Raw genomic sequence first — 54,543 nt, 5'->3', positions numbered from 1 at the left:
ACGCCGCCACCAAGCCCGAGCCCGCCGCTCCCACTACGCACGACGACTCAGCGCCGAGCTTCAGCCATGATCCCGAACGGCGGCTGCCGTACTAGGCTGGCCATTGGTAATGGTGTCGCGCGGACGAGCAGCTCGCCGGGTGGATTTGCTCGTCGCCAGGCCGGCTGGGCGCTCTCGCCGACCTCGGATTTGCTCAACGGCACACGCCGGTCGGCGGCCGAGGTCGAGGCGCTCGCCGTCGGGGTGGCCGAGTTCGACGAGGGTGGGGACGGGGACGGGGCTTGGGTCGATGGCCGCCACGAATTCCAGTGACCAGCCCGTCGACTCGGCCGCCGTCGCCGAGGCGGCCCGGATGCTGCGGGCCGTCCTCGACGAGCTGCCGCCGAGTACGCCAGCGGAACGGGCGATCGCCCGGCGGATCGCGGGCGCGACCGTCGCACTGCAGACACTTGCGGGTGCTTCTTGCGGCGACCGCGGCAGCCAGAGTGGAGCCGCATCTATGGTGTCGCCGTGGAGTCCGCCGATCGGATCGCACTGGTTTCCCTTGCCGTGTCTGCGCTCGCGGTCGTATCCAGCATCGTGCTGCCATTGCGGCTGGCCCGGCAGCAGCGTGACGAGCAGGCCGCCGACGCTCTGCTGATCGAGGCCCGGCGAAGGGCGGCCTTCCGCATCACCTGCGATAAACCGCCCGGCGGCGGCATGCGCGAGGCGGTTGCGACCAACGTCGGGGACGTCGACGCCCTTGACGCCGAGTTCAGGGTCATCGCTTCGTCAGGCGGTCGGGTCGGTCAACTCCGCAGGGCCATGCCACCCGAGGCAGTCCCTGTAGGCGGGCTGATCCAGGCTTTGGTCAGCGTCGCGAACGACCCGACCGGCAAGGCGCTTTTTGTCGTGTGGCATGACGGCGCCGGCGAACGACAACAGCGGGTGCCGAACACATAGAACTCCGGTCGCCCGTCCGGGCGGACGATGACACAAGAGTGGTCGGAACTAGTCGGCGGTGTCGCCTGCGTCCCAAGCTCCGATTTGCGGTTCGGGCACGCATGGTCCTTCGGTGACCAGGGAGGGTCCAGATCCACCACTTGCGGATCGTCAGCGGCGCCGCAGACTGGCACTCCCGTGCCGCTGACGATGCTCACGCCGCTCACGGTCTCCGACCGTTGAGCGTTCTTACAACATAAAGAATCGTCACCGGTGCAGTGAGGTCGAAGACCTCGTCATCGGCCGCGACGGACATGAAGTCGGTCAGTCGGTTTCGCGGGGCGCGGCGGCGAAGGTGAAGCCGTTTGCGACCACCCAATCGCCGGCCGCTCGCGCGCTCCGCGACCTAGGCCGTCGCGCCCGGCAGCCAAGCCCCCGGAAGGTGGCAGCGTCCTATCCGGGTGATCCGGTAGGGCGTCAATGGCAGCGGCCCTGGCCACCGGCTGGTGCCCCCATTTACCCCCCGAAAACCCCTTCCAAGCGCTGACAATCAGTGACAGGTGACGATCAGTGATTGACGGCGTTTGCGCAGTTCAACGCCACATGTTGACGACTAATGCCAAGCTCAAGATCGATACGGTCGGTAACGGAAGGTTGCGGGTTCAAGTCCCGCCGTCGGCTCTCAGCGCCTTTTGCGGCCCGCCGGCACGTGCCTTTCAACTTCTGTTTGTCGATTCCTCGTGCCCTGCTGCGACCTCCGCCGCGGCCGCCGATCAGGGGCCGGATGCTGATGAGGTGGTGCCGTCCGTGGGGTCGGCGACGTAGCGTTGGCTGGGCACCGCTGTTGTCGCCTTTCTTGCGTTCAAGTACGCCAGAGGAGGACACCATGCCCTTGGACAAGATGATGGAGTCCGCCAAGCGTGGCCTGGCGACGGGCCGGGCCCGGATAGATGAGACGCGGGCCCAGCGGCAGCGTGACAAGCTGCTGTACGAGCTCGGTAAGGCCAGCTACGCCGAACACGCCGGCCATGCGACACATGAGGCCGTGGCACGTCGGTTCCGCGCGCTGGATGACCATGAGCAGACGCTTCGTGCGAAGCAGGAGCGGCAGGCGAGAGACATCATGCACCGGGGAGCCGAGTGCGTCGGCGAGCGCGAGACCGTCGCGGCCGCCGCGCGGAAGATGCGCGACCTTGGCGTCGGCTCGCTGCCGATCTGCGGCAAGGACGACCGGCTGCACGGCATCATCACCGACCGCGACATCGTCGTACGGTGCATCGCTGAGGCCCAGGATCCTGGTCGGGTCAGCGTGCGTGACCTGGCCGGTGGTGAGCTGGTCTGGGTCGACGCCGACGCCGGCATCGACGAGGTTCTGCATCAGATGGAGGACCGCCAGGTCAAGCGGCTGCCGGTCATCGAGAACCACCGCCTCGTCGGCATGATCAGCGAGTCGGACCTGGCTCGAAACCTTGACGAACGCCGGCTGGCCGAGTTCGTCGGGAAGGTCTACGCGACGTCCGCTTCTCCCTGAGGCCGCGCTTCCGAGCCGTAGGCCGACGGGCTGAGCGACCCAGTCGTCGACGGGGCCGGCAGGTTCGCCGCGAACTGGTCGGCCGGGGTGAGGACCGCGGCGTACCCGGTGTCGGTGAGCGTGCCGTCCTGGTGCAGCTGGACGAGCCGGTCGCGGAGACTGGCCAGCTCCACCGCGGCGCGGTCGTCGTTGCCGCGCGCGAGTTCGCGGGCGAGGCTGTCGAACCGGCGGTTCAGCTCGCGAGCGACGCCGCGGTCCAGGCCGCCGTCGTCGGCCTGAGCCTGTACAGCGGCGCGGGCCGCGGCCAGTGTCGCCTTGATCGAGTCGTTCGCCGGGTCGCTCGGGGTTTCGGTCGGCGTCGGGCTCGGGGTTTCGGTCGGCGGGTCACTCGGCGCCGGACCCGAGGTGTCCGGGGACGGCAGGGAGTGGGTCGTCTCCGCGGGGGTGGGCGCCGCAGCCGGGTGGCCGGACCGGTCCGGGAGGATACCGAGCGCAAGCACGGCGACGGCCGCCGCGCCGAGCGCCGTCATCGCGATCCCGGCCGAACGGCCCCTTCGCCGGGCGGCAGGCGAGGGCGGCTGGTCGAGCGCGGGCATGCTCAGCGTTGCCGGCCGCACCGGGGCGCGGCCGCGGATCGGCGCCTCGCCCGCTCCTTCATGACGCGCGAATGCGGCGGTGTGCGCGAGGGCAGCTGTTGCGCCCCCGCCGGCCAGCGCCGCGCGGACCTGCGCCGCACTTGCCGGCCGGTCCCCCGCACGCTTGGCCAGCAATGCGCCGACCAGCCCGGCGAGCCGCGGCGGCAGGCCGGGCCGCAGCACTGTCACCGGTACCGCTGCCTGATGCACCTGCTGCCAGGCGATCTGCACCGGCGAGCCTTCGGTGAAGGGCGGACGGCCGGTGAGCATCGAGTACAGCACGCAGCCCAGCGCATACAGGTCGGTCCGGGCGTCGACAGGCTCGCCGAGGACCTGCTCCGGCGCCATGTACGAACTGGTGCCGATCACGGTGGCGGGTGCGGTCAGCGCTGCCTGTGCCCGGTCGGTGATACGGGCGATGCCGAAGTCGCAGACCTTCACCATGCCCTCGTCGCTGATGAGGATGTTGGCCGGCTTCACGTCCCGGTGTACCACTCCGGCGTCGTGCGCGGCCGTCAAGGCGTCGCACACCTGCTCGGCGATGCGCACCGCACGCCGCGGCTCCAGCGGACCCGTGGCCAGCTCGTCAGCGAGGCTGCGCCCCTGGACCAGCTCCATCACGATGAACGGCGTACCGGCGTCCATCCCGACGTCGTACACGGCGACGATGCTCGGGTGCGACAGCCGCGCGGCGGTGTGCGCCTCGCGCTCGAACCGCTCCGGCAGCGACGGATCCGCGCCGCCCCCGTCGTGCAGCATCTTCACGGCCACGGGCCGGTTCAGCCGCCCGTCGAAGGCCAGCCACACGTCGGCCATGCCACCGCGACCGATGATCGATCGCAGCTCGTACCGGCCGTTCAACAGACGCCCCACCATGGTGCCTAACCTTGACACAATCGTCCTAATCGCCGCATAGGGGCGTCACGACACGTCACGGTGGCCGACAGCCCGGCGTCGTCCGGCCTTGACCGGACAGCCTGGTGGCGGCCGTTCAGGCGTCCTCCAAGTCCTCCGGAAGCAGAGTGGTCAGCGCTTCCCTGTCCATGTTGGCGGTGCCGCGCAGGCGCATCGCTTGGCGGCCGGTCATCGACTCCAGTAGCTGTCGGGCGGCGCGGGCGTTGCCGAAGGAGTCGTCGGGTTCGCTGGTGTCCGTCGAGCGGGCGTCGAGTGCTGCCCGTACTGCTGCCAGGGTCTGCGGTGGGCACTGATAGTGCTGCTCGGACGCCATCTGGTGGAAGATGGCGACCAGCTCGTCGACGGTGTACCGGGTGAATTCGATCCGCCGGCCGAACCTGCTGCGCAGTCCCGGGTTGGTGATCAGGAAGCGGTCCATCTCGGCCGGGTAGCCGGCGACCACCACGACGACCTCGTCCCGGTGATCCTCCATCAGCTTCACGAGCGTGTCGACCGCTTCCCGGCCGAAGTCGTGGCCCGGGCCGTGATGTGCGGAGAGCGTGTAGGCCTCGTCGATGAAGAGGACGCCGCCGCGGGCCTCCTCAAACCGTGAGGTCGTCTTGAGAGCGGTCTGGCCGACGAATCCGGCGACCAGGTCGGCGCGGCTGACCTCCACCATGCCGCCGTCGGCGAGGACACCGAGGGCGGCGAGCAGCCGGCCGTACAGGCGGGCGATCGAGGTCTTGCCGGTGCCCGGCGGTCCCACGAAGATCAGGTGCCGGCTCAGCGGCTGCGCCGGCAATCCGAGTGCGGCCCGGTGCTGGGCCATCTCGACCTGCGCGACCAGGGTCGCCACTTCCCGCTTGACCGCGCCGAGACCGACCATCGCGTCGAGTTCGGCGAGGAGCCGCTGCGTCTCTTCCTGGTCGGCGACCCCCACGCCAGCGGCGATGCCCGAGGCCGCCCGGGCCGCCGTCACGTCCTCGGGCAGCAGCGTCGTCAACGCCGCCACGTCATAGGAGTCGTTGCGGGCCGAGCGGCGGGCCAGGTTCTCCCGCATCGCCTGGAACAGCATCCGGGCCGCCCGGCCGTTGCCGAAGTTGGCGGCCCGGCTGAGCTGGATCATCGTCGCGGTCAACGCGGCGCGGGTCTCGCCGGGCACGACGTAGTCCTCGTCCACCGCGAACTTCTCGACGATCTCGACGAGTTCCTCGACCGTGTAGTGCGGGAAGTTGATCGTCGTGGTGAACCTGCTCCGCAGGCCAGGATTGACGTCCAGGAGCTTGCGCATCTCGTTCGGGTAACCGGCCATGATCACGATGACCTCGTCCCGGCGGTCCTCCATCAGCTTGATGAGCGTGTCGATCGCCAGCCGGCCGAAGTCGTTGCTGTCCTCGTTGCCGGATGCGGGCGCGAGCGCGTAGGCCTCGTCGACGAAGAGGACCCCACCCCGAGCCCGCTCGAACGCGGCGAGCGTGCGCTTCTCCGTCTCACCGATATGCGCGCCGACCAGCTTCGCCCGATCCACTTCCTCGACGTGGTCGCGCGTGATGAGGCCGAGGGCGGAGGCGATCGCCGCGTAGCGCCGCGCCACCTCGGTCTTGCCGGTGCCCGGCGGGCCCGTGAAGATCAGATGCCGCTCCAACGACACCGGAGTCAGCCCACGCTCGGCCCGGCGCCGCTGGTAGTCGGCGAAGTCGACCAGCTTGCGCACCTCCTCCTTGACCCGGCCCAGCCCGATCATCGCGTCGAGCGCGGCGAGTGCCGTGTCGAGCTGGGGGCCCAGCTCCGCGGGTGCGGCCCGGTCCGAGTTCCGTTCTGCCGATGTACTGCTGACGCCGCGCGTGGGTTGGCCGCTAGCTGTCCGCCGCCGTTCATCGGTGACCGGGCCATCGCCGGCGGGCGCTGACGCGCGCGCCCCCTCGGGCAACGGACCGACATGACGCGCGAACGTGACCGGCTCGCCACCCCTGAGCCAGACGTCGTCCTCGGCGTTGCCGGTGGCGGTGCAGTCCGTCACCTCCATCGCGCCGCACGCGTCGAACTGGATGCCGTCGCGGCGGTTACCGGTGGTGGCGCAACGGATCAGCTCGCCGCTCGTGCCACCCCCGACGTAGATGCCCACGACGCAGTCGGCGACGCTGACCCCGGTCAGCGTGGTCTGCGTATTGCTCAGGGCGATGCCCGTCTGCCCGCCGGAGTTGATCCGCACGTCGCTGGCGACCAGACGCGCACCCTGGGCGACGATGCCGGACGCCTCGGCACGCTCGATGCTCACGCCGGACACGGTCGCGGCGCCCTGGGAAACGACAAGCCCGACGCCGACATCACGCAAGGCCAGCGTCTCCAGCCACACCTCGGCCGTCGGCCCCTGGATGCCGACCGCCGGCACGCTCTTGTCCGCGACGTCGCGCACCGTCCAGTGGGCGTACCTGCCCTTGGCGTTGGTCACACCCAACGCCTGCGAGGCGACCGACTCCATGGTCACGTGCTGCATCACAGGCGCCGCGCCGCCGCTCACCTGCACGCCCAAGCCGTTGATGCGCCGCAGCTGGACGTGCTCGAAACGTGGCGACGCACCCGCTTCGACCGCGATCGCGCTGGCCCCGTCGACCTGCTCGACGGTGCACTCCTCGAACGTACCGGCGGCGCCGCGGACCACGATCGCCTGCGCGGCGAGCTCGGTCAGCCGCGCCCGCCGCACGACCGGCCGGGCGCCGTTCGCGACCATGATGGCCGGCATCTTGCTTCCGGTGACGGTCACATCGACGCACTCGCCCGACGCACCGTTGTGCCAGTACAGGCCGTTGCCGGACGGTTCGGTGACGGTACAGGCGGACACCGCGACCGCCGCGTTGTCGGCCACGATCCCGCTCACCCCGACCGGACCGATCGTGCACCGCTCGACGACGCCCTTCCCGTCGCGCACATGAACGCCGTCCGCCGCGATCGAACGCAGCGAGCACCCACGTACGGTGGCCGCGCCCCCGCGGACGAAAACAGCCGAAGCGACCCCCTCCAGCTGGCAGTCCTCGACGAGAATCTCGCCGGCGTCAACCAGCACCGTGGCGAAGTCCCGGTCATCACCGGCGATCGACAGTCCACTCAGGACCGACGAACCACCGCGGACGTGGACGGCGGCTCCCCGCGCCGAACGCCACCGCACAGAACCGGCACCGTCACGGGCCATGATCCGAACCGCCCGGGTCAGCACCACCGACTCCTGGTAGTCGCCCGGCAGGACAAGCACCGTCGCACCTGGCGGCGCTGCCACGGTCGCCGCCGCGATCGACGGATACTCACCCGGCCAGCCCCGCGCGACTCGCAGCACCACACTCAATTTGTGCCCCTCCCGTGCGCCGCACTGTACCGGGAAGCGGCCACCTGCGGCTGACACCGGAAGTTCGGGCACGGGCACTTTGGTCTCCCATGCAACGCTGATCGCTAGGCTGCCTGCCATGGCGCTGTCCCAGATTGAGCAGCCCGCCATTGAGGCGGCACTTGCCGAGTTCGACAAGCTCGGCAGGCAGGACTTTCTCAACAAGTACGGGTTCGGCTTCGCGACCAAGTATCTGTTGCGAAAGGACGGCCGCTTCTACGACCCGAAGGCGATCGTCGGCGCGGCCCACCAGCACGCCGCCGGCGGCAATCCGCTCAAGCCGAACGAGTTCGACGCGACAGAGGCGATCGCCCGCCTCGAACGGCTCGGCTACGAGGTCGTGCCGTTCTCCGGTCTGTGGTGGGTCAATCAAGGCGACACGTACAGGGCAGAACGCGACGGCGGCTACCTCTGGGCACCGCAGCAAACGAAGGCCGGACGCTCGGTCGCCCACCACAAGGACGTGAACAACCTTGCGGTCGGTCAGCGCATCATCCACTACGCCGCGAACCACATTCGCGCGATCGGCACCGTCGCCGAGGCGCCGTATACCGCACCGCGCCCCGCCGAATTCAACACCGATGCTTGGGGTGACATCGGCTACCTCTGCCCGGTCGACTACTCAGAGCTGTCGAATCCGATCCCGCGCGACGACATCCCGTATCGTTTCCCCGACGTCGGCCCGTTCACCAAGGACGGCAACGTCAAGCAGGTCTACCTCGTCCCGATCAACCATCCACACGTGTGCACGATGTTGGCGTTCCTCAACGGTCGAATCCCCGACCTCTTCGGCGGCGCCGTGACGCACGAGCACGCCAGCGCCGCACCGATCGTTGAGCGGACAGGCCCGTCAGACCCGATTCTCGAGGCGTTGTTGGCCTTCAAGAATGTGGTGTTGGAGGGTGTACCAGGCACCGGCAAGACCTACGCCATCGAACGCTTGGCCGCGATGTGGCAGGCACGCACAGGACGCGAGCTGCTGCCGTTCGACGGTCGCAACTACCGGGCGATGGTGTTGCATCCGAGCAGCTCATACGAAGACTTCATCGAGGGTCTCCGGCCCGGCGCGCCGAAGCCTGGCGCGACGTCGGGTCTGTTCGACGAGCCGGCGGCAGCGGATAGCGGATTCAGCGTCAAAGATGGCTTCTTCTTGACGGTCTGCGCAGCGGCGGCAGCGGCGCCCGACCGTGATGTCCTCGTGCTGTTCGACGAACTCAACCGATGCAACGTCCCGAGCGTCTTCGGTGACCTCCTGCTGACGTTGGAGGCTTCGCGACGCGCTACATACAAGCGCAGCGGAGGGCCGGCAAGCGCCAAGGACTGGCAGGTGGCCACACCCGCCCAGTTGACGTACTCGGGCCGCACATTCTTCGTTCCGGACAACGTCTACGTCATCGCCACAACGAACACGACGGACCGTTCGGTGGCACCACTGGATGCGGCATTGCGCCGACGGTTCGCCTTCCACCGCCTCGAGCCGGTCATGCCGGACGGCAGCGTCTTGCCGGAGACTGTGTCGGGTCCGCCGCGGGAACTGTTCACACAGTCGGCGAAGATTCTGCGAGATTTGAACGACCACGCACTGCGCCCGTGCCTCGGTCCGGACGCCATGCTTGGACAGTCGTACCTGTACGCCGTTGCGACTGCGCTCGCGGAAGCGTCCACGCTCGAATCGGCCATGCGTTCGTTGCAACTGCAATGGCGGTACACCATCCTGCCGCAGCTCATCGACATCGTGCGCGGCTTGGGCGCCGACGATCTCCTCGCCACCGACACGCGCGCCAGCTGGTTTGCGCAACATGGCGCGCTGGAGCAGGTGCGCAAGACGGCCATTCCCGCGCTGAGCCAGCTGGACGACTTCCTACAGCAATCACTGGAATTGCAGGTGGTTGTCGACGGCACGGGTCTCGCACGTGGAGCGCGGATCACCACGTACCGGGTCAGCGCCGACACCAGCGGGCCGTTCGCCACTGAAGTTTCCATCGACCTCTTCGATGAGGACGAGGACGCCGTCGCATGAGCGTCACGCTCACGGCATCGCCCCGCGGCGCCCGAATCGGGTTTACTGCGGCCGGGAGCGTCGACCACCAGATTGTGCTCAGCGTGGCGCCGAAAACGTGGCGTCCACCGAACACTGCAACTGTGGTGCATGTCCCCGAATGGCCAGATCGGCGCCATCACGAACTAACCCTGTACGAGCTCGACAGGCTTCACGTAACGGCCAACCACCCGGCCATGGACGCCCTCCTCACCAGCTGTCTGGAAGCGTCCCGGCGGACCCAACACGGCGCGGTGCGCTGGGACAGCAGCCTACTGGCGCCGGATGTTCGTCCACGGAATCTCCATGCGGCTCGAAGCCTGGACGGCGACAACCGGCATGTGACCACTGACCTGCTGCAACTCTTTGACCGGCTGAACTTTCTGGCGCCGCGTCCAGAGTCTCTGCACGGAGCGTCGGGCAAGTCTCTATTGCATAGGCCGCTGCTGTGTCGTCGGTTTCTCGATGAGGTACTGGCTCGCACGCATGCAATTCGCCGCGGATACCGCACGGTCGTCGCACCCCGTACGGCTGTCCGTGGCCGCATCGACGCTTCCAGCGCGGTGCGGTACGCCGCAACAGGCGACCCGCGGCTGATTTGCCGCTATGACGAACTCACCGAGTCCACCGAGCTGCTCGGCATTATCTGTGCAGCCTTGGAACGGATCGCCGACGGACTCGGTATGCGGTCCCCGTTCGCCGGCAGGTTCGCCGAACAGCAACTTCGCCACGATGCGGTCACCCTGCGGCGCGCGCTGTCCGGGGTGGCGACGGTACCGCCGGCGACAGCACTACGAATCGGACCGCGGCTCCACTTGAACCGGCTAGATCAGCCGTGGGCGGACGCACTCCGCCTCGCCCTGGCGCTGCTTGCCGAAATCGAGTTCGTCGCCGCGGAAGCCGACCCGCGTTTCGCGGATGCGATCGAACTGTCGTTTCCCACCGACAAGATCTGGGAGAGAATCGTCTACGACGTGCTGTGCCGCAGCCACTTCACCAAGGTGCTGGCGCAAGCCGCACTGCCCGCCAACCTGGTCGCCGACCCCTGGGTCGACAATCCGCTCAAGCCCAGCGAGAGCCGACCAGACAACGTGGCCTGGCACGGCCCAACAGTCTGGATCGCCGACGCGAAGTACAAGACTCTCGCAGCCAGCAAACCCCCCGACCGCGACGACCAATACCAGATGTTCGCCTACACCCACCTCCTCGACGACGCCGAAGGCAACGTCGAACGAGCCCTGCTGATTTACCCAGGCGAGGGCGCTACCCGAACCTGGCGCCGAGGCCGCGACACAGCGCCTACTGCCGTTCGGCTGTCCACGGTACGAATCCCATTCCCGCAGCCGGAGGACGCCCGAACGGCGACCGCCTGGGATGCCTACCTCGATCAAGCCGCCAACCGATTCCGCGAGGTCACCACGCCGCTGAGCACGCCCCTCTAACGAGCGTTCGTTGCCGGGCCGAGTCGGCCCGGTAGACCGTACTGGGCGAGCAGCGCCACCAGCTCTTGGCCGGTGATGAGCGCCAGGGGCTTGTCACGGGCAAACTCATACGATTCTTCTCACAGTGGGCCCGGCGAAACAGATAGCGGCCGAGCTGCAGCTTAAAGAGGCTCGTGTGGTCAGCTGGGTCGAGCAACCAGAGCGACGATGAGCGTTGCGAGCCGGGCGGTCGGCACTTCGACGTCGAAGCGGCGTCGGCTGCGCCGGGCCAGTTCGTGCAGGTGCGCTGCGGCATCGCGGCGGGAACCTCGCAATGGGGCTTCGTGAAGTCGCCAGTCACCGATCTCGTCGGGTTGATGGCGGTCGCGGATTTCAAGAAGTCGGTAAATGTCCTCGACGTCCCGGGCTTCCAGGCGGGAGCCGTACGCGAGCGCCTTGATGACGAGTGCGAGCTCCACCGTGGGCACGCGCACGGTGAATTCCAGCCGGGTGCCGTCGAGCATCCGCGCCCCGGCGTCGATCACGATGGGGTCGGCGGCCAGAGCGGGAGCGAGTCCGGGGGCCGAATCGAAGCGCGACCTCCGTGCTCCTGGGGTCGGAAGCGTCCATCCAGTGAAGGTATGAGCAGGTCGACGGCAAGCTCCGGAATGGGACCGCCTGCGACGGCGAGTTCCGGAACCGGTCGCATGTAACTGTTGCCGCTCGTAGCGGCATACCCGTGTTCGATGAGGCGCTGATGGATGACGCCTGAGCCGGCGAGTTCGGTCGTGATCGCGGCGTCGGCGTCGCGGGTGCGGCGTATGGCGACGCCAGGAACGGGGAAGGCGGTCAGGAGCAGCGAAGCCATCTGTCCACCGATGATGCGCACGTTCTGGTCGGCGGTGATCGCGCTGATCTCCGCGAGCGACCGGACGGACAGTTCGTCGGCGTACGAGGTGGCGACGAGCTCGACATGGCGCTTCAAGACCACAGCCGCTCCCGGAGTGCTCGGGCTCGAAGTTGCTCGACGGCCGCGTCAGCATCGCCGCCGGGTGACCTGCGTAGGTCCCAGGCCGCGATCAATGGGTCGGTGTACCGGCGCCGGGTCGCTCCACCTGGCATTGACGGCCATTCGCGGGACATGGCCAGGATGGTCGGGTCGCGGGGAGTCCACAACTCGACCGTCGCATCCGCGGACCGTACGGTCGCGAAGCCGTGCTCCTCCAGGGGAGGTTGATCGACGACATAGGCGATGACGCGGTCCGGACGTCGCCATGGTGCGTACAGATCAGCGGCGAGATCACCGGACACGACTGGTGAGGCGTCGCCTCGGTTCCGTGCGACCTGTTCGATCCGTGTGAGCTGCGCGGTGACGTCTCCGGTCGCTGACCAGTACGTGGTCAGGCCGCGTGACCCCGGGTACTCAAGCATGAACCGGTCCCAGCATCCTGCCCGGTCGGTCACCAGCCATCCGCCCGAGGTGCGTGCCACCAGCTCGTCCGGCATCGGAAGTTGCTTGCCGATCGCAACGTGCGACATCCCGAGCCGGCGTGCGATCTCCGACTGCGACAACGGCTCCGCAGCGCTCAGCGCGAACAGCCGGAGCATCGCCAGCCGGGCCCAACTGGCGCGCCCCGAATGCACAGGAGCGGTCGGTCGTTGCTCACCGGACCGGTGTACCTCACCCCGGAAGTGGACGACCGCGTCGTCAACCGCGGCATACGCGACGCGGTGATCCCGCTCAGCGGCGCGCCTCAAGGCACGCCCCGCTCGCGCGACCACGAAGAGCAGCCCGTCCACGTGCGGCCGGAGCGCCGCTACGGCACGGTCGATCTCACCCGGGCTCGGCGAGTGGTGCAACAGCATCACCTGGTGACGTGACCACCGGCCGTCACCGGCGCCGATCTCGACCTCGGTGCTGCTCGTGACCCGCCGATCCAACCCGGCATCCAGCAGCAGCTCGACGCCGTCGCTACTGTCCACCCTCCCAATGTAACCTACCTAGAAAATTTCTAGGTAGGTTACAACGCGCCGGAACTGACGTTACCGACTACGTAAGGCGGCTAACTGGATGGTGTCGTTTGACCACATGGCGTGCTGGCTGCCTGCTTTGACGGAAGCATGGGCGGCTCGTCTTGCAGTTGTATGAGGCATGCGTTTATCCCGCTCGCGTCGCGTGCTGGCAGGTGCCTTGGCGGGTGCCGTTGTCATGGCGACGTTGTCGTTTTCCGAGACCGCTGCGCAGGCCGATCCAGGGGATCGGCCGATCGCCTTCACAAGCAGCAACACCGGCTATCCGGCCGACGGGTGCCACACGGACTTCGGGCCGGCGCATCTGGTCATGGACAACATCAGTGCCGGGGCGGAAATGTCCGGCACGGCGAACATGGCGGGGAAGGGGTCCAACGACTTCCATTTCCGGCTGATGTTCGTCGACAACTCGTACAGCCTCGTCGAGGAGCTCGCGTACGTCGGGTATCACCGCGTGCAGGGCATTTACATGCCGGCCGATTTCACGTACGTGGCGCCGGTGGCCGGCAAGCTTGTCGGGTGCCGGTCGGCGGAGGTCAACGAGGCTGGGCTGTCCGATCCCGCCGGGAAGGTCACCGGGACGGTCAAAGGCGACGGCGGGCCCAGCGCAACGCCGGCCATCACCGTTACCGGCACATCAGTGGCGTTGAAGGCGGTCGACATCGCGCCGAATACGGGGCTCATCAGCTGGGACGTGTACGCGGAGGGTGCCGCCGAGCCGGTCGCCGAACGGGACGGGGTCGAGGCGACCGTCGATGGGCTGGCGCCCGGCAGATACGAGGTGAAGCTGAGCTTCTGCACGTTGTCGCCGCCGCTGCACTGCGGTTTCGCGACCGGGACGTTCACCATCACGGCGCCGGTGGATTTCGAGGTGGTCGAGATTCCCGGGAGGGCGCTGTCGCGGCGGTTGGTGGTGTCCGGGCCGGCGGCCGACACCTCGTACACGTGGAGCGTCAACGGCACGCCGCTCGGGGAAAGCGGACCGAGTGTGGTGTGGAATGCGGCGCAGCCGGGGACCTATGAGATTGCGATGACCGCGACCAAGAACGGGACCGGGCGGACCGTGCGGCGGCAGGTCACCGTGGGGTACCGCATCGACGTGGTTGACACTCTTGCGAATGGTCTCATGAAGGGCCTGGTCGCCGATCCGAAGGCGCCGTGCGACGGGGACCGGACCGTTCTGACGGTGACGTCCGACATCGGGATCTGGGCGACGCTGCGGACCGCGTCGTCCGCGGCATTGACGAATCCGCCGGCACCGGGTGGCACCGCGGAGCTTGGACTGCTGCCGCCGAACGGTGTCGCGACGTGGACCGGCGGGTGTTTCAACAAGGCCGGGCAGAGCTTCTGGGTCGACGCCGACATCGCCGACAAACGGGCGCTCGCGGCGACGGCACTGGCCGGGTTCCTGAGCTCCGTCTCGGGCGGCAAAATCGACGTGAACGCGATGGCTCGGGCGCTGACGTACTGGGAGAGCGTCTCGGAATGGCCGCTGCCGAACACTCGCGCCGCGATCGACGAGATGGTTCGGATCGCCCAGGGGAAGGGCAAGATCGCCGTCGCGGGTGGGTACTTGTATGCGGCGCTGACGCTGGAGCCCGAGGCGACCAGGCTGCGCGAGTTCCTGTTCTCGATCGTCGGGGCGGTGCCGTTCATCGGTGACTTCGCGCAACTCGCGGAAGAGGCGACGAAGGCGTGGCTCGGGCTCGGCGCCGACCCGTACAAACTCGGCGACCGCGCGACTGAGGAACAGCTGAAACGGCGCCAGGCGAACCTCCAGGAACGCGTGCCGGATCAGGAGCAGAACGTCCTCGACGCGACCACCAAGAAGGCCGAGAAGGACCTGCGGCTCAAGGAGATCGACGACGAGATCGCCGGCGTCGGGAAGGACATGGACGCGGTAAAGGCCGAACGTGCCGCGCTCGTCTGCCCGCCGAAGGTGCAGCAGTGCCTGCTCAAGCAGCGCAAGCTGGACGGCGAGATCCAGCGGTTGACGTCGAAGCTGAAGAACCTGGTGGAGAAGGCCCGCCCGCCCGCGCTCGAACGGGCCATCAAGGCTGCCGCGAAACTGCTCGAAGAGGAGAAGTCCCTGGCCGCGATGACCAAGGCCATCAAGGTCCTCGGCACGGTCGTGCAGCTGCTCAATCAGATCGCCATGAACGCGGAGCTCGCCATCCGGATCATGCAGGGCCAGCGCAAGGGCACCATGGAGTTCCGCACCGGAATCTGAGCGCGGTCACGGGGACGGTGAGGAAGGCTTGCAGGTCTTGCTGGAGTGGACGGTGTCGTACGAGTAGACCGAGATGGTGAAGGACAGCGTCGGGGCGATCGAGTCCAGAAATGCCAAAGCGGCGGAGTTCGGGCCGGGGCTGTCCTGGACCTCGCGCGGAATTGCCAGCGGCAACGGGTGGCCGGTGGCGACAAGGGCTTCGATTTTGCCGCAGGCGCTGTCCTGCACCTTCTGCGGCTCAGGCCGCGGCACGGTCGGTTCGGCGTACGTCAGGAAGAACGGGTCCGAGTAACGCATGACGTATGCGTCTTCCTCGAAGTCCCAGCCATAGGTGACGTGCAGGAACGGGAGGCGGGCGGACGGGCAGACGTCGAAGAGGTCCGGCACCGATGGCACCACATGGGTTTGTGCGTCGTCGAACGACGGGATCACCTCGCCGTGACCGTCCGACAGGAACGGGAGTCCGCGGGCGCTGATTTTGCAGATCGGGCTGTCCGGTGGGAGGACGCCGCTCGGGCGTTGGTTGGACGACGCGGACGGGATCGGGGCCGTCGCCGGCGTGGCGGGTGTCGGATTCGGCTCGCCCTGGCCCCAGGCCGGCAGGGCGGCCAGCGCGATCAAGGCCGCTGCGGTGAGGACTGCGGCGGCGGTACGGCGGCGGCGGGCCCTCGAAAGCCGGCGCGGTATCTCCTCGACCGGGGGCGGGGCGGCGGCGCCCGACCGATCGTGGAACGCGTCGAAGTGGGCCCGTAGAGGGTCGCGTTCCGTCATCGCTCACCCACTCGTCGTCCGCTCGTGGTCCGCTCTGCGTTCGCTACTTCGTCCAGGCTCAACAGTTGGCTCAGGGTCGTGCGCGCGCGGTGCAGCCTCGCCTTGATCGTGCCCTCGGGGACGTCGACGAAATCAGCGATCTCACGCACGGAGAACTCGGCGAGGTAGTGCAGGACCGCCGCCTGCCGGTTGACCGGCGTGAGCTGCCCGAGCGCACGCAGGAGGTCCAGCGAGAGGCCGTCAGGACCCCGTACATCATCGGCGATCAGGTCACGACGGAAGTGCAGCATGCGTCTGGCCCGCCGCCACCGGCTGATCGCCAGGTTCCAGGCTACCCGTCGCACCCAACCCACGGGGTCCTCGAACGTGGAGACCGTGGACCACCGTGCGAAGGCGCGCGTGAACGCCTCCTGCACCAGGTCCTGCGCTTCGGCCCGGTCGCCGACGAACGCGTACAGCTGCGTGAGGAGGCGCGGGTACGTCGCGGAGTAGAACTCGGCGAAGTCCGGCGCGACGGCCATCAGTGCACCACTCCGGGTCGTGTGAACTGGTGCAGCCTAGTTGATCGAGGCGTTTTGTGGAGGTACGAAAATTTCCGGCCGCACGATGCAACCTCCCGCCCCCACCGGCGTGTTTGTCATGCGCGCCGCGATCGATGCGTTCAACGGGGGCCCATCGCATGCGGCGCGACCTGCCAGGTGGTGGCTGGGTGCGGCGCAAACGGGGGGCCGCACCCAGCCATCTGCGTTGGGTTCCAACCTGGCCTGCCGCTGGAGGCATGTACTCCAATGAGGCAGGTCCGGGGAGGAGCCGAGTGGACGACGAAGAGGGTTTCCGGGAGTTCGTGCGGGCGCGGCTGCCTCGCCTTTCCCGAGCCGCCTATCTCCTCGCGGGCGGGCACGCGCAGGCCGAGGACCTGCTCCAGTCGGCGCTGATCAAGGCGGCCGACCATTGGGCGCGGGTTTCCAAGGCCGGCGATCCCGAGGCGTACGTGCGGAAAATCCTCTATCACGAGCACATCCGCTCCTGGCGAAGGCGCAGATTCCTCGAACATCCGACCGCCACCGTGCCGGACAAGGCCGCCACCGGTGATGAAACCGGCAGGGCGGAATTGCGGCTGGTGCTGGAGCAGGCGCTGGCCAAACTGACCCGCCGGCAGCGGGCGGTGGTGGTGCTCAGGTACTTCGAGGACCTGTCGGAATCGGAGACGGCGCAGGTCATGGGGACGTCGGTCGGGACCGTGAAGAGCCAGACCAGTCATGCGCTCGGGCGGTTGCGGGCGCTCGCGCCGGAATTGGAAGACGCGATGGAGGTGTTGTCGTGATGCGGATCGAGGATGTGCTCGACGACATCGCCGGGCAGGCCAAGTTGTACGACGTCACCGAAACCGCCATCAAGACGGCGCGCCGGCGTCACCGGGTGCGGAAAACCGGGACGGCAATTCTGGCGATGGTGGTGGTTCTGGTGGTGGCCGCGGCGGTGCTGCCGCTGCTGTTCACGGGCGGACCCGGGCGACCGGAAGGCGGCCCCGGAAGGCTCGACGGCATGCCGTCCGATCTGGTCCAGCCGCTGCTGGACACGCCGACGCGTGGTTCGCTCGCGAACGACGCCAAATACGTCACCGCATTGCTGGACCGGATCGTCGACGACCCCGAGGCGTACGGACTGCCCGGCGACCGCACGAGACTGCGTGTGCTGTTCGCCGGCGACGTCCCCGGGGATCGAAGGGTCGCCATTGTCGCCGGGGAAACCGGTGCGCCGCGCAGGATCATGCTCACCGGTCCGGCAAAGGCATCGGCGAAGAACCTGGAACTCAGCGGCTGGTCCGACGTGGACGAACCGGTCGTCCACGAAGAATGGCGCACCGACGGCAACCGGGGCTATGTGCTGCTGTTCGGGCCCGAAGGATACGACGTGTCGGTGTCGAGCGCGCCGCGGTACATGCCGGACGGCACCACCCAGCGCACCTGGGATCCGGAGCCCGCCGGCTATGTCCTGCGCGACACGGCGACCCTGCCCCGCGGGCTGCGGGTCCGAATGAGCAAGGCCGGCACCGTGTTCTACGAGGGCGCCGTCGCCTCACCAGGCTCCGCGCAGGCGGCGAAGATCGACCCGAGCCCCGTGTCCGGACGGGGCAAACCCGCACCCCGCGCGGCGCAGGCGGCGGCGGACGCACTCGCCTTCAGCACCGGACTCGTCGGCCCCGGCATCCAGTACGTGGTCCTGTGGAGCGACGACTTCGTGGTCAACGACCCGAACGGCGGCGGCTCAGGCATCGGCCAGATCGCGACGGTGATGGCGATGACGGAGACCGGCGGTGGCCCGTACATCACCGTCGCGACCGACACGAACCCGGAACCCAACGCCCGCACCCACCCGACGGGTGCCGGCATCTCCGGCGACCCGTCGCAGTCGGTGATCGCCATGCGCATGCCGCACTTCGACCCGACCGCACCCGACACGCTGCAGATCATCGCCCCACCGGCCGCTGTCCGCGCCGACCTGCTGCAAGGCCAGGACGTCGTCGGGACAACCCCCCTGGTGAACGGCGTCGGCAAACTCGACCTGCCCGGCCCGGTGCAGCTGCGCGTACGAGCCCTCGACGCACAGGGCAACATCGTGGCGGAGCGTGCGTTCGCCGACCTGGACGGCCGCCCGACCACCGGCGGCTACGAACCAGAGATCCGCGGCTGGTGACCCTTCACCCGGATGCGGAGAGTTGTTCGATGACGTGCGCCAAGTGGTGGGAGGTGCCCCAGGCGCGCCAGCTCGTCGCGTTGCCCGGTCCGCCATAGCCCTCAGCGCGGCGCGCGATCTCGGCGTCGCCCCACGAGAACGCCCTGCCGGGCCAGTGTTCTGCAGTTGTCACCGCCCGGCAGAGGTCGTACATCGCGGTACTGGCGCCGCCGGGCCAGCGGTAGACCCACCATTCGTCGTTGTGCGTGTAGCGAAGGTTCGGGCTCGGGCTCCAGCCACCTGTTGTCATCCGGGGATGGGTGATGCCGTAGTCGCCGTATTGGGCGCCGAACTCTCGCACCCGTTGCCACAGCGCCAGATCCCATCGCTGGACCGAGCTTGCCGTGTGCTTGGTGAGAGCGGACATGCTGGCCGGCATCGCACCGGCGGCGACGGTGACCGACCGCCATGGTCTCCGCTGGGCCCAGGCCAGGCACTTGCGCACGATCGGCTCCGTGCGGGTCAGGTCCCGCTCGTCCCGCACCTCGAACATGTCCAGCAACAGGTCGCATTGTTCCGGTGCGAGGCCGGCCTGGTCCTGGATGCGCCGCAGGTGCTCTTCCGCCGCTTTGTCGTCGGGGTCGGCGAGTTCGTCGCCGACCCTGACGACCGCCCGGTCGCTGTTCCGGCTCGCGACCCGACCGGCGATCGCCAACTGTTCGTTGCTGTCGCCCAGGTGCAGGACGGGTAGCAAGGGAATGCCCAGCGCCTCGAGGTCTCCGGCGATGTACTCGAGGGGAGTGCGAACGCCAGGTGGTGGACTTGCGAGGTGACGGGTGTCCAGCGCGATCACAAGACCACTCGGCACGGCATCGGAGACCTTGATGCTGAAGTCCAGCAGGTTCTTGCCCGGTGCGACCTCCAGCACGGGCAGCAGGTGCGGGACGGCCGCGTCGGTGAGCTCCGATATCGCCCGGAGCTCACCTTGGCGCGCTTTGAGGATCGGCATGTACATCGGCGACCACCAGCACCATCTATAGATACCCGCTGATGTAAATATTGAGCGTTGGGTAGTCGACCGGCAACTTTCGGTTTGCTTCGATGGAGGGGAGCGATTCACGTCAACCGGCCTGGCCCTATGGGCGTCAATGTCATCGTGAAAAACCTCATGAGGGCGGCGGTCGCGGTCGGGGCCATGCTCGTCGCCGGATGCGCTGACCCGATCGAGCAGTCCGGGGCGAAGCGGTGGGACCCATCCCCGACGCAGGCGCCCGGTGCCCGATGGACGGACAGGATCACCGTGGACGATGAGGGTGGGATCGCGGCGCCCGGGTTCAACGCGCACATCGACACCACCGCGCCGGGGTGGGCGGAGGTGGCCGACAGCACGCTGGTGGAGCTGCTCGACTTCACTCAGCAGCTCGACGGCCCCATCAACGTCTTCCTGCGCCGCGAGCACGGCGACAACGAGCCCGTGCTCACGGCGACCCGCTTCAAACTCGGCGACGACTCCATCAAGGCGATGCGCTACCGGATCGTCCTGCGCCGCGCCGGCGACGGCCGGTTCCGCTTCGTCGAGGGCAAGCTCACCATCCGCTGCCAACCCGGCCGCGGCCACCAGACCTTCGAGACCGGCAACTGCTCCTGACCGTGCTAGCTTGCGCCGATGACGGCCATCTGGGGCGTAGATGGATCCGGGCGCTGGCAGCCACTGCCGGCCAGCGCCTATCCGGTGGAGCAGGCGTTGCACGATTTGGTGGCTGACGGGCCGCAGATGTTGCCGTTGTCCGGGAGTCCACAGTTGACGGTGCTCGGCAGGGAGGTGCAGCTCGGGTCGGGACGTGCCGACATCGTGGCGGTTGAATCCTCCGGGCGACTCGTCATCGTCGAGGTCAAGCTCGCCGGGAACTCCGAGGCGCGCCGGGCCGTGGTTGCCCAGGTGCTCGCATACGCGGCCTACCTTCAAGGACTCGACGCCGCGTACTTGCAGTCGGCGATCCTCGCCGGGCATCTGGGGCGGCTCGGCGTCACCAGCATTCTCGGAGCCGTCCTGCGCAACGACCAGACGCAGGCGGTCGACGAGGCGGCATTCGACGCGGGTCTCGCGGCGAGTCTCGCCGATGGCTCGTTCCGCATCGTCATCGTGCTGGACAGCGTTCCCGACGAACTGGCGCAGCTGGTCGGCTACCTGGAGTCGCTCACCAGCAAGGTGATCATCGACCTGGTTTCGGTGACCGCGTATCAGGTAGGCGGATCCCAGGTGCTGGTGCCGCAGCGGATCGACCCGGCTCGGCGAGTGGCCGAGCTGTCGGACGCCGAGGCGGCGGCGCGCCAGGCGAACGCGTTGCGGGCTGGCGCCGAGGAGTTCCGGATGGCCGCAGAGTCCGCCCCGGGCGAGCATCGAGACCTCGCATTGCGGCTGACCGAGTGGGCGCAGGACCTCGACAGGCGCGGGCTGGTGACGCTGGCGACGTATCGCGGCAAGAACGAGATCACCACGCTGCTCCCCAGGCTTCGCAGCGACCAGGCCGGACTCGCCACCGTCTACCTCGAACCTCGTGGCGTTTACCTGCAGTTGTGGCCGACGGTCTTCAAGCGGCGGGCGCCCATCGCTGAGCCGGCCGTCGAGCGTGCGCTCGGTGGTCCGGTCAGGCACGGTCAGCGGGTCACGGTTGTCTCCGACGAGCTCCTCGCCGCGCTGACGGCCGCTTATCGCGAAGCCGTCGAAGGGGTGTAGGTAACCCCACCCCGGTCAGGTAGACAGGGGCAATCTGCCCGGCTCGATTTGTTCGTACCGTCTACGGCATGCGGACAGCGTTGGAGATTCGAGGGTTGAGCAAGCGGTTCGGGGAGAAGGTCGCCGTTGACGGCATCGACCTGAGTGTGCCGCGGGGGTCGTTCTACGGGCTGGTCGGGCAGAACGGGGCGGGCAAGACCACGACGCTGTCGATGGCGGTCGGGTTGCTGCGGCCGGACAGTGGGTCCGCGAGCATCTTCGGCGAAGACGTGTGGGCCGCGCCCGAGAAGGCGAAGGCGCTCGTCGGGGTGCTGCCCGACGGGCTCGCGATGCCGGAACGGCTCACGGGGCGGGAGGTGCTCACGTACCTCGGCCTCCTGCGCGGCATGAGCAAGGATGTCGTGGCGCGGCGGGCCGACGAGCTCCTTGCCGTGCTCGAGCTCGACGCCGCGGAGAAGGCGCTCGTCATCGAGTACTCCACCGGCATGCGCAAGAAGATCGGGCTGGCCACGGCGTTGTTGCACGCGCCGAGGTTGCTGGTGCTCGATGAGCCGTTCGAGGCCGTCGACCCCGTTTCCGCGGCGACGATCAAGACGATCCTTCGCGGGTTTGTCGCGGGCGGTGGGTCGATTGTCCTGTCCAGCCACGTGATGGCGCTGGTCGAGCAGCTGTGCGACCACGTCGCCGTGGTGAACGCGGGGACCGTCGTCGCCGCCGGGCCGCTGGACGAGGTGCGGGGCACGCGGACGCTGGAGGACACGTTCGTCGGGCTGGTCGGTCGCGAGTCGGTGCAGAGCAAGGAGCTGTCGTGGCTGTCGAGCTGACCATGGCGCAGATGAAGTTCGCCATCCTGCGGCACGCGTACCGCGGGCAGCGCGGGCAGACCGCCGGCACCGGCGCGGTGCTCGGGGTGGTGCTCGCGGCCGGGACGGCGTACCTGGCGTTTCTGGGTCCTGAGCTGCTCGCCGCCGGGTACGCGGTCTGGCTCCTCGGCTGGATGCTCGGCCCGGTCTTCATGGGCGGCGGCGACGAGACGGTGCGGCCGGAGTACTTCGCGCTGCTCGGGCTGCCCCGGCGGCGCCTGGCGACGGGCCTGCTGACCGCGGCGTTCGTCGGCGTCGCGCCCCTGGTCAGTTTCACCGCACTGCTGGGCCTGTTGATCGTTGCCGTGCGGCAGGGCGACGTGCTGCTGGCCGTACCGGCGACGCTGCTGCAACTGGCGGTCTTCGTGCTGCTGTCGAAGGTGTGCGTGGCGGTGGTCGGGCTGGCGTTGCGGACGCGGGCCGGGGCGGTCGGATCCGGCCTGGTCAACGGGGCGATCCTGGCGGCGCTCGGACAGATCTGGGTCTTCTTCGTGGCGTTCGGCCAGACCGGCATTCCATCGTTCGTGCTCTATCTGCCGTCGTCGTGGGGCGTGCAGGCCGCCCAGGGTCACTGGTGGGCCCTTGCGGCATTGGCGGCGTTGGTACTGGTGCTGCTCGCCCTCTGGGCGGCGCTGCTCGGCCGGCGGACGCGTGCGGTGTCGGGTCGGGGCCGCCGGCCGATGGCCGCCGGTACCGCGGCCGGTGCGATCGTCGCGAAGGAGCTGCGCACCTGGTCGCGCGACCTGGTCCGCAACCACCAGATGGCGTTCGCGTTGTCCTACGGCATCTGCTTCGCCGCCAGCCCGCTCCTCGTCGGCTGGAACGGCATGCTCCCGTACGCCGGCCCGATCTTCGTCGTCATGGCCGCCGCGATGTCGTCCAACCTGTACGGCTCCGACGGCACCGCCCTCTGGCTGACGTTGATGTCTCCGGGCGCCGTCGACGTCCGCGGCCGCCAGCTCGCGTGGCTGTCGGTGCAGGCCCCCGTCGCGGTGCTGGTGACCGTCGGGTTCACCTTCCTGGTCGGCGGGCCGTGGCCGCTGGTCCTCGCGTTGCTGGCCGCGCTCCTGGGCGGCGCGGCGGGCCTGGTCCCGCTCGTCGCGCTCTACGCCCTGGTCCCCGGCACCGACCCGCACCGCCGCGCCGGCAACCCCTTGCGCACCAGCGAGGACGACGGCGGTCTCACCGGTCTCGCGTATCTCATGCTCGCCCTGGTCGTGCTCACCGGCGTACCGGCCGCCCTGGCCGCGATCTGGTTCGGCTGGCTCGGCGTCGCGGTCGGCGTCGCGACGGGCACGCTGTGCTGGTGGGGCTTCGGCCGCCTCGCCGAGCGCCGCCTGCTCTCCCACGGCCCCGAACTGCTCGACACGATGCGCACCGGACGGAAGCCCTCGACCCGGAAGTCGTTCCAGCTCGACCACCTGACGAAGACCCAGAAGGCGGTCGCCGGCTGGTGCTTCGGCCTCGGCGCCATCCCCCTCGTCCCGCAGGGCATCCTCGCCACCGTCTTCGTCGCCAACGACACCCTGCGCCACAGCTGGTTCCTGGCCACGTACATGCCTTCGGGCCTGCGCTACCCGGTGGCGGCGGCGTTCATCGCCCTGGGCCTGGCGATGTACGGCACGGGCGTGTGGCTGGCCCGCCCGAAACCCGCCACCGCCTGATCCGGCACTGCCGACCCGCACCCTCGCCACCGAGGACCGCGTCGCGATCGCCGACCTCCCGGACGTCCATCACCAGACCCCGGCGGTAGCGGTCACAGCTCGGCGGCCCGCCGCAGGCCGTCCAGGTCGATGACCGTCACCGTGCGGTAGCCGGTGACGATCGAGCCGGCGCGGCGGAAGTCCCGTAGCGACTTCTGCACGGTGACCTCGGCCGCGCCGCACAGGCTCGCCAGCTCGGACTGGCTCAGCTCGAAGCCGATCTCCAGGCCGGTCGGGGTGCGGCGGCCGTAGGCGAGGGCGATCTTGACCAGGACCCGTGCGACGCGGACCTTGGCGGAGTACGCGGTGAAGTCGACCCGGAACTGGTTCGCCCACCGCAGCCGGTCGGCGACCATGCCGGCCAGGGCGAGCGCCGCGCTGGGCTGCTGCTCCAGGAACGCCTGCAGTCGCTGGCGGCGGATCACGCTGTACGCCAGCGGGGTGCACGCCGTCACCGTGGCGGAACGGGGCAGGTCGTTGAGGGCGGACATCTCGCCGATGAGGTCGCCGCCGACGCGGATCGCCAGCAGTGACTCGACACCTTCGGCCGTCAGGGCGGTGACCTTGGCGATGCCCGCCTGGAGCAGCAGGACGTGGTGCTCCTCGGCGCCCTGACTGATCAGCACGTCACCCGGCTCGGCGCGGCGGCGCGGGGCCATGGCGCGCAGGCTGTCGCGGGCCTGGGCGGTCAGCCGGTGCAGGTAGGTGCCGGGCGGCCAAGTGGCGGTGCCGACATCGACGACAGTCATCCCAGACGATACCATTCGCGACCGTCCGGCTACTGTCCGCCGATGGTGGCGGACAGGCACCACCAGCCGACTGACCCGATCGCGGTGCCGGCGACCCACGGCAGGCTGACCCGGATCGCCTGGTACTTCTGCACCGCGATCGCGGCGAGCACCTCTGCGGCCGCCCATGCGTCGTCGCGCTGCCGCTCGACCGGGGTGGGTGTGGCCGGCCGCCGGTGCGCCCCGAGGTCCGGCAGGGCGAACCGGTTGCCGGTCGATCCACCAGGGCCGTCGAGGCGGGGCAGGATGCACCTGCCCAGGTGCCAGCCCGCGACGGCGGTGCCGGCCACGATCGCCACCGCCAGAGCGGCCATGCAGACGGTCGCGGCGGTCCCGGCGTGTACCGCCGCCGCGGCGAGCCCGGGCTGGTTCGCGGACAGGGCCGCCACGCCGACCAGCCCGGTCAGCAGCACCGCAGCCTTCGTGTCGGCGTGCTGGATGGCGGCCTGCGCGGCGACGCCCATCGACACGGCGATGCGCAGATCTTCCAGTGGCTCCAAGGGTTCGCTCATGGGTCCATCGAAGCCCGCGCCGCCCCGGCGAAATGCCTCCGAAGACGGATACGCGGGTTCCTGTCATGCCGTATTTCGACGGAATCTCCAGCGGTGCTCATCGATATACAGGAACGGTCGCCGGCGCCCGCCGTGCGGCACTGAGCGGTGAAAGGTGGCGACGGTGTCCGAATCGGCCCAGCCCAGACGCTGTGTGCTCGTCGCGGTCGACATGGAGCGCTACAGCCCGCGGGACAACCTGCGGCAGTACCGGGCGCAGCAATTGTTCCGCGAGGTCATGGACGAGGCGGTCGCGAGCATCGGGCTCGACCGCGCGCGCTGGACCACGCAGCAGAGCGGCGACGGCGAACTGGCGATCCTGCCGGAGGACACGTCGGAGCCCACCGTCGTGGCGGACTTCGTGCCGGCGCTCGACCGCATCCTGCGCGAACACAACCGCAGCCTGCTGCCCGAGGCGAAGGTCCGCCTGCGGGTCGCGATCCACCAGGGCCTGGTCCACCTCACCGGCGCCAACGGATTCCCCGGCGAGGCAGTGGTCGAGGTGAGCCGCCTGCTGGACGCCGACCCGCTGCGACGGGCGCTCGGCGCGTTTCCGCGGGCGTCGGTCGCGCTCATCGTGTCGCGCAGCATCTTCCAGGACGTCGTGCGGCACCAGTACCGCGGACTGCGCCCCGAACGGTTCGCCCAGGTGACGGTGACGGTCAAGCAGCTGACGATAGACGCCTGGATCTGTGTGCCGGACGAGGACGCGAGCACGGTCGCCTGGGATCCACCGGCGCCTGCCGCCCCTGCCGCCCCTGCCACCCCGCCACCGGCGAAGGCCGAGCCGGCACCCGCGACGTACCAGATCAGCGGCAACACCACCCACGGTCCCACGGTCTTCGGCTCGGGCGGCACGGCCATCGGCACCGTGCACGGCTCGTGGGACGGCAGGGCCGACCGGTGACAACCGTCGACCAGTCGCCGCCCCCGGAGCCGGCACCGCCGGAGCCGCAGCCAGACCAACCGCCATCGGGGCAACCGCAACCGGTGCCCTCGGAGCCGCAGTCGGACGCCGCGGCGCCGGTCGAGGACACCGACGATGAGGTGCGGTCGCTGGCCGCGAACATGATCCGGTCGTACGGCATCCTGGACTCGGAGTTCCTCGGGCCGTCAGCGATCGGCGCGGGCGCGACATCGATCGGTGCCGTCCTGAACGTCGGCGCGGGCCAGGCCCGCCGCCGATTCATCAACCAGCCGCTGGACGGCGCCGTGGTGCTGGAGCGAATCCACACCTTCGCCGCGACGAGCACCCCCGACCGTCTGGTCGAACGGCTCGCTCAACGCCCGGTCGCGTACCTCAGCGGACCCGCCGGCAGCGGACGGCTCACCGCCGCGCTGGTCGGACTGGCGCGCACCCACGCATCGGATCGGATCACCCAGCTTCACCTCGTCGGCGACGAGCCGATCCACGCGTATCTCTCGGACCAGAACCTCCTCAGACCAGACCACGGGCACATCGTCGAATTGGCGCGCTCCACCCAGCCGGACCCGTCCGAGTTGGCTCAGCTGTCCAACCTCGCGCGCGCCGCGCGGGCGGCGGTCGTGTTCGTTGGAGCCGCTTCCAGCGGGCAGCTCGTCGAATACCACGTGGAGCACTCGAGTCCCGACCCGCGCGACGTCTTTCTCGTCTGGTTGGAGCGGCGGCTGCGGGACCGGGGCCAGTGCATCGCCGTCTGTCCGACATGCGAGGGGGAGTGCATTCGTCTGTACCTCGAACGCTGCAGTGCCCACCACTTGCAGCACCTGTCCGCGACGACCATGACGGACGCCGTGCGGTTCGCGCAGCAGTTCGCCGACCTGGTGCCCGACGGCGCCGCGGCTGTCGACCTCCTGGCCGACCGGACGACCTTGCGAGCCAAGGCGGCGGATCTGCTCACCGCGACGACCGCACAGGACGGCTACCGGGGGCGCCGCCTCGCGCAGCACCGGCGTGCCGCCCGCCTGGCCTACGCCGTGTTCAACGGATACCCGCTGACCAGGGTCTTCGAAGCGACTGGGGCGTTGAGCCGGCGGCTCGACGAGATGGCCGGCCACGACCCCTCGGGCCAGACCGTTCTCGAGCACAGCCTGGACGACCTGCTCGACGGCATCCGCCAGGAGGCATCCGCACGCAATGTCGGCGCCGCGAGGATCGCAGAGCTCCGCCAGCCCGAGCTGGTACGTGGTCTGCTCGACGTCGCCTGGCACGAATACGACACGGCCCGCCAGCCACTGCTGGACTGGCTCGACGACCTGGTCGCCACTGGCGACACCCGTCCCGCCGCCGCGGCCGCCGGTCTGCTGTGCGAGTACGACTTCAAGCAGATCCGCCGGGAGTTGCTGGAGCGCTGGGCCACGAGCAACAGCCGTTCGCGCCGTGAGGCCGCAGCCATCGCGTGCGAACTCGCGGTGCACAACCCCGCGCTCACATCGCGGGTCCGGGAATGCGTCGCGGCGTGGGTAGGGCAGCCGGGCAACCGTCGCGACACCGCGGTCCGGACGTATGCCACGACCACCTTCAGGCGCGCCTTCCCGCTCGACGCGTTGGAGGTGCTGGAACGTGCGGCCTTCGACGACATGCAGCGGACCAGCAACGCCATCCCCGTCGGAGTCCGGGGCATCTACACGACCAACGGCGCTGCGGTGATGCGACGGCTGGTGCGCTGGCCTGAGTCTCCGTTCGCGAACGTGCGGAACATGGCCGGCCGTTGCCTCGTGCAGCTGGCGGACGTGGACGACGACGCCTGGCCGGCGTTGCTGCGCCAGACCGTCAAGGGTGAACTGTCCGCCGCCGATCACGCCGGGCTCTGGCCCGCCGCGCTGCTCAACCCGGCGACCGCGCGGCAGGCGTGGTCTGTGTTCGAACGGTGGATCGGGCTCGCCGCCAAGGACCCGCAGCTCGCCGAGGTGCTCTTCGACCTCTTCCGCCACGTCCTGCGCGACGGCCCGATCAACGTCCGGGCCCGCTTCTACCTGCGGTACTTCTGGCGGCACAGCATGCCGGACAACCCGCTCCTCGACACCGTCAACAGCATGCTGGAGGGACGACACCATGGGCACTGACGCATTCGCGTTCAACGAGCCGTCGAAAGAGACCTGGCTGCGCCGCATTGCGGACTGGTGGCAGCCCACCATCGTCGACGATCCCGGCCTCGAACCCGAGCTGACCGACTGCCGACCGGCCGCGTCGATCGCCCTGACGGCGAAGGGTGATGCCTTCGACTTCTCCGTGCGGCCGACGTTCACCTGGTACGCCAGGCGGATGACCCGGACGCGGTTCGAGCAGCTCATCGCCTCGTACACGCCGGACGTGGTCGACGCGCTGCGGCTGCGTACCGAGCGGATCGCCCGCACCTTCGAGCCGCACCGTTCACAGGACCTCGAGAAGCAGCTCAACGAGCGCCTGGCGGTCAAGGACTGGGTCATGGGGGAGCCCGGCGAGCAGATCACCTGCCGCCCCTCGGTCTTCGTCCTGCCGGATCCACGGGTGCGCGAGAGCATGCGACCGTACTGGCAGCGCCGCATCCAGATGCAGACCGACCACGAACTGGCGATGCGGCAGGCCGAGCTGACCCGCGAGCGTACCCAGGCGTGGTCGAAGGTCATGAAGGCGCTGGAGAGCGACCCGCGCAGCAGGCACGCCGCGTCGCTCGCCGAGCACGAGGCCTTCGCGGAGGTCTACACCGCTATGACGCAGGGCCGCAAGGACGAGCTGCTCAAGCTCATCGAGCTGCTGGAGAAGGCGGGCCACAGCTACAACGGGATCGGCCTGTACGAGTACGCCGAAGGCCTTGACGCGGCGCTCGCCGAGTACCGCAAGCGCGCCGAGGTCGACGCGATCGAGTAGCGGCCCGGTTCACCGGCAGGGTGTCGCGATCATGACATCACCGTTGGTGAGCCAATGCCTTGCGGGACCCGTGCCTTGGGGTGTCCGGCGGTGACGGGCCGCAGAGGGAGCCCACATGGGAGGTAGTCATGGGAATCGGAAAGGGTCTTGCGCTGCTGACGGTCGGTGCGGTCGCGGGGGCGGCGGCGTTCGTCGGCTACGGGGCGGTGAGTGGGGACGTCGCGCTGGACAAGGTGGCGCAGTACTCGTCGACCGGCGGTAAGAAGGCCGAAGTCGTCAAGTTCAAGCTGGCGCCGAGCTCCGAGCAGCTCGCGAAATGCATGCCGAAGGTCAAGGTCGACGTGAAGGTCACGCTGGAGACAGATGTGAAGGGGTTCGACGTCTTCGACGTGAGTGTGACGGGTGGGCCGGCGAACACGGCGTTCACGGTGTTCCTGCTGGAGGTGCCCGCGTTGCCGTTCGGGGCGGCGGAATACGTCGGGGACGTGTTCACCGACAAGTACGGCAAGGGGCGCACCGAGATGAAGCTCATCGTCGAAGAGGCGTTCTCCTCGACGCTGGTCGGCAAGGAGCGGGTCCGCAAGGAGCTCGGGCACGTCGGAATGTGGTTCGCCGACCCGGCCGGTGACGACTTCTGCCTCGGTGCCGGGCAGGGGCCGGTGACGCCGTTCGACGGTGACAACGAGGCGGGCACGCAGGTCTTCAATTCGGCGCCGTCGCTGCCGAAGGCGCCCCTTCCATAAACCGAAGGCGCCCTCCCATAAGCCCGAGGAAACATCGAAGCGGGGACCCGCAAAGGGTCCCCGCTTCAGCGGCAAAGGCGATCAGTCGGTGCCGGCCTCCATGGCGGCGTTGTCCAGGAGCTCTTCGCCGGTCTCGGCGACGCCGCGGGAGGCGATGGCCTCGGCGCCGCCTTCGGGCATGGTGCCGATGAGCTGGGTCGAGGACTGCTCGGCGCCGGCGACGAGCTGGCGGTGCTGGCCGCTGCCGACGATGCCGATGCGGGCGTACTGCTCCAGCTTGGCCCGCGAGTCGGCGATGTCGAGGTTGCGCATGGTCAGCTGGCCGATGCGGTCCAGCGGGCCGAAGGCGGAGTCCTCGGTGCGCTCCATCGAGAGCTTGTCGGGGTGGTAGCTCAGCGTGGGGCCGGAGGTGTTGAGGACCGAGTAGTCCTCGCCCCGGCGCAGGCGCACGGTCACCTCGCCGGTGATCGCGGAGCCGACCCAGCGCTGCAGGGACTCGCGCAGCATGAGCGCCTGCGGGTCCAGCCAGCGGCCCTCGTACAGCAGGCGGCCGAGACGACGTCCCTCGTTGTGGTACGCCGCGACGGTGTCCTCGTTGTGGATCGCGTTGACCAGCCGCTCATACGCGGTGTGCAGCAGCGCCATGCCCGGCGCCTCGTAGATGCCGCGGCTCTTGGCCTCGATGATGCGGTTCTCGATCTGGTCGGACATGCCCAGGCCGTGGCGGCCGCCGATCGCGTTGGCCTCCAGCACCAGGTCGACGGCGGAGCCGAACTCCTTGCCGTTGATCGTGACGGGGCGGCCCTGCTCGAAGCCGATCGTGACGTCCTCGGTCGCGATCTCGACCGCGGGGTCCCAGAAGCGGACGCCCATGATCGGGTCGACGATCTCGATGCCGGTGTCGAGGCGCTCCAGGGTCTTCGCCTCGTGGGTGGCGCCCCAGATGTTGGCGTCGGTGGAATACGCCTTCTCGGTGCTGTCCCGGTAGGGCAGGCCGTGCGCGAGCAGCCACTCGGACATCTCCTTGCGGCCACCGAGCTCGGTGACGAAGGCGGAGTCCAGCCACGGCTTGTAGATGCGCAGCGACGGGTTCGCCAGCAGCCCATAGCGGTAGAAGCGCTCGATGTCATTGCCCTTGAACGTCGAGCCGTCGCCCCACACCTGCACGCCGTCCTCGAGCATCGCGTGCACGAGCAGGGTGCCGGTCACGGCGCGGCCGAGCGGGGTGGTGTTGAAATACGCGCGGCCGCCGGAGCGGATGTGGAACGCGCCGCAGGCCAGGGCCGCGAGGCCCTCCTCGACGAGCGCGGCGCGGCAGTCGACCAGGCGGCCGATCTCGGCGCCGTAAGCGCCGGCGCGGCCGGGGACCGACGCGATGTCGGGCTCGTCGTATTGCCCGATGTCAGCGGTGTACGTGCAGGGCACCGCACCCTTCTCGCGCATCCACGCGACAGCTACCGACGTGTCCAGGCCACCGGAGAAGGCGATTCCGACACGTTCACCGACGGGCAGGGAGGTGAGCACCTTGGACATGTCGAAAGTATATGCATCCCACTGCATGATGATGCAACTTTGCCGAACGGCAGGTGTGACGGACGCCACTCGCATGTCACATTCGGCGCGCCGGCATCCGTCCTGCGGTCATGAACATCGTGATCACCATCGCCGCGGCGCTCTGGGTCGGGTTTTCGGCCGTTTCCGTCTTCATGCGGGCCAGGTGGGTCGTCGAGCCGCTCGCGGCCTATGGCGTCCCGACCTCGTGGTGGCCGTGGCTCGGTGCCGCCAAGGCTGCCGGTGTACTGGGTCTGCTCGCCGGACTGGTCGTCCCCGCGATCGGTGTCGCCGCCGGGATCGGCCTCGTGCTCTATTTCACGGGCGCCGTCATCACCGTGCTGCGCGCCAGGTCGTACTCGCACGTCGTGTTTCCGCTCATGTACATGGCACCGGTCGCGGTCGCCCTGGCACTGTAATGATCATGACGACCGACGTGTTCTTCGAGCACCGGCGCCTGCTGTTCTCCGTGGCGTACCGGATCCTCGGCAGCGCGACCGACGCCGAGGACGCGGTGCAGGACGCGTGGGTGAAGTGGTCCTCGGCAGACCGGTCCGAGGTGGTCGACGCACGGTCGTACATCATCCGAATCCTGACGAACGTGGCCATGGACCGGCTACGGGCGGCCCGGTCCCGCCGGGAGGTCTACGTCGGGCCGTGGCTGCCCGAGCCGATCGTCACCACCGCGGAGGAGGACGCCGATTCGGTGTCGATGGCGCTGCTGGTGGTGCTGGAGACGCTGAGCCCCCTCGAGCGCGCCGTGTTCGTGCTCAAGGAGGCGTTCGGCTTCACCCACGCGGAGATCGCCACCGCCGTCGAACGCTCCGAGGACGCCGTCAGGCAGGCCGGGCACCGTGCCCGCGAGCATGTGCGGGCCCGCCGGCCCAGATTTCACGCCGGGTCCGCGCAGCGGCGCGAGGTCACCGAGCGGTTCTTCGCCGCGGCCACCGGCGGCGACATCAACACCCTGATGCAGCTGCTCGCGCCGGGCGTCACCGTGTGGACCGACGGCGGCGGCAAGGTCCGGCAGGCGACCCGCCCCGTCACCGGCGCGGCGCGGGTCGCCGCGTGGTTCGCGACGCTGGGCCGGCAGCCGTACCAGGGGGTCGAGCTCGCCGACATGACCGTGGAGCTCGTCGAGCTCAACGGCGGGCCCGGGATCGTGTTCCGCGGCGCCGGTCGGGTCATCGGCACCCTGACGCTCGACCTCGACGAGCAGGGGCTCATCGCCGGCATCTACAACGTTGCCAACCCCGACAAGCTCCGCGGGATCTGAAACTTTCCCGGGCCTCCGCTGGTGCGCGGGCCATGCGGCGCCGCGGCGTTGCCCGCCGTCTCCGGCCGGCCCTACCGTGCGCCGCATGTCCCGTCTTTTCGCGGTGGCCGTGGGGGTTGTCGCTGTTGCCGTCGCCGCCACCGCGACGCTGCTGATCCTGACCGCCGGCCGGGCCCCCTCGGGCGCCGGCGTGTGGTCGCTGGTCTACCGCACCCTTCAGTAGCCGTATCTGGACTTCAGGTGGCGCCACCAGTCGCGCAGCATCCACGCGTCGAACTCGGTGATCGACGTCGCGGAGCCCGCCTTCATGAGGAAGCCGCCGACGCCGGTGGGCGTCCAGTCGTAGAAGTCGTCGAGACCGAAACTATGACCGATCTCGTGCAGCAGAATGTGGATGTTGTCGTTGTTGACGGCGCCGACGAAGTACTCGCTGCCGACCCGCTGACCCCAGTCGCCACCGGCGCCGCCGTTCATTCCCGCGGTCAGCCACAGTGACATGTCGTAATGGTGCGAGGCGCCGCCCGGGCAGTTCGGGTAGTTGCCGCTCACGTTGAAGAACCGGCCGCACGGCTCCGAGCACTGCGGCGCGTTCTCGCGGATGTTGTTGACGTAGACGTCGACCGAGTTGTCGCTCCACTGCAGCGTCGCCCGGTCGCGGACGGCCCAGCCGACGACCTTCAGCGGCACATTCTGGTAGGGCCAGCCGTTGTGCCCGGCCATCACGTCCATCCATTTCTTGAACTGCCGCGCGAGCGACGCGTGGATCTGGTCGCGCAGCGCCGCGCTCACCGGTGCGCTGGAGTCCCAGCGGACGCAGTAGTTGATGCTGCCCCGGTTGGCGAACACCTGGTCCCAGCCGTAGTTCCGGAATCCGTACAGGTTCGGATACGTCTGCTCGACGTGCTGCCAGACCTGGTTGAGCGGGGTGACCAGGCCGGCCGGCGGATTCCAGCCGCCGCTGCTCTGGCCGATCGCCGTGGTGTACGCCCGCAGCTCCAGCACCCCGACCGAGGCCGCGCCGCTCTGCAGGACGAGCCGCAGCCTGGTGGTGCTGACGGCGGAGAAATTGACGGCGTTGTACTGGTTGACGGCCGTGGGATAGCCGGTCGCCCCTGAGACGTCCACATAGGACGAACCGTTCCACGACTGCAGTCGCCACGCACTCGGCGTACGGACGCCGCCGTTGTCGTCGAAGAAATAGACATCGGCGGACCTGAGCGACTGCGCGGCGGACCAGGTCAGCAGGACCCATTGTTCGCCGGTGTTCGGCCATGTGCCCCACCGGCGGTTCACGGTGTCGTTGGAAGTGGCGGGGTCGATGCCGTCGTTGACCGCGGCGACGCTTTCCCACGGCGAGGTGTACGACGCGGTCGCAGTAGCCGTGCGGGCGAGGTTGTCGCTCTGCCCGGGCGCGGCCTCGGCGACCGTGGCGCCCCCGGCGAGCATCGCGAGGGCGGCGAGGGGCACGACGATTCTTCGGAGCATGGACCTGATTCCTTCCGTTGCCGAAATCCTTTTCGACAACGTGGCGTCAGGGTTGACGTCTGTCAATGCTCCGATGTGCCGCGCCCGGGTTTACGCGGACCGAAATGTTTTCGGCGTGAAAGTTACCATCTGGCCGCCACGAGCTCCTCGAGCGTGTCCAGCGGCAGCGGCCCGTGCGCGAGGACCTCGTGGTGGAACGCGCGGATGTCGAACGCCGGCCCCAGCGCCGCCCGCTCCCGCTCCCGCAGCTGCTGGATCCGCAGCCTGCCCAGCATGTACGCGAGCGCCTGCCCCGGCATCGCGATGTAGCGGTCCACCTCGTTGGCGATGTTGGTCTCCGTCAACGCCGTGTTCTCCCGCATGTACGAGATGGCCTGCTCCCGCGACCAGCCGAAGTGGTGCATCCCGGTGTCCACGACCAGCCGGCACGCCCGCCACGCGTCGAACGACACCATCCCGAGCCGGCTCAGCTCCGACGTGTAGAGGCCCATCTCGTCGGTGAGCCGCTCCGTGTACAGGCCCCAGCCCTCGCCGTGCGCGTCGAAGTACGTGAACCGCCGGAAGCGCGGCAGATCGTCCCGCGACTGGGCGACCGCGATCTGCAGGTGATGCCCCGGCACACTCTCGTGGAACGCGAGCACCTCGTACTCGAACCTGGCCCGCGACTCAGGCCGGAACGTGTTGACCACGTGCGCCCCCGGCCGCTACCCGTCGGCCGCCGGCGCGACGTAATACCCGAGCACCGAGTTCTCCGCCTCGGCCGGGTCCATCTCCTTCACGACGCACGGCGCGATGCTGTAGCCCCCGAACCAGTCGGGCACCGCCTCCTCGGCCCGCCGCAGCGCCTGCGTCACCGCGTCGACGATCTCCTCTTTCGCGGTGAACCGCAGCTCCTTGTCGCCCCGCAGCCGGGTGATCGTCTCCTCGGCGCTTTTGGCGCCCAGCGCCCGCCCGCCCCGGTCGGCGAACTCCTCCCGCAACCCGGCCACCAGGTCCAGCCCGATCTGATGAATCTCCTCCGCCCCGAGCGCCGTCGTGGTGTACGCCCCGATCAGCGTGCGATAAGCCTCCGGCCCACCGGGCACGTGACACAGCCCGACCTCACCGTCACCCCGGGCGACGGGCAGGAGCTGCTCGGCGAGCACCGTCCTGAACCGGACCAGCGCCGGCCGGACCTCTTCCTTGACGAGGTCGGCTGTTTCTGGCGCCTGCCGCAGCAGCGGGTCCCGCTCCACGGGCGTGCTCAGATACCCGTCGACCTGCGCGATCGCCTGCCGGACCCCGAGCGCGGTCGGGAACCGTCCGTCCGCCGCCGCCTGCCCGTACCGCTCGGCGTGCCCGTCGAAATACCCGGCCAGCTTCCCGAGCCGGGCGACATACGCCGCGTCCCTGGTCATCGGCACCGCCGACACGACCTGCGCGAGCGGCCCGGCGATGCTCGCGGTCACCGCCACTTCACTGATCCCGTCGTGCAGAATCCGCTGCTCGTCCCGCAGCAGCCGGCTCAGGATCGTATGACTGATCTTCTCCTGCGTGCTGAGCCCTTCCCGCGCGACGGTGCCCAGCTCCGCCTCGACCCGCGCCAGCCTGCCCCGCTGCGCGTGCGCCGCTTCCCTGCTCGGGTCAGGCACCTCAGCGTCCCGCCCCTCCACCCCGAACACGGTGGCCAGCAACGGATCGGCATCGAAGTGCAGCCGGAAGTACTCCTCACCCAACCGCCCCAGCGTGTCCATCGCTCCACCGTAACCCGCCCCTCTACCCCCTCACCCGCCACGCGGCTCCGCCGTGCTCTGCTTGGCAACTGGTGCTCCACTCCGCGGCAGGCACTCAGCGCCAGAGTGTTCGGCGTCGCGGCGCTCTGCGCCGACGCGACTGGTCGGCGGTCCCGGTGGGGCTGTTGCCATGATCGGTGCCGATGCGTGGGATTGGCTCTCGCTTGATCTGGCCGCCTGTGGGTGTGCCTTTCGAAGGACCTGTCGTCCCGGTGTCGGCGCCGACCTGGCGCACCGACTGGCCTGATCAGAAGCCTGTCCGAGACGCGTCGCGTGACCCGTCACAGATGTACCGTTCGGTGCCACCCGCCAGGAGCGTTTCCGGTTCTCTGGCGAGAGGGGTTCGTTGGTGGTGACACGCACCTGGACACGCACACGTTGGAGATGGCGTCGTCGGTGGTGGTGCCGTTGGCGACGTTGCAGATCACGAACGATGCGGAGGGCTTCGCTGCGAACGACCGAGCCGGTCGGCGCGCCGTCAGGGCAAGAGCGATGCGCTGGATGCGCATCTGGCGGTGCTGCGCACCCTGCAGTTGCCGGTAGAGAAGTTGCCGGTGCCACGCTGCGATGGCGAACGCGAGGCGCTGCGGACCCTGCTCAGCGCCCGGCAAGAAGATGGTCACGACCAAGACCCGTCAGGTCAACCGGCTCCGGGCGTTGCTGCTGACCGGGTCTGACGCGGACCGGGAACTGCTGCCTGACGCGATGAGCGGGCCGCGACTGACCGTGATAGCTCGTCGCCGCGACGCCCGCACCGAAACGCGGGAACAGGCGATCCGTCGCAGCGAGGCGCGCCGGCTGGCGCTGGCCATCGTGGAGGCGGACCGGTCGCTGGCCGACAACAAGCAGGAACCTGCCACCTCAGTCGCCCTCATTGCGCCGAAGCAGCCCGTCCAACTCGGCGTCGCTGTCCGGTCTCTTGATCGCTGACGCCCGGCCGCTCGCCAACGCGCACCCGGGCGCTCCGACGCTCCGCATCCCCGCCGCTCGCCCGCGCAGCACCTTCGCCGCTCACCTGCCTCAGAGAGTGTTGGGTAACTGGAGGGCTACTTCTGGTTGAGTTCGTCGTTCAGGCGTCGGGCTGCTTCGGTCTCGATGGGACCCTGCGGCTTGATGTCCTCACCGGCCAGACGGGCAGCCATCAGCCGGATCATCGCCACCTTGATCATCGCTTCAGCGTGCGCGGGTTTGCGCTCGTCGTCGCGGGCCAACCTTCTGTACCGTCCTCACCAGGAGAAAGTCCGTTCCATCACCCACCGCCGGGGCAGCACCTGGAAGCCTTTCACGTCGGCGTTGCGCGGCACGATCTGCGGTTCGGCACCGGCGTGCTCCCGTGCCCAGGCCAGGAGCCCCTGATCGACGCGGTTGACGTATCCGGTGTCGGCCCGGACCAGTCCCAGCAACGGAAATGTCGCGGTGATACCGGCGAGCACGAGCTTGGCGCCGGCACGTTCCTGCACCGAGGCGGCGTGCACGGCCGCCTTGAGGAGAAGCCCGCTGGTGTCGACGAGGATGTGCCGTTTGCGGCCACGTGTGCGTTTGCCCGCGTCCCAGCCGATGGCATCACCACCTTCGTGACTGTGCGCGGTCTGCGAGTCCAGCACCGCGGCCGACGGCTGCGGGTCACGCCCTTCGGCGGCACGCACCAGAGCCCGCAGCTGATCGTGGACCCGATTCCAGATGCCGTCGGTGCTCCAGCAGCGAAACCAGCGGTAAGCGACGTCCCACGGCACCAGATCATGGCACCAGATCATGAGGAACATGCCGCCACGCGGTCCCGGTACGCAGGACGTACAGGATCGTGTCGATGATCAACCGCCGGTCATAGACCAGCGGCCGTCCACCACGACGCGGATCCCGACGCGGTAGAAGAGGTTCCAGCACCGCCCACTGCAGATCGGTCAGCGAAGACTCGTACGCCGGTTTACAAACACATAGACGCAGATGCGATCTTCACTGACACAGTCAGCAAAGATCACATCGAGGTAACACAACGCACTCTCAGACCCACCTTCGACCCGCCGACCCGCCGACCCGCTCAGCCGGCCCGCCCCGCTCAGCCGGCCGCCCCGCTCAGCCAGCCGCCCCGCTCAGCTGGCCTGCCGCCTCGCTGGGCCGGCGGAGGGTTGCTGTCTCTGGCGCACGCGGGTGTCTGTCGCTAGCGCTCGGCCTTCTCGACCGCGGCCCGCACCACGTCGGCGCTGGCAGGGTGGCCGGCCGGGTCGTCGAACGTGCCATACGGAGGGCCATACGCCGGGGTGTCCGGCTGATAGCGCCACCCGTCCGCCAGGGCGCCCACGTCCACGGCGTCATAGCCGATGGCGTCCAGGAACTCGATCACCGCGCGCTTCGCCGTCGTGTCGTCGCCGGCTACCGGCAGGGCGGACCGGTCGGTGGCGCCCGCCGGGCGGGGGAGGGAGCCCAGGTGCTTGTAGAAGATGTTGTTGAAGACCTTCACCACGCCCGCGCCTTCGAGGTGGTGTTGCAGCAGCTCGCTGCTGGTCGTCGTCGCCTCGTCCAGCTCGGCGAAGGTGCCGTCCCGCTGCGGGTAGTAGTTGTTGGTGTCGATGACGGCCTTGCCGCGCAGGGGTGCGGCCGGCACCGCCTGATAGGCCTTGAACGGGACGCTCACCACCACGATGTCCCCGGCCTCTGCCGCCTCCTGTGAGGTGGCCGCCCTGGCCCGCGGGCCGAGCTCGGCCACCAGGTCCTGCAGCGTCTCAGGACCGCGGGAGTTGCTCACCACCACGTCATATCCTGCCGCGACCGCCAGCCGCGCCACCGTCCCGCCGATGAACCCACTACCGATGAACCCGATCGTCGTCATATCGCCGACAACCCCGCCCACCCCTCACCGATTCCCCGCCACGCCGGTGGGGAATTGTGACGCAGATGACTGGCCGCGAGGGGTTTCATGCCAGGTCCAGGAGGTAGTTGCTGGGGCCCCAGGCGATCTTCCACTCCTCATAGACGCCGAGCCGGCCGCAGGACAGGCACCGCAGGCCAACCACGACCCAGCGGACGTCGTCGCTCTCCTCGTGCAGCGAATAGCCGACGGCCCCCGCGAACTCCTCGGCCCCGCACGGGCAAGCGCACCGGCACTGCACGTCCTCGTCGTCGTCCCAATACTCGACGCTGTCGGCGATCAGGTCGTGCCGCCGGCAGTCCAGGCACGTGCGCCGCACCGCCTGCGCCGTGTCCATCACCCGCACCTCGAACCGGCGCCCGTCACACGACCTGCAGACGCACTCCCGCACCACGTCGACCGGAAACCCGCCCGGCACCGGCCGCTCGAGGAAGCCGGCGAGATCCTCGAAGGACCCACCGACGACCAAGGACCCACCGACGACCGGCTCGGTCATGAGGGCACCTCCCCGTGGTCCCGACCTCGACGCAACCGAGCCTAGCCACGAGGTACGACAACTTCGACGATCGCGAAGTCCGAGGGTTGCGACGGGGTGGTGGCGAGCGGGCGGAGGAAGCGCGGCGCCGTCGCGGGGTCGATGTCCGCGGACTGGACGAACACCTGGCCGGCGGTCGCGTGGCCGGCCGCGATCAGCTGTGCGACCAGGGCCCGGTGGTCGGCCGCACGCAGTGCCTGCCGGGACTCGCGCCCCGAGGCGTCGAGGTCGGCGACCGCGAAGCCGCGGCTGGTGAAATACCCCGGGTCCGTTCGCGGTCCGGCTCCCACGCGCACGATCAGCGGCGCCGGACGGTCCGCGGCGGCGTCCGAAGGCCGGTACACCAGCACCATCAACTGCGCGGAGCCCTGCACGACGAACTGCTCCGGAAGCGCGGCGTCGAGATCGACGATCGCGACCCGCTGCTCCACTTCCGGCGACGATCCGATCAGCGCCACCGAGGAGCCCAGTGCCACCAGGCAGGGTTCGATCGAGGTGTACGGCGTCGGCACCGGCGAGACCGACCCTGACCCGTCGGCGACCACCAGCCGGTGTCCCGGCCCCTCGCGCACGATCATGGCAATGCGCCCGTCGGCGAGGAAACAGTAGGACGCGTGCCCGAGCTCCCACGGCGTCGCCGCGCACTCCGCGTCCAGCGGGGCGATGGCCGTGCCGTCGTGGCGGTACAGGTTCCACCAGCCGGTCCGGTCGGACATGAAGTACAGCATCCCGTCGGGACCCCAGCGCGGCTCGAGCGCCGACTCGTCCGGGCCGCCCGCCACCCGCATCGGGTCGCCGATCTGGCCGCCGGGATCGTAGGCGGCGACCCACAGCTCGCACGCGTCCCACGGCATGTCCCGCGCGCTCCACCAGGTCCAGGCCAGCATGCCTTCGGTGGGCCGCGGCGCGCCGAAGAACCCGGCCGCCTCCGCCAGCACCCGGACGTCGCCGCCGGCCAGCGGGACCGCGACCAGCGCGTCGCCGGACCCGTCCTCCCGGACCGCGAGCAGCTCACCGTCGCCGAGGACCAGGTCGCCGAACGCTCCCTCGGCGACCAGCGTCCCGTCGCGGAACAGGCCCTCGGGCGTGGCGCACCAAATGCCGGAGGCCGTGACGAGATGGTCGCCGCCACCGTACGTGTGTGCGCCGCCCCCGACGCGCACGCCCGGCGGGGTCACGTCACCGGCGTCCTGGCGCATCAGCCGCCCGCCGTCCAGCCAGTGCAACACGCCGCCGTCGCCGCGCAGCGAACCGAGATCAGGGCCAGGCACGCCCCGATTCTCCATTACCGTTGATGGGGTGAGCTGGTGGGTGTTGCACGTCGACCTCGACCAGTTCATCGCGGCGGTCGAGGTCCTGCGCCGGCCCGAGCTGCGCGGCCTGCCCGTCGTCGTCGGCGGCGACGGCGACCCGGACCGGCCGCGGCAGGTGGTCGCGACCGCGTCCTATGAGGCGAGAGCGGCCGGCGTCCGGTCCGGCATGCCGCTGCGGGTCGCGGCGCGCCGCTGCCCCACCGCCGTGTTCCTGCCGTCCGACCCGCCCGCCTACAAGGCAGCGTCCGAGCACGTCATGGCCACACTGGCAGGCTTTCCCGTGCGGCTGCAGGTGTACGGCTGGGACGAGGCGTTCCTCGGCAGCGACACCGACGAGCCGCTGGTGCTCGCCGCGGACGTACGCCGGAAGGTGCTCGAGGAGACGGGCCTGAGCTGCGCGGTCGGCGTGGGCGACAACAAGCTCACGGCCAAGCACGCCGCCCGCTTCGCCAAGCCCGGCGGCATCCACCAGCTGACCGCCGGCACGTGGCTCGCCGAGATGGGCGCGCTGCCCGCCGGCGAGCTGTGGGGCGTCGGCCCGAAGACCACGAAGCGGCTCACCGCGCTCGGCCTGCACACCGTCGCCGACCTGGCCGCCGCCGATCCCGCCCTGCTCGTCCCGCAGCTCGGCGAGCGCTCCGGCGCATGGCTGTCGCTGACGGCCCGTGGCCTCGGTGAGACCACCGTCGACACGACACCCTGGGTCGCCCGCTCACGCAGCCGCGAGACGACGTTCACGGTGGACGTCACCGACCGCGACGAGCTCTCCTCCCACCTCACGACGCTGGCCCGTGCCCTCGGCGCCGCGGTCACCGCCGAGGGCCGGCAGGTCACGCACGTGGCGGTCAAGGTCAGGTTCCCCTCCTTCCGCACCCCGGTGAAGGTCATGAAGCTGCGCGGCGGCCCGACCACCGACCTCGACGAGATCACCCGTACGGCGCACGCGGTGCTGGCCAAGTTCGCCCTCGACCGTCCTGTGCGGCTGCTCGGCGTGCGGCTGGATCTGCTCCAGCACTCGCGGCAGTAGAAGTCCCGGGTCGTTCTCGCGCGCCGACCCGGCAGGCAGGGCAGCCCACCGGGTCGGCGACATGCAGGAAAGACATGCAGTAATAGACATGCAGGAAAGACGTGCGGGAAAAGCAGGATCAGGCGACCGTGCAGACGGTGCCGTTGAGGCGGAAGGCCGACGGCAGGACGTTGGGGCCGTTGTAGGCGCCGACGAAGCCGGTGCTGGTGGTGCCGCCGGAGGCGGCGAGGGCGCCGTTGGTGTCGATGTTGGTGATCTTCACGTCGCGGCCGGTCTGGGTCCAGTTGCCGTTCCAGTTGCCGGAGACGGTCTGCCAGGGGGTGGGCCAGGTGAAGGTGAGGGTCCAGCCGTTGATGGGGCTGGGGCCGGTGTTGGTGATATCGATGTTGCCGACGTAGCCGTTGCCCCAGTCGTTGACGTCGGTGAAGCGGACGGCGCAGGTGCTCGTCGCCGGGCTCGTCGTGGTGAACGTCAGCGGCGGCGAGGACCAGGAGACCTTGCCGGCGGTGTCGCGGGTGATGACGTTGACGGTGTAGCGGGTGCCGGGGTTCAGGTTGTACACCTGCAGCGACGTCCCGGGCGTCTCGCCGAGCTGCTCGCTGATGGCGCCGTTCTGGCGGTACACCTCGTATTTGGCGCCGGCGCCGGTCGGTGCGGCCGGCCACGCGATGGTCGCCGTGGTCGCGCCGACGGCCGTCGTCGTGGGCTGGCCGGGCGCCGCGGGGGCACCGGTCACGGGGGCCGCCGGGTGCAGTACCAGCAGCGTCAAGGAATACGGGGGCAGGGTCTGCGCGGCCGAGGTGCCACCGGTGCCGCTGACAGGAGCGGCGGCACCGTTCGTGAACGTGGTCACCGTCGGCGCGCCCGCGGCGGGCGAGTAGCCGGAGTACCGCAGCGCCACCGGCCGGGCGTTGTCCGGGTCCTTGTTGATGAGCAGGACAGCCAGGTCACCGTTCGGGCGGCGGGCGGCGTGCGCGGCGACGAGGGGGTCGCCGGTGGCGGCGCGGACGAGCTGGTCGCCGGGCTTGATGAAGGACTTCATGACGCTCAACGCGTGATACGGCGCGAACGGCGTGTTCAGCGGCGGCTCGCAGACCGTGCCGCCGGTCTGGCAGCCGCCGCTGGACAGCATGCCGAAGTCGCCGTAGTCGGTCTGCCCACCGACGGTGGAGACGGTGCCGATGCCGTTGTGCACGTTCCACCACTGGACGGTGAAGACCCCGTTGTCCAGGAGGCTGCTGTACGCGTCGGCGAGGAACAGCGCGCCCGGCTGGGTGTTCTGGCCGACGCCGACGTTCAGCTCGGTGAAGCTGACCTTGATGCGGCTCGCGCCGGCTCCCGCGTGGCGGGCGATCTGCTGGCGCGTCAGGTACATGATGTCGTCGATCTGGTCGGTCTTCGTCAGGGCTTCCGCGGCGGAGCCGCCACCCGGGTACCAGTGCAGGTCGACGAAATCGATGGACGGGCCGGCCACGGAGAGCACGACCTGGTTCCACGTGCCGGCGTCGCCGGAGCCGACCAGGCCGTCCGGCCAGTTGCCCGGGGTGGTGAGCACCGCGCCGATCTTGATGGTGGGGTCGACCGCCTTCATCGCGGCGGCGAACGCGACCACGCCCTCCGCGTAGGCGCGCGGGCTCTTGTCGGCGTGGTTGTCGGCCTCCCACGCGGTGCCGTAGTGGCCGTTGCCGTAGTTCTCGTTGCCGATCGTCCAGTACTTCGCCCCGTAGCCCTTGGTCACGTTGGCGTAGCGGACCCAGTCGGCGGCTTCCTCGGCGGTACCGGTGCCGTAGTTCGCAATGATCATCGGCTGGGCGTTGATCCGGCGCACCGAGCCCATGAACGTGTCGAAGTCGGTGTTCGGGGCGACGTAGCCGCCGGGCGCGGTGTGGTCGCGCCAGTGGTAGATGTCGGCGTACGAGCCGCCCGGGTATCGCAGCATCTGCGCCCCGGCGGCGCCGAGCAGGTCGGACACCGCGGTGGTGCCGAGCTCGGCGTCCCAGATCGCGTCGTTGACGCCCAGCGCGGTGTCCGGGACGGTCGCGAGTCCCGCCCGGGCGTTCACGGTGACGGTGGTGGGTGCCGGATCCGCGGCCGCTACCGCCGGGAGTCCTGTCGTGAGCAGCAACGCCGCGACGGCCACAGCGCCGCGGCGAATTCCGATCTGCATGGCGGTCCAATCGGAGAGCATGGATGGAAGCGCTCCCATGCTGTGGATGCCCCTGGGACATGTCAAGCGCTTCGACAGTTGCCGCGCCCCGACCACGCGCCTATCGAGAACGTTCCACGGTCGCCAGGTAGTCGGCCACGTCCCGCTTGCCGTTGTGCTCCGCCCAGCCGCGCGGCGTGGCGTTGAACCGCGGCTCGCGGCGGTCCGGATCCGCGCCGAGCCCGACCAGCGCCCGCACCGTTTCGAGGTGCCCGTTGTGCGCCGCCTCGTGCAGCGCGTCGGTGCCCTTGAACGGGAACCCCAGGTCCGCCATGAGCCGCACCGCCGCCGTCCGGCCGTCGCTCGCGGCCGCGACGAGGTGGTGCGGGCGCCTGCTGATCGCCGTCCCGGCCAGCGCGGGGTCGCTGACGGCCTCGCCGCGCATGCACTCGCCCAGGAACCGCAGCACTGGATCGTCGCTCTGCAGCAGGTCCGTGTGGCCGTACATGGTGGACAGCTGCCGCGCGTTGAGCCCCTCGAAGATGGGGTGCGTGGTGCCGACGCCCTCAGGATCGGCGCCGTGGCGGAGCAGGAGGCCGACCCGCTCCACCGCGTTGTGCCGAGCCGCCTTGATCAGCTCGTCCTGCAGCAGCTGCGCGGGCGTCGGATGGGTCGGTCCGAGCCGCCGGTGCCACACCCCGCCGTCGCCGCGCCCCAGGCCGTGCCGCAGCAACAGGCGGAGATATGCGTCGTCCCCGCTCTGGAGGCCGCGGTTGTACAGCGTCTGACTGTCGTTCGCGTCGGCACCGGCCGCGAGCAGCACCTCCGCCAGCGCCTGCGCCTCGGGGTGCGGCGGCTGCCCACCCTCACCCCCGCCGAAGACCCCCGTCAGCACCGTGAACGGCGACGGCAGCCCGTCCCACAGAAACCCCGCGTTGGGGTCGGCGCCGCGCTCCAGCAGCAACCGCGCCGTCTCGATCGCGGCCCTGCTGCCGATGCGCGAGTACGCGAGATACAGCAGCGGCTCCCACCGGTGCGGTCCACCCTGCCGGCTCGCCAGCCCCGGATCCCGGTCCAGCAACCCCCGCACCGCCGCGGCGTCCCCGACCGCCGCCGCCGCGAAGACCGACTGGCTGCCGAGCTCGGGCCGCGCGGCCAGCATCGCCCGTGCCCGGTCCCACCGCTCCGGGTTGTCGCGGCTGTACGTGAGACAGGCGAGCACCAGCAGCTCGCTGTCGCTCTCGTGCTGCGGCGACCGCGTGAACCGCTCGATGACCTCCAGGGTCGCCCGCAGCCTGGGCCAGCTGGCAAACCCATACGACCGGGCCACCACCAGCAACGCGTCGGACCGCCGCAGGACTTCGGGCGGGCTCGGGTGGAACTCCCTGACGAGGTCGGCACCCTCGCCCCGCTGCAGCGCTCTGGCCTGATTCCGGAGATGCTCGACACTGGGCCGGTCGGGAAGACGGCGGATCGGCACGATGGCCTCCTTGTCCGAATGCCTGGCGCCCGCAAGCTCAGGCCGGAAAGGAGGGACGACACCGGCGCAGCGAATCTCTTCCTCAGGTGGGCTGTGCCCTCCGCGCGGACCGCCGGCGCCCTGCCGCGCCACCAGCAGGCTACTCGACCTCGCGGCGCACCGGGGCGGACCGACGCCCGCGTCGCTCAGCCGGTCGCGTCCGCTCTCGAGATGGCGTATTCGTGCTCGGTGCCGGCGGCGGCTTCGACGGTGGTGCCGGTGGGGGTGAAGCCGGCCTTCTTGTACATGGACTGGGCGCGGGTGTTGTCGGCGTGGACGTAGAGCCGGACGCGTTGCGGGGACGGCGCCGGCAGGGACCAGGACCAGGCGAGGGCCGCGTCGAACAGGGCGGCGGCCAGGCCGGTGCCGCGGGCCTCCGGGCGGACGTAGACGCCGACGAGGTGGGTCTGGGCGGCCGGCACCACCACACCGAAGTAGTCCTCGAAGCCGGGCGCCTCGACGAGGACGGTGACGGTGCCGAGCCAGCGGCCGGATGGGGAAGCGCCGATGAACTGGTGGACGGTGCTGCCCTCGGCGGCGGTCGTGGTGCGGCCCTGCCAGAACTCGTCGGGCTGCGAAGCGGCCTGGTCGTAGGTCTCCAGGAACGCTATCGACGCGACGGGGTCCTGCAGGGCCGCGAGCCGCAGCTCCTTCGCCGAGGGCCAGTCCGAATCGACGACCGGTCTGATGGTGTATTGCATCGGGTCATCCTGGCATCGCGGCAGGACGAGCGACGCGCATTTTTCAGGCGGGCGTGAAGCGGACCGCGTTGGCCCGGGCGAAGGTCGTGCCGGCGGTCAGGACGACCTTGCCGGCGGTGCCCTGGGCGAAGGACCACGTGCCGAGCGGGTGCCAGGCGCCGCCGACCGCGACCTGGTTCACCGTGAAGGACGCCGTGCCACCGGCGTGGGTGACCTGGTACGCCGCCGCGGTGGCGCTGCTCGAGTTCGGCGGGACCCAGATCTCGACCCGGTAGGTCCCGGCGGCGCGCAGGGTCGGGGCCCAGGTGGCGGTGGAGCCGGCGGTGTTGCTGTAGCGGCTCGGGGTGCCGTCCACGCCGGCGAGGCTGCTCGCCAGCCAGGTGCCGGTCTCGCGGTACCGCACGGAACCGGCACAGTCGGCGGCGGTGTCCAGCGGCGTGACGGTGACCTGCCGCGGCCCGGGCGTGCCGGGCACGACGTAGCCGGCGGACGCCGCGCTGGTGCCGCCCTCGCCGACGGCGGTGACCCGGTAGGCGACGCCGGCGACGCCGCCCTGCGCGCCGAGCACGAGCGAGGTGCCGGTGACGACGACGGACGTGGGCACGCTGCCGCAGTCGGAGGCCGAGACGAGATACCCGGCGGCGCCGGGAACCGCGGACCACACCAGCGTGGTCACGCCACCGCTGGTGGAGCTGCTCAGCCCGGTCGGCGTGGCCGGTGCGCCGGTGGGCAGCACGACGGTGGTCCGGGCGGACACGACGACAGGCGCGGACCAGCCGGCCGCGGTCCCGCACCGCACGCTCACCTGATGCGTGGCGTCGGCGACGAGCCCGGTGACGGTCAGCAGCTCGACGGCCGAGGACTCCACGACCCGGACCACGGTGCGCCCGCCGCCGGTGGCGGTCACCTCGTACCGCTCCGCGAAAGGATCAGGGGCGATCCGCACCGCGAGCCGGTCGTCGGCCGCGAGGACGCCCAGCACGGCGAACCCACCGGCAGGAGTGGCGAACGAGCTCCACACCGTGTTCGAGCCCTTGATCCGCACCGAGGTCCCGGTGGTCACGATCCGGACCGAGCCCTTCAACGACGTGGTGAACGACGGACCGCCGAGCACCTCGACCTGATGGTCGGTCGCGCCCGGCGCGACGATGAAGCCGAGCACCAGCCCGCCGGAAACCGGCACCACGTCCTGGATCCGCGGCGGCAGGGCCAGCGTCCCCGAAGGGGTCACGGAGGACGGCGTGGAGGCGGCGGACACCCCGGAGCCGTTGAAGGCCACCACCCGCACCTGCACCGCGACCCCGTTGGCCAGCCCGGTCACGTCGGCGAACCCGTTGATCGTGTCGGCGCTGGTGACACCCGTCGAGGTGAGCACCCGGTATCCGTCGGCGTTGGCGACCCGGTCGAAGACCACACGCACGGCACCGTCGGCGGCGACGACCGAGCGGATCACCGGCGCGGCCGGCACCCGCAGGTCCGAAGTGGCCACCGCGACCTCGTGCCCGGAGGGCGCGAGCAGCGACAGCCGCTGCCGCACGGCGGTGCCCGGATCGGTCCACCGGACCGCGCGCTGGAAAACGCCGGAGCCGGGCGCGATGTCGGGCAACGGCACGATCCGCCCGTCCAGCACCGCCCCCGAAGCGTCCGTGACCTGCCAGGCGAGCCGGTGCCCGCGCAGGATCCGGGAAGCGCCGGCGGACACGGAAAGCAGGCTCAGCCCGCCCGAAGTGGCGACGGCGAGCCCCGAAACGAGACTGTTGGTGGCCTGGAGCTGCGCATACGCGCGTTTGCGCTGGCCCCACACGTTCTGGATGCCCCAGCCGCGGACCTGGTTGGGCGACGTGCCGCCGAAGCTGCTGCGGTAGTCGTTGAAGGTCCAGTGCGAGCTGCCCACCACCCACGGGCGGCTGACGAACGCGGTCGCGGCGGCGTCGCTGGTGGTGCGGAAGTCGATGTCCTCGCGGCTGGTGGGGAACGTGAAGCTGTCGGAGCTGTATTCCGACACGAAGATCGGCTTGTCCGGGTAGAGGCCGTGCACGTGGTCGACGTTGCCGGCGAAGCCGCCGTACATGTTGAGGCACGCGAAGTCGGTGTACTGCAACGCTTCCCCGGCCGGCGTGGACGCCCCGGCATAGGTGTTGCTCACGTAGGTGCACAAGCGGGTGCTGTCCAATGAGGACTTGATGTAGGCGATCATCTCGCGGACGAACGTCATGCCCTCGGCGCTGGTGCCGCGGATCTCGTTGGCCACCGACCAGGCGACGATCGACGGGTGGTTGTAGTCGCGGCGGATCATGTCGCGCAGCTCTGCCCGGGTGACCTCGTTGGCGGGGTCGAGGTTGGCGCCGGACCCCCAGACGGGGATCTCCTCGATGAGCAGCATGCCGATCTCGTCGGCGTAGTCGAGCAGCTCAGGCGTCTGCGGCACGTGGTGGATGCGCATCAGCCCGGCGCCCGCGGCCTTCATCCGGTCGAGGTCGCGGCGCACCAGGTAGGTCGGCTCGGTCGCGCCGGCGACCCGGTCGTCGCCCACGCGGTTGTAGCCGCTCAACCGGCTCGGCTCGCCGTTGAGGTGGATCGCCGTGCCGCGCACCTCGACCTTGCGGAATCCGAAGCGGTCGGTCTTGCCGTGCAGCACCGTCGAGCCCTCGACGACGGTGGTTTCGCAGGTGTACAGGCTGGGCCTGTCCAAGCTCCACAACGCATACCCGCCCGCGGGGACGGCACTGTCCAGGCGCGCCTCCGCGGTCCCCCGGGCCGGGACGGTGACCGTCGTCGAGGGCGTGCCCCACGCATACGTGCTGCGCACGGTCACGGTCCTGGCGGTGGCGCCCGCGTTGGACAGCGTCACCCAGTTGACCACGGTGCCGGCGCCGGTGGTCAGGTCCGGGGTGGCGATGACGTGCTGCCGCTCGACCCGCACGGGCGCGTCGACGGTCAGCGACACCGACCTGCTGATCCCGCCCCACGGCCACCAGGCGCCGATCGAATACGTGTTGCTGGCCGCGACGACGATCGTGTTGGTGGCGGCGAGACGGCTGGTCACGTCGAACTCGAACGGCGTGTAGCCACCGGAGTGCTCGCCCAGGTAGACGCCGTTGAACCAGACCCTGGCCCGGTAGTAGACGGCCTCGAACCGCAGCCGGACGACCTGCCCCGCGGTGACCGCGGGTGACGCGACGGTGCGCCGGTGCCAGCCCCAGCCGCGATAGCCGGCCCAGGCGTCGTGGACGTCCCAGTTGCCGGGGATCTGCAGCGTCGCCCAGCCGGAGTCGTTGAAGCCGGGCGTGGCCCAGCCGGCCGCCTCGCCGGTGTTGCCCGGGTCGGTCGCGAAGCGCCACGCCCCGTCGAGCGGGACCACGACCGACCCGGCCGCGTGTGCGGGAGCGCCGAGGGACAAGGGGAGGAGCGCGCCGGCCGTGCCGGCGCCGATGAGCTTGAGGACGTCGCGACGATGCGTGGACACACGTGCCTCCTGATGGGAGAAGACTCCCGGAATCGGCTACGGGCGGATCCGATTCGGGAAGAGGCTTGCAGTAGACGCGAAGGTAGTGCAGCCTCCGCAACGCGTCAACCATCAGGGGATCGGTGATCCCCACTGGACGGCCAAGGCCGGGCCCGATCACCGGTAGTGGTTCAGCGCCCGCAGGAACTCGAGGTCGGTGCGACCGGTCCAGATGGCGACCCGCGAATACGGGCGCTCCGAGCGGGCCTGCGGGTCGGCGCCCGCGGCGAGCAGCCCCCGCACCAGGCCGGGGGTGCCGAAGTCGACGGCCGGGTGCAGCGGCGTCTCGCCGTTGTCGTCGCGGGCGTGCACGTCGAGGCCGGCGGCCAGCAGCCGGGCGAGGAGATCCGCCCCGAAGAGCCACGGCAGCAGGTGCAGCAGGGTGCGGCCCCGCTCGTCGCGGACGTGCGGATCGATCCCGGCGTCCAGGGCGGCGGTCACCGCCGGACCGTCACCCTGCTGGACGAGCAGCATCAGCTCGCGGCGCAGACCCCGCATCTGGCCGGGCATCCGCACCGTGTGGTCCCGCCAGCCGTCGACCGCGGCGACACAGCCGCTCGGCGCCCCGCCGAAGGCCCTGATCGCGCGCTCCCGCTGGACCTCGGCGGGCGTGTCCTGGATGTGGATGGCCCCGTCGCGCAGGACCACCTCGTGGATCCGCTCCCCGCAGTGGACCCTCACCCGGTCCCGCACGGTCACTGGTTTCGCTTCGGGTGTGGTTCCGGCGGGGAACAGCGTCCGGTGCACCAGCGGATGCAGCTCGTCTGGGCCGGCGTCGCCACGGATCAGGGCGGTGAGCTCCTCCGGCCGGCGGGCCAGCGCGTGCGGCATCCTCGGCACCCGGTCCAGCTCGAGGCCGAACTCGGCGACCTCGGCCCGCCGCCTGGCCTCGTCGACCTTGCCGTACGGCACACCCGCCACCAGCCTGGCCCGCGGCCGCGGCGTGTCGAGCCGGTCCAGCACGATGCAGCGGCCGCGCACGTCGATCCGCACGAGCCCGGCCCGCTCGTCGACGTGCAGCGGCATCGGCTCGGCCCGCGGGCCCGGCACCTGGACCGTGGTCCTGGTCCCGCCGGTCCACCTGGTCTCGTCCACCATCCGCTCCACGGGCGCGGCGCGGCGCAGGTCCCCGATGTGGGCGACGACGCGCCGGGTCGCGTCGGCGAGCGCGGTGTGGACCGGCCGCAGCCAGGTGAGCGACCGCTCGACGACCTCGCGCCGCTTCTCCTCCTGGCCGCTTCCGTTTCTGGCTCCGGCTCCGTTTCCGGCTCTGGCTCCGGTCTCGGCTCCGGCTCTGGCTTCGGTTCCCGGTTCGGCTTCGGGGCCAGCGAATGCCGCCGGGTCGATGCGGTCGCGGCTCCAGCCTGGCTCGAACAGCAGCACCTCGAGGTCGAAGCCGGCCGCGGCCCACGCCTCGGCGTGCCTGCCGTCCTCGTCCAGCTGGATCGCCCGCTCGGTGCGTGTCGCCGCGCCTTCCCTGCGCGTGCCGTCGGCCTCGAAGAACGGCAACCGGTCGGTGCCGCCGCAGCGGGTGAGGAGCTCGTTCGTACACCTGGAATCCCAGCGATCGCGGACCAGCAGCAGCGAATCGTCGCGCTTGCCGGTCGCACCGGCGCCGAGCCGCTCGAACCGCAGGGCGATCCGCTGCGGCCGGTCGAGGCGGGCCGGTGGCCGGACGACCAGCGCGTGCGCGTCGGGGAACAGCGCCAGCGGCAGCCGCAACCCCGTGCGCAGCAACCCGTCGTCGGGCCGCCGCGGCGCGTACCACCGCAGCAGATCAGGCACGAGATGGCGCAGATCGTCCTCGAGCTCGCGGGCGGTCGCCGAGCCGTGCAGCCGTTCGATGCCGGGAAGGTCGAGCTCGACGTCGACGCCGGCGGCCTCGCAGGCGCCGCGCCAGTCGCCGGCCAGGCGCCGCGCGGTGGCCCGCTCGATCATCCACCCCGGCACCCGCACCGCGCCCCCATGTCGTCGAGGGCAGTGCCGACCGGATTCGAACCGGCGTCCTTCCCGCTTATGAGGCGGACGCGACAACCTCTGCGCTACGGCCCTGCCGCGGCCGAGTGTATCGGCGCCGTTGCGGGTTTCGGACCGCCGCTCGCTGTTTCGAGGCGCAGCTTGATGTTTCGGAGCGGCGCTCGCCGTTCTCGGATCGCCGCTTGCTGGTTTCGGATCGCCGCTTGCTGGTTTCGGATCGCGGCTTGATCACGTGTTTGATTACGTGCGCCGCACCAGGTGCCGGCCGAGCGGGGTCAGCTCGATCGTGCTGCCGGGCTCCGGCCACATCGCCCACACGGTCGTGCCCCACGCGGCGGCCTCGGCCTCGCGCTCAGGGTCGGACGTGTAGCCGGCGACCGCGACGGCGCCGTGCCGGGCGAGCGTGGCGAGGATGTTGCGGACCGAGGTGGCGGCGAGCCCGGCGAAGAGCCGAGGATCCCCGACCGGCAGGCGCCCGGCCTGCTCGAGCAGCAGCCGGTCGATGAGCCCGTCCAGCTCGGCGGGCCCGTCCTGCTCACTCAGCAGTTCGAGGAACAGCGGCGTCCACGGGTCGAGCCAGCCGCGGATCTGCTCGGCCCCCTTCTCCGAGTGCAGCGGCGTGACCGGATGGATCAGCATGTCGGCGAGCCCCGACCACAGGTCGAGGGCCTCCCGCTCCGGCGCCGTGCCGGCCAGGACGTCACGGACCAGTCCGGCGCCCGGCCCGGCGGTCACCCTGGTCCGGCGCAGCCTGATCACGTCGAACTCGACCGCCGCCAGCCACAGCGCCGCCAGCACCGGGTCGGTCCCGTCCCTGAGCCCGAGCGCGCTCCGTAGCCCCTGCCGGTCGGCCTTGCGGACCTCGCCGCGGTCGTCGCGCGGCCGGCCCTCCTCGCCGACCCAACCGGCCAGCGCGGCCAGGTCCCGCACCAACGCACTGCGCCCTACCTGGGCCGTTTCCTCCCCGACCGGGATCCGCGCCGGCTCCCGCGGCGGCGCGGGCGCCGTGCTGGGCTTGCCGGTCATGGCCGCCGGGAACTTCACCTTGAGCCGGTCCAGCTCCTTGACCAGCGCGGCCGGCCTGGCACTGCCCGGGTGCATCCGGTCCGTGACGTCGAGAAACCTGATGAACCCGCGCACGTCGTCGAGCCCATGCTCGGCCAGCCCGGGCTCAACCTCTTCCCGCGCCGCGACCTGCCGCATGAACAACTGGTTGAGGTCCCCGCTGCGCCACAACGTCGGATCGGTCCGCCCCCGCAACAACCCACCGACCCGCACCTTCTCGGCGTCGTCCACCCCCGCCCATTCCGCGAAGTCGTCCACGAGCCGCTGCCGCAACCGGTACGCCATCCACCGACCCTATCCAAGCGGCTCCCGGCAGCGGCTCCCGTCAGGCGACAAGGGTCCCGAAGAAGTCCCCGAACCCTTTACCGAGCGCACCGATCAGCCCCAGAAGCCCTTTGGCGACGTTCGCCGCCGCCTGCGGCCGGAAGGCAATGAAATAGATGAGGAACGCCCAGGCGGCGTAGGTCAGCGTCTTCTTCAGCGTCATCGCTTGCCCCGTGCAGTTTGTCGTCCGGTCATGTACCGGCCGGCCGACTACCCCTGAGCCACCGCCCTAACCGCCTTCTTCCCCATCCGCCTGGTGGATCCTGCCGAGGTACGCCAGGTCGGGGGTCCCGGTGACCACCCGCACCTCGTACTCCCACCTGAGCAGCGCCTGCCGCATCTTGGCGACGCCGGGCGGATTCGCGGAGTGGATGAGGACGACACCGACGTCGAACGGCTCCCCACCGAACTCCGCCTCCTCCAACACCTCGATCACAGGCCACACCGTGTCCTCACCCCCGAGATCGTGATCCAGCCACAACTCGTCGATCCGCCCACCCCGAAGCCGCCGCAACACCTCCACCCCAGCCGTACTGCTCCGCGCCACCACGGCAACCCGCCCGTCGACAAACGACCGCAAATCATCGACCAGCACAACCACGCCCACCCGCCGCACCCTAACCTCCCAGGCCCCAACCGTCGCAGCACCGCGACGGTTGGGGCAGCGACGGCCGGGATCGGCGCACGTCAGCGGACGCCACCCGCGACCGAGACTCTCGGACTGCCGACGACACGAGCCGGTCGTTGGCCTGGTCGCGGCTTGGGGTGTGCGGCCGAGGTGGAGTCGTCCCCGGCGCGGGCAGCGTTGTCTCGTCGCAGGCCGGGTGGCATCTGTTTGAGGGTGTGCGGTCGCCGCTGGGTGGGCCGAGGACCGCGCTCGGCTCGGTGAAAGGGGGAGCGGGCGCGGTGGACCCGGTGAGGGACGCGGTGGGCTCGGGTGACGGCACGCTCGGTTGAGGACGGGCGGCGCTCTCTGCGGACAGGCGTGAGTCGCGGCCGGGAGGCAGGGCCGGCCGGAGTCGAACCGGCGTTCCCCACCTTGTAAAGGTGGTGCGACGACCTCTGCGCTACGACCCTGCGATGCGGATCTTAAGCCGGACCGCGCCGTTTGGTGCCCAGCGTGCGGGCCCGCCCGGCGGTCCACGGTCGAGGCCGGCACGGTTCGGGTCGGCTGGTCGCGCGGGGTCGGTCTCGGGCCTGACACAGGGTCAGGTCGGGTGTCGCGACCTGCTCGCACGGATCTCGGCCCTTGGCGGGCACGGTGCTGGGCGTGGAGGTGCCGGATGCCGAGGTCCGGGGGGTTGCCGGCTGGGCGTGGAGTGGTGGCGAAGGCGCTGATGCTGACCCGGGCAGGCGCGGACGCGAGCTGCTGGGCGTGACGATGCGGACTCGAGCCCTGGAAACGTAAGCGCGAACGGCGGTCACTCGGGCGCGAACACTGGTCACCCGGCTGCGGTGAAGGTCCAGGCGATCGACAGCCAGGTGGCGATGCCGGCAGAGCGGCAGACTGCGCGATCGCCGGTGCGGGTTCGGGCGATGGGCGGGCCGGCGTGGCAGCACGGCGCGTCGAGACAACGCCGGCCGCGGCCCGGCGCACCGGAGCGGAGACCGCTGTGGCCGTCGGCTGAGACACCGGTCGGGTCGTGGTCGGAGCGGCTTCCGCGGTAGGCCGGGCCGGGATGGTTGTCGGCTGGGGCTCGGGTTGGACTGTGGTCGGAGCGGTTGCGGCGGTCGGTCGGG

Annotated in this window: 49 protein-coding genes, 2 tRNA genes and 1 pseudogene; 21 read left to right on the top strand and 31 right to left on the bottom strand. The window is 70.0% G+C overall.

Annotated features, from left to right (window positions below; genetic code table 11):
- Positions 1–66 precede the first annotated feature (66 nt).
- The 3 genes from ACZ6TV_RS11145 (at position 67) to ACZ6TV_RS11135 (ending at position 2,452) form a co-directional block, all read left to right on the top strand.
- A complete protein-coding gene (locus ACZ6TV_RS11145) occupies positions 67–312 on the top strand; it encodes a hypothetical protein (RefSeq protein ID WP_465296997.1) in 246 nt (81 codons plus the stop codon).
- 198 nt (positions 313–510) lie between these two features.
- Complete coding sequence (locus tag ACZ6TV_RS11140; protein ID WP_465296996.1) at positions 511–942, top strand: hypothetical protein; 432 nt, start codon at positions 511–513, stop codon at positions 940–942.
- A gap of 865 nt (positions 943–1,807) precedes the next feature.
- Positions 1,808–2,452: a CBS domain-containing protein gene (locus ACZ6TV_RS11135; RefSeq protein WP_465296995.1), complete on the top strand. Its 645-nt coding sequence runs from the start codon at positions 1,808–1,810 to the stop codon at positions 2,450–2,452.
- On the opposite strand, the gene ACZ6TV_RS11130 is transcribed toward ACZ6TV_RS11135, so the two are convergent.
- Positions 2,428–3,963 carry a protein kinase domain-containing protein gene (locus ACZ6TV_RS11130; protein WP_465296994.1) on the bottom strand — a complete coding sequence of 512 codons (1,536 nt, stop codon included), beginning with the start codon at positions 3,961–3,963 and terminating at the stop codon, positions 2,428–2,430. The two genes, ACZ6TV_RS11135 and ACZ6TV_RS11130, sit on opposite strands and share 25 nt — an antisense overlap.
- Before the next feature lie 115 nt (positions 3,964–4,078).
- Positions 4,079–7,549: an AAA family ATPase gene (locus ACZ6TV_RS11125; RefSeq protein ID WP_465296993.1), complete on the bottom strand. Its 3,471-nt coding sequence runs from the start codon at positions 7,547–7,549 to the stop codon at positions 4,079–4,081.
- Here ACZ6TV_RS11125 and ACZ6TV_RS11120 point away from each other — a divergent pair.
- Together ACZ6TV_RS11120 and ACZ6TV_RS11115 are read left to right on the top strand one after the other, a co-directional pair.
- Positions 7,440–9,380: an McrB family protein gene (locus ACZ6TV_RS11120; protein WP_465296992.1), complete on the top strand. Its 1,941-nt coding sequence runs from the start codon at positions 7,440–7,442 to the stop codon at positions 9,378–9,380. The genes ACZ6TV_RS11125 and ACZ6TV_RS11120 overlap by 110 nt on opposite strands.
- Positions 9,377–10,840, top strand: a complete 1,464-nt coding sequence (locus tag ACZ6TV_RS11115; protein WP_465296991.1) for a 5-methylcytosine restriction system specificity protein McrC — start codon at positions 9,377–9,379, stop codon at positions 10,838–10,840. The genes ACZ6TV_RS11120 and ACZ6TV_RS11115 overlap by 4 nt, the downstream gene beginning before the upstream one ends.
- A 179-nt stretch (positions 10,841–11,019) precedes the next feature.
- Here the strand turns inward: ACZ6TV_RS11115 and ACZ6TV_RS11110 are convergent, their stop codons facing one another.
- Genes ACZ6TV_RS11110 through ACZ6TV_RS11100 form a run of 3 tightly spaced genes read right to left on the bottom strand, consistent with a single transcriptional unit; the run spans position 11,020 to position 12,802 of the window.
- Positions 11,020–11,364, bottom strand: coding sequence for a hypothetical protein (locus tag ACZ6TV_RS11110; RefSeq protein WP_465296990.1), 345 nt, complete (start codon positions 11,362–11,364; stop codon positions 11,020–11,022).
- Positions 11,361–11,810 (bottom strand): hypothetical protein, encoded by a 450-nt coding sequence (locus ACZ6TV_RS11105; RefSeq protein ID WP_465296989.1) that lies wholly within the window; start codon positions 11,808–11,810, stop codon positions 11,361–11,363. The genes ACZ6TV_RS11110 and ACZ6TV_RS11105 overlap by 4 nt, the downstream gene beginning before the upstream one ends.
- Positions 11,801–12,802 (bottom strand): hypothetical protein, encoded by a 1,002-nt coding sequence (locus ACZ6TV_RS11100; protein ID WP_465296988.1) that lies wholly within the window; start codon positions 12,800–12,802, stop codon positions 11,801–11,803. Before ACZ6TV_RS11100 ends, ACZ6TV_RS11105 begins: the two co-directional genes overlap by 10 nt.
- A 226-nt stretch (positions 12,803–13,028) precedes the next feature.
- On the opposite strand from ACZ6TV_RS11100, the gene ACZ6TV_RS11095 reads away from it, so the two are divergent.
- The gene (locus ACZ6TV_RS11095; protein WP_465296987.1) at positions 13,029–15,080 is read left to right on the top strand and encodes a hypothetical protein; all 2,052 of its coding nucleotides are present in this window, start codon (positions 13,029–13,031) and stop codon (positions 15,078–15,080) included.
- A 6-nt stretch (positions 15,081–15,086) separates the two neighbouring features.
- Here the strand turns inward: ACZ6TV_RS11095 and ACZ6TV_RS11090 are convergent, their stop codons facing one another.
- Both ACZ6TV_RS11090 and ACZ6TV_RS11085 read right to left on the bottom strand, forming a co-directional pair.
- Entirely contained in the window at positions 15,087–15,851 is a 765-nt protein-coding gene (locus tag ACZ6TV_RS11090) for a hypothetical protein (RefSeq protein ID WP_465296986.1), read from the bottom strand.
- Positions 15,848–16,372, bottom strand: a complete 525-nt coding sequence (locus ACZ6TV_RS11085; protein WP_465296985.1) for a SigE family RNA polymerase sigma factor — start codon at positions 16,370–16,372, stop codon at positions 15,848–15,850. Before ACZ6TV_RS11085 ends, ACZ6TV_RS11090 begins: the two co-directional genes overlap by 4 nt.
- A 293-nt stretch (positions 16,373–16,665) precedes the next feature.
- Between ACZ6TV_RS11085 and ACZ6TV_RS11080 the strand changes: the two genes are divergently transcribed.
- Positions 16,666–17,175, top strand: coding sequence for a SigE family RNA polymerase sigma factor (locus tag ACZ6TV_RS11080; RefSeq protein WP_465296984.1), 510 nt, complete (start codon positions 16,666–16,668; stop codon positions 17,173–17,175).
- Positions 17,175–18,548, top strand: a complete 1,374-nt coding sequence (locus ACZ6TV_RS11075; RefSeq protein WP_465296983.1) for a hypothetical protein — start codon at positions 17,175–17,177, stop codon at positions 18,546–18,548. The genes ACZ6TV_RS11080 and ACZ6TV_RS11075 overlap by 1 nt, the downstream gene beginning before the upstream one ends.
- Positions 18,549–18,552: 4 nt before the next feature.
- Here the strand turns inward: ACZ6TV_RS11075 and ACZ6TV_RS11070 are convergent, their stop codons facing one another.
- The gene (locus ACZ6TV_RS11070) at positions 18,553–19,542 is read right to left on the bottom strand and encodes a beta family protein (RefSeq protein WP_465296982.1); all 990 of its coding nucleotides are present in this window, start codon (positions 19,540–19,542) and stop codon (positions 18,553–18,555) included.
- A 285-nt stretch (positions 19,543–19,827) separates the two neighbouring features.
- Between ACZ6TV_RS11070 and ACZ6TV_RS11065 the strand changes: the two genes are divergently transcribed.
- From ACZ6TV_RS11065 to ACZ6TV_RS11050, 4 genes are all read left to right on the top strand, one after another.
- Positions 19,828–20,175: a hypothetical protein gene (locus tag ACZ6TV_RS11065; RefSeq protein ID WP_465296981.1), complete on the top strand. Its 348-nt coding sequence runs from the start codon at positions 19,828–19,830 to the stop codon at positions 20,173–20,175.
- Between the two features lie 18 nt (positions 20,176–20,193).
- Positions 20,194–21,264, top strand: a complete 1,071-nt coding sequence (locus tag ACZ6TV_RS11060) for a hypothetical protein (RefSeq protein WP_465296980.1) — start codon at positions 20,194–20,196, stop codon at positions 21,262–21,264.
- A 68-nt stretch (positions 21,265–21,332) separates the two neighbouring features.
- Complete coding sequence (locus tag ACZ6TV_RS11055) at positions 21,333–22,088, top strand: ABC transporter ATP-binding protein (protein WP_465296979.1); 756 nt, start codon at positions 21,333–21,335, stop codon at positions 22,086–22,088.
- Positions 22,073–23,791: a hypothetical protein gene (locus tag ACZ6TV_RS11050; protein ID WP_465296978.1), complete on the top strand. Its 1,719-nt coding sequence runs from the start codon at positions 22,073–22,075 to the stop codon at positions 23,789–23,791. The genes ACZ6TV_RS11055 and ACZ6TV_RS11050 overlap by 16 nt, the downstream gene beginning before the upstream one ends.
- A gap of 92 nt (positions 23,792–23,883) precedes the next feature.
- On the opposite strand, the gene ACZ6TV_RS11045 is transcribed toward ACZ6TV_RS11050, so the two are convergent.
- Both ACZ6TV_RS11045 and ACZ6TV_RS11040 read right to left on the bottom strand, forming a co-directional pair.
- Positions 23,884–24,579, bottom strand: a complete 696-nt coding sequence (locus ACZ6TV_RS11045; RefSeq protein WP_465296977.1) for a Crp/Fnr family transcriptional regulator — start codon at positions 24,577–24,579, stop codon at positions 23,884–23,886.
- Between the two features lie 29 nt (positions 24,580–24,608).
- Positions 24,609–25,130 carry a Pycsar system effector family protein gene (locus ACZ6TV_RS11040; RefSeq protein WP_465296976.1) on the bottom strand — a complete coding sequence of 174 codons (522 nt, stop codon included), beginning with the start codon at positions 25,128–25,130 and terminating at the stop codon, positions 24,609–24,611.
- A gap of 163 nt (positions 25,131–25,293) precedes the next feature.
- On the opposite strand from ACZ6TV_RS11040, the gene ACZ6TV_RS11035 reads away from it, so the two are divergent.
- The 4 genes from ACZ6TV_RS11035 (at position 25,294) to ACZ6TV_RS11020 (ending at position 29,741) form a co-directional block, all read left to right on the top strand.
- A complete protein-coding gene (locus ACZ6TV_RS11035) occupies positions 25,294–26,076 on the top strand; it encodes a hypothetical protein (protein ID WP_465296975.1) in 783 nt (260 codons plus the stop codon).
- An 83-nt stretch (positions 26,077–26,159) separates the two neighbouring features.
- Entirely contained in the window at positions 26,160–28,214 is a 2,055-nt protein-coding gene (locus ACZ6TV_RS11030; protein ID WP_465296974.1) for a hypothetical protein, read from the top strand.
- Positions 28,204–28,998 carry a hypothetical protein gene (locus tag ACZ6TV_RS11025; RefSeq protein ID WP_465296973.1) on the top strand — a complete coding sequence of 265 codons (795 nt, stop codon included), beginning with the start codon at positions 28,204–28,206 and terminating at the stop codon, positions 28,996–28,998. Before ACZ6TV_RS11030 ends, ACZ6TV_RS11025 begins: the two co-directional genes overlap by 11 nt.
- 128 nt (positions 28,999–29,126) lie before the next feature.
- Positions 29,127–29,741 carry a hypothetical protein gene (locus ACZ6TV_RS11020; protein WP_465296972.1) on the top strand — a complete coding sequence of 205 codons (615 nt, stop codon included), beginning with the start codon at positions 29,127–29,129 and terminating at the stop codon, positions 29,739–29,741.
- Between the two features lie 81 nt (positions 29,742–29,822).
- Here the strand turns inward: ACZ6TV_RS11020 and argG are convergent, their stop codons facing one another.
- Positions 29,823–31,274 carry an argininosuccinate synthase gene (gene argG / locus ACZ6TV_RS11015; protein WP_465296971.1) on the bottom strand — a complete coding sequence of 484 codons (1,452 nt, stop codon included), beginning with the start codon at positions 31,272–31,274 and terminating at the stop codon, positions 29,823–29,825.
- Positions 31,275–31,384: 110 nt separating this feature from the next.
- On the opposite strand from argG, the gene ACZ6TV_RS11010 reads away from it, so the two are divergent.
- From ACZ6TV_RS11010 to ACZ6TV_RS11000, 3 genes are all read left to right on the top strand, one after another.
- Positions 31,385–31,711, top strand: a complete 327-nt coding sequence (locus ACZ6TV_RS11010) for a DoxX family protein (RefSeq protein ID WP_465296970.1) — start codon at positions 31,385–31,387, stop codon at positions 31,709–31,711.
- 5 nt (positions 31,712–31,716) lie between these two features.
- Positions 31,717–32,568 carry an RNA polymerase sigma factor SigJ gene (gene sigJ, locus ACZ6TV_RS11005; protein ID WP_465296969.1) on the top strand — a complete coding sequence of 284 codons (852 nt, stop codon included), beginning with the start codon at positions 31,717–31,719 and terminating at the stop codon, positions 32,566–32,568.
- A gap of 85 nt (positions 32,569–32,653) precedes the next feature.
- Positions 32,654–32,791, top strand: coding sequence for a hypothetical protein (locus ACZ6TV_RS11000; RefSeq protein WP_465296968.1), 138 nt, complete (start codon positions 32,654–32,656; stop codon positions 32,789–32,791).
- Here the strand turns inward: ACZ6TV_RS11000 and ACZ6TV_RS10995 are convergent.
- The 3 genes and pseudogenes from ACZ6TV_RS10995 to ACZ6TV_RS10985 all read right to left on the bottom strand — a co-directional run bounded on the left by ACZ6TV_RS10995 (position 32,785) and on the right by ACZ6TV_RS10985 (position 36,448).
- Positions 32,785–34,053, bottom strand: a complete 1,269-nt coding sequence (locus ACZ6TV_RS10995; RefSeq protein WP_465296967.1) for a cellulose-binding protein — start codon at positions 34,051–34,053, stop codon at positions 32,785–32,787. The genes ACZ6TV_RS11000 and ACZ6TV_RS10995 overlap by 7 nt on opposite strands.
- A 122-nt stretch (positions 34,054–34,175) precedes the next feature.
- Positions 34,176–35,786: pseudogene (locus tag ACZ6TV_RS10990) on the bottom strand (DUF885 domain-containing protein).
- Between the two features lie 320 nt (positions 35,787–36,106).
- The gene (locus ACZ6TV_RS10985; RefSeq protein ID WP_465296966.1) at positions 36,107–36,448 is read right to left on the bottom strand and encodes a hypothetical protein; all 342 of its coding nucleotides are present in this window, start codon (positions 36,446–36,448) and stop codon (positions 36,107–36,109) included.
- Here ACZ6TV_RS10985 and ACZ6TV_RS10980 point away from each other — a divergent pair.
- The gene (locus ACZ6TV_RS10980) at positions 36,441–36,755 is read left to right on the top strand and encodes a hypothetical protein (protein WP_465296965.1); all 315 of its coding nucleotides are present in this window, start codon (positions 36,441–36,443) and stop codon (positions 36,753–36,755) included. The two genes, ACZ6TV_RS10985 and ACZ6TV_RS10980, sit on opposite strands and share 8 nt — an antisense overlap.
- Before the next feature lie 116 nt (positions 36,756–36,871).
- On the opposite strand, the gene ACZ6TV_RS10975 is transcribed toward ACZ6TV_RS10980, so the two are convergent.
- From ACZ6TV_RS10975 to ACZ6TV_RS10950, 6 genes are all read right to left on the bottom strand, one after another.
- The gene (locus tag ACZ6TV_RS10975; protein WP_465296964.1) at positions 36,872–37,036 is read right to left on the bottom strand and encodes a hypothetical protein; all 165 of its coding nucleotides are present in this window, start codon (positions 37,034–37,036) and stop codon (positions 36,872–36,874) included.
- A 15-nt stretch (positions 37,037–37,051) separates the two neighbouring features.
- A complete protein-coding gene (locus tag ACZ6TV_RS10970; RefSeq protein WP_465296963.1) occupies positions 37,052–37,588 on the bottom strand; it encodes a transposase in 537 nt (178 codons plus the stop codon).
- The gene (locus ACZ6TV_RS10965; protein WP_465296962.1) at positions 37,563–37,709 is read right to left on the bottom strand and encodes a transposase; all 147 of its coding nucleotides are present in this window, start codon (positions 37,707–37,709) and stop codon (positions 37,563–37,565) included. The genes ACZ6TV_RS10970 and ACZ6TV_RS10965 overlap by 26 nt, the downstream gene beginning before the upstream one ends.
- Before the next feature lie 274 nt (positions 37,710–37,983).
- The gene (locus ACZ6TV_RS10960) at positions 37,984–38,652 is read right to left on the bottom strand and encodes an NADPH-dependent F420 reductase (RefSeq protein WP_465296961.1); all 669 of its coding nucleotides are present in this window, start codon (positions 38,650–38,652) and stop codon (positions 37,984–37,986) included.
- Between the two features lie 85 nt (positions 38,653–38,737).
- Entirely contained in the window at positions 38,738–39,187 is a 450-nt protein-coding gene (locus ACZ6TV_RS10955; protein ID WP_465296960.1) for a hypothetical protein, read from the bottom strand.
- 41 nt (positions 39,188–39,228) lie between these two features.
- Positions 39,229–40,497 carry a TolB family protein gene (locus ACZ6TV_RS10950; RefSeq protein ID WP_465296959.1) on the bottom strand — a complete coding sequence of 423 codons (1,269 nt, stop codon included), beginning with the start codon at positions 40,495–40,497 and terminating at the stop codon, positions 39,229–39,231.
- Positions 40,498–40,525: 28 nt separating this feature from the next.
- On the opposite strand from ACZ6TV_RS10950, the gene ACZ6TV_RS10945 reads away from it, so the two are divergent.
- On the top strand, positions 40,526–41,566 hold the full coding sequence (locus ACZ6TV_RS10945) for a DNA polymerase IV (protein WP_465296958.1): 1,041 nt from the start codon (positions 40,526–40,528) through the stop codon (positions 41,564–41,566).
- 118 nt (positions 41,567–41,684) lie between these two features.
- On the opposite strand, the gene ACZ6TV_RS10940 is transcribed toward ACZ6TV_RS10945, so the two are convergent.
- From ACZ6TV_RS10940 to ACZ6TV_RS10890, 11 genes are all read right to left on the bottom strand, one after another.
- On the bottom strand, positions 41,685–43,733 hold the full coding sequence (locus ACZ6TV_RS10940; protein WP_465296957.1) for a cellulose binding domain-containing protein: 2,049 nt from the start codon (positions 43,731–43,733) through the stop codon (positions 41,685–41,687).
- A 100-nt stretch (positions 43,734–43,833) separates the two neighbouring features.
- Entirely contained in the window at positions 43,834–45,192 is a 1,359-nt protein-coding gene (locus ACZ6TV_RS10935) for an ankyrin repeat domain-containing protein (RefSeq protein WP_465296956.1), read from the bottom strand.
- Positions 45,193–45,377: 185 nt separating this feature from the next.
- Positions 45,378–45,932 (bottom strand): GNAT family N-acetyltransferase, encoded by a 555-nt coding sequence (locus tag ACZ6TV_RS10930; protein ID WP_465296955.1) that lies wholly within the window; start codon positions 45,930–45,932, stop codon positions 45,378–45,380.
- 43 nt (positions 45,933–45,975) lie between these two features.
- The gene (locus ACZ6TV_RS10925; protein WP_465296954.1) at positions 45,976–49,398 is read right to left on the bottom strand and encodes a glycoside hydrolase family 2 TIM barrel-domain containing protein; all 3,423 of its coding nucleotides are present in this window, start codon (positions 49,396–49,398) and stop codon (positions 45,976–45,978) included.
- A gap of 156 nt (positions 49,399–49,554) precedes the next feature.
- On the bottom strand, positions 49,555–51,375 hold the full coding sequence (locus tag ACZ6TV_RS10920) for an ankyrin repeat domain-containing protein (RefSeq protein WP_465296953.1): 1,821 nt from the start codon (positions 51,373–51,375) through the stop codon (positions 49,555–49,557).
- Positions 51,376–51,415: 40 nt separating this feature from the next.
- Positions 51,416–51,489: transfer RNA gene (locus ACZ6TV_RS10915), tRNA-Met, on the bottom strand.
- A gap of 165 nt (positions 51,490–51,654) precedes the next feature.
- Positions 51,655–52,764, bottom strand: a complete 1,110-nt coding sequence (locus ACZ6TV_RS10910) for a hypothetical protein (protein WP_465296952.1) — start codon at positions 52,762–52,764, stop codon at positions 51,655–51,657.
- Positions 52,765–52,804: 40 nt separating this feature from the next.
- Positions 52,805–52,966: a hypothetical protein gene (locus ACZ6TV_RS10905; RefSeq protein WP_465296951.1), complete on the bottom strand. Its 162-nt coding sequence runs from the start codon at positions 52,964–52,966 to the stop codon at positions 52,805–52,807.
- A 66-nt stretch (positions 52,967–53,032) separates the two neighbouring features.
- Positions 53,033–53,404 (bottom strand): cyclic-phosphate processing receiver domain-containing protein, encoded by a 372-nt coding sequence (locus ACZ6TV_RS10900; protein ID WP_465297014.1) that lies wholly within the window; start codon positions 53,402–53,404, stop codon positions 53,033–53,035.
- A gap of 403 nt (positions 53,405–53,807) precedes the next feature.
- Positions 53,808–53,880 (bottom strand) — tRNA-Val (locus tag ACZ6TV_RS10895).
- Positions 53,881–54,245: 365 nt separating this feature from the next.
- On the bottom strand, positions 54,246–54,543 hold a 298-nt coding region (locus tag ACZ6TV_RS10890), incomplete at its 5' end, for a hypothetical protein (RefSeq protein WP_465296950.1).

The sequence above is a fragment of the Dactylosporangium sp. NPDC051087 genome (assembly GCF_055586325.1).
Note: the sequence above shows the minus strand (reverse complement) of the source record. Positions and strands in the feature narration are given on the sequence as shown.

Bases quoted from the DNA above. Each gene is read 5' to 3' on its own strand.
- ACZ6TV_RS11085 (WP_465296985.1), bottom strand. From the start codon at position 16,372: ATGGCCGTCGCGCCGGACTTCGCCGAGTTCTACTCCGCGACGTACCCG.
- ACZ6TV_RS10920 (WP_465296953.1), bottom strand. From the start codon at position 51,375: ATGATCGAGCGGGCCACCGCGCGGCGCCTGGCCGGCGACTGGCGCGGC.
- ACZ6TV_RS11055 (WP_465296979.1), top strand. From the start codon at position 21,333: ATGCGGACAGCGTTGGAGATTCGAGGGTTGAGCAAGCGGTTCGGGGAG.
- ACZ6TV_RS10980 (WP_465296965.1), top strand. From the start codon at position 36,441: ATGGTCACGACCAAGACCCGTCAGGTCAACCGGCTCCGGGCGTTGCTG.
- ACZ6TV_RS10955 (WP_465296960.1), bottom strand. From the start codon at position 39,187: ATGACCGAGCCGGTCGTCGGTGGGTCCTTGGTCGTCGGTGGGTCCTTC.
- ACZ6TV_RS11060 (WP_465296980.1), top strand. From the start codon at position 20,194: ATGACGGCCATCTGGGGCGTAGATGGATCCGGGCGCTGGCAGCCACTG.
- ACZ6TV_RS11040 (WP_465296976.1), bottom strand. From the start codon at position 25,130: ATGAGCGAACCCTTGGAGCCACTGGAAGATCTGCGCATCGCCGTGTCG.
- ACZ6TV_RS11045 (WP_465296977.1), bottom strand. From the start codon at position 24,579: ATGACTGTCGTCGATGTCGGCACCGCCACTTGGCCGCCCGGCACCTAC.
- ACZ6TV_RS10930 (WP_465296955.1), bottom strand. From the start codon at position 45,932: ATGCAATACACCATCAGACCGGTCGTCGATTCGGACTGGCCCTCGGCG.
- ACZ6TV_RS11130 (WP_465296994.1), bottom strand. From the start codon at position 3,963: ATGGTGGGGCGTCTGTTGAACGGCCGGTACGAGCTGCGATCGATCATC.
- ACZ6TV_RS11025 (WP_465296973.1), top strand. From the start codon at position 28,204: ATGGGCACTGACGCATTCGCGTTCAACGAGCCGTCGAAAGAGACCTGG.
- ACZ6TV_RS11115 (WP_465296991.1), top strand. From the start codon at position 9,377: ATGAGCGTCACGCTCACGGCATCGCCCCGCGGCGCCCGAATCGGGTTT.
- ACZ6TV_RS10940 (WP_465296957.1), bottom strand. From the start codon at position 43,733: ATGCAGATCGGAATTCGCCGCGGCGCTGTGGCCGTCGCGGCGTTGCTG.
- sigJ (WP_465296969.1), top strand. From the start codon at position 31,717: ATGACGACCGACGTGTTCTTCGAGCACCGGCGCCTGCTGTTCTCCGTG.
- ACZ6TV_RS11135 (WP_465296995.1), top strand. From the start codon at position 1,808: ATGCCCTTGGACAAGATGATGGAGTCCGCCAAGCGTGGCCTGGCGACG.
- ACZ6TV_RS11145 (WP_465296997.1), top strand. From the start codon at position 67: ATGATCCCGAACGGCGGCTGCCGTACTAGGCTGGCCATTGGTAATGGT.
- ACZ6TV_RS11010 (WP_465296970.1), top strand. From the start codon at position 31,385: ATGAACATCGTGATCACCATCGCCGCGGCGCTCTGGGTCGGGTTTTCG.
- ACZ6TV_RS11090 (WP_465296986.1), bottom strand. From the start codon at position 15,851: ATGACGGAACGCGACCCTCTACGGGCCCACTTCGACGCGTTCCACGAT.
- ACZ6TV_RS11020 (WP_465296972.1), top strand. From the start codon at position 29,127: ATGGGAATCGGAAAGGGTCTTGCGCTGCTGACGGTCGGTGCGGTCGCG.
- ACZ6TV_RS10905 (WP_465296951.1), bottom strand. From the start codon at position 52,966: ATGACGCTGAAGAAGACGCTGACCTACGCCGCCTGGGCGTTCCTCATC.
- ACZ6TV_RS10970 (WP_465296963.1), bottom strand. From the start codon at position 37,588: ATGTTCCTCATGATCTGGTGCCATGATCTGGTGCCGTGGGACGTCGCT.
- ACZ6TV_RS11000 (WP_465296968.1), top strand. From the start codon at position 32,654: ATGTCCCGTCTTTTCGCGGTGGCCGTGGGGGTTGTCGCTGTTGCCGTC.
- ACZ6TV_RS11095 (WP_465296987.1), top strand. From the start codon at position 13,029: ATGGCGACGTTGTCGTTTTCCGAGACCGCTGCGCAGGCCGATCCAGGG.
- ACZ6TV_RS11075 (WP_465296983.1), top strand. From the start codon at position 17,175: ATGCGGATCGAGGATGTGCTCGACGACATCGCCGGGCAGGCCAAGTTG.
- argG (WP_465296971.1), bottom strand. From the start codon at position 31,274: ATGTCCAAGGTGCTCACCTCCCTGCCCGTCGGTGAACGTGTCGGAATC.
- ACZ6TV_RS11070 (WP_465296982.1), bottom strand. From the start codon at position 19,542: ATGTACATGCCGATCCTCAAAGCGCGCCAAGGTGAGCTCCGGGCGATA.
- ACZ6TV_RS10960 (WP_465296961.1), bottom strand. From the start codon at position 38,652: ATGACGACGATCGGGTTCATCGGTAGTGGGTTCATCGGCGGGACGGTG.
- ACZ6TV_RS10910 (WP_465296952.1), bottom strand. From the start codon at position 52,764: ATGGCGTACCGGTTGCGGCAGCGGCTCGTGGACGACTTCGCGGAATGG.
- ACZ6TV_RS10995 (WP_465296967.1), bottom strand. From the start codon at position 34,053: ATGCTCCGAAGAATCGTCGTGCCCCTCGCCGCCCTCGCGATGCTCGCC.
- ACZ6TV_RS11120 (WP_465296992.1), top strand. From the start codon at position 7,440: ATGGCGCTGTCCCAGATTGAGCAGCCCGCCATTGAGGCGGCACTTGCC.